Origin of the sequence: Nocardioides turkmenicus (assembly GCF_011045035.1) — a bacterium.
Classification (GTDB): domain Bacteria; phylum Actinomycetota; class Actinomycetes; order Propionibacteriales; family Nocardioidaceae; genus Nocardioides; species Nocardioides turkmenicus.
In genome coordinates this window covers 112815-169298 of record NZ_JAALAA010000004.1, presented here as the reverse complement: position 1 = coordinate 169298, position 56484 = coordinate 112815, and the positions used below count along the sequence as shown (strand labels likewise).

55 protein-coding genes and 1 pseudogene (2 of these 56 running past the window's edge) are annotated in these 56484 nt (G+C 69.7%); 32 read left to right on the top strand and 24 right to left on the bottom strand.

What is annotated here, in order from left to right; genetic code table 11:
- Positions 1-173, bottom strand: the start of a protein-coding gene (locus G5C66_RS06245; RefSeq protein ID WP_206443781.1) for an EcsC family protein. 526 nt of this gene lie to the left of the window's left edge; only the first 173 of its 699 coding nucleotides appear in the window; it begins with the start codon at positions 171-173; its stop codon lies off the left edge, out of view.
- Positions 174-229: 56 nt separating this feature from the next.
- Here G5C66_RS06245 and aat point away from each other — a divergent pair, with 56 nt between their 5' ends.
- Complete coding sequence (gene aat, locus G5C66_RS06240; protein WP_165110100.1) at positions 230-961, top strand: leucyl/phenylalanyl-tRNA--protein transferase; 732 nt, start codon at positions 230-232, stop codon at positions 959-961.
- Here aat and G5C66_RS06235 read toward each other — a convergent pair.
- Positions 958-1284, bottom strand: a complete 327-nt coding sequence (locus G5C66_RS06235; protein WP_165110099.1) for a rhodanese-like domain-containing protein — start codon at positions 1282-1284, stop codon at positions 958-960. The two genes, aat and G5C66_RS06235, sit on opposite strands and share 4 nt — an antisense overlap.
- A 9-nt stretch (positions 1285-1293) precedes the next feature.
- Complete coding sequence (locus G5C66_RS06230) at positions 1294-2157, bottom strand: Fpg/Nei family DNA glycosylase (RefSeq protein ID WP_165110098.1); 864 nt, start codon at positions 2155-2157, stop codon at positions 1294-1296.
- 205 nt (positions 2158-2362) lie between these two features.
- Here G5C66_RS06230 and G5C66_RS06225 point away from each other — a divergent pair, with 205 nt between their 5' ends.
- Positions 2363-3559: an ATP-binding protein gene (locus tag G5C66_RS06225; protein WP_165110097.1), complete on the top strand. Its 1197-nt coding sequence runs from the start codon at positions 2363-2365 to the stop codon at positions 3557-3559.
- Between the two features lie 154 nt (positions 3560-3713).
- Positions 3714-6005 carry a M6 family metallopeptidase gene (locus tag G5C66_RS06220; protein ID WP_241248279.1) on the top strand — a complete coding sequence of 764 codons (2292 nt, stop codon included), beginning with the start codon at positions 3714-3716 and terminating at the stop codon, positions 6003-6005.
- A gap of 54 nt (positions 6006-6059) precedes the next feature.
- Here G5C66_RS06220 and G5C66_RS06215 read toward each other — a convergent pair whose 3' ends face one another.
- From G5C66_RS06215 to G5C66_RS06205, 3 genes are all read right to left on the bottom strand, one after another.
- Complete coding sequence (locus G5C66_RS06215; protein WP_165110096.1) at positions 6060-6296, bottom strand: DUF7218 family protein; 237 nt, start codon at positions 6294-6296, stop codon at positions 6060-6062.
- Positions 6297-6386: 90 nt separating this feature from the next.
- Positions 6387-7841, bottom strand: coding sequence for a dihydrolipoyl dehydrogenase family protein (locus G5C66_RS06210; protein WP_165110095.1), 1455 nt, complete (start codon positions 7839-7841; stop codon positions 6387-6389).
- 11 nt (positions 7842-7852) lie between these two features.
- Positions 7853-8416, bottom strand: a complete 564-nt coding sequence (locus G5C66_RS06205) for a hypothetical protein (protein ID WP_241248278.1) — start codon at positions 8414-8416, stop codon at positions 7853-7855.
- A gap of 140 nt (positions 8417-8556) precedes the next feature.
- Here G5C66_RS06205 and G5C66_RS06200 point away from each other — a divergent pair, with 140 nt between their 5' ends.
- Positions 8557-9129, top strand: coding sequence for a TetR/AcrR family transcriptional regulator (locus G5C66_RS06200; RefSeq protein WP_165110094.1), 573 nt, complete (start codon positions 8557-8559; stop codon positions 9127-9129).
- 157 nt (positions 9130-9286) lie between these two features.
- Here the strand turns inward: G5C66_RS06200 and G5C66_RS06195 are convergent, their stop codons facing one another.
- The 4 genes and pseudogenes from G5C66_RS06195 to G5C66_RS06180 form a co-directional block, all read right to left on the bottom strand.
- On the bottom strand, positions 9287-10213 hold the full coding sequence (locus tag G5C66_RS06195; RefSeq protein WP_165110093.1) for an ABC transporter substrate-binding protein: 927 nt from the start codon (positions 10211-10213) through the stop codon (positions 9287-9289).
- Positions 10214-10241: 28 nt separating this feature from the next.
- Entirely contained in the window at positions 10242-10949 is a 708-nt protein-coding gene (locus tag G5C66_RS06190; RefSeq protein WP_165110092.1) for an ABC transporter permease, read from the bottom strand.
- Positions 10946-11602 carry an ABC transporter permease subunit gene (locus G5C66_RS06185; RefSeq protein ID WP_165110091.1) on the bottom strand — a complete coding sequence of 219 codons (657 nt, stop codon included), beginning with the start codon at positions 11600-11602 and terminating at the stop codon, positions 10946-10948. The genes G5C66_RS06190 and G5C66_RS06185 overlap by 4 nt, the downstream gene beginning before the upstream one ends.
- Before the next feature lie 233 nt (positions 11603-11835).
- A pseudogene (locus G5C66_RS06180) lies at positions 11836-12669 on the bottom strand (ABC transporter ATP-binding protein); the annotation flags it as partial.
- A 425-nt stretch (positions 12670-13094) separates the two neighbouring features.
- Between G5C66_RS06180 and G5C66_RS06175 the strand changes: the two are divergent.
- A complete protein-coding gene (locus G5C66_RS06175) occupies positions 13095-14111 on the top strand; it encodes an NADP-dependent oxidoreductase (RefSeq protein WP_165110090.1) in 1017 nt (338 codons plus the stop codon).
- Positions 14112-14120: 9 nt separating this feature from the next.
- Here G5C66_RS06175 and G5C66_RS06170 read toward each other — a convergent pair whose 3' ends face one another.
- On the bottom strand, positions 14121-15533 hold the full coding sequence (locus tag G5C66_RS06170) for a lytic transglycosylase domain-containing protein (RefSeq protein ID WP_165110089.1): 1413 nt from the start codon (positions 15531-15533) through the stop codon (positions 14121-14123).
- Between the two features lie 193 nt (positions 15534-15726).
- On the opposite strand from G5C66_RS06170, the gene G5C66_RS06165 reads away from it, so the two are divergent.
- The 4 genes from G5C66_RS06165 (at position 15727) to G5C66_RS06150 (ending at position 19076) form a co-directional block, all read left to right on the top strand.
- Positions 15727-16497 carry a hypothetical protein gene (locus G5C66_RS06165; protein WP_165110088.1) on the top strand — a complete coding sequence of 257 codons (771 nt, stop codon included), beginning with the start codon at positions 15727-15729 and terminating at the stop codon, positions 16495-16497.
- Positions 16494-17222, top strand: a complete 729-nt coding sequence (locus tag G5C66_RS06160; protein WP_338144084.1) for an SDR family NAD(P)-dependent oxidoreductase — start codon at positions 16494-16496, stop codon at positions 17220-17222. Before G5C66_RS06165 ends, G5C66_RS06160 begins: the two co-directional genes overlap by 4 nt.
- A gap of 135 nt (positions 17223-17357) precedes the next feature.
- Complete coding sequence (locus G5C66_RS06155) at positions 17358-18128, top strand: glycerophosphodiester phosphodiesterase family protein (RefSeq protein WP_241248277.1); 771 nt, start codon at positions 17358-17360, stop codon at positions 18126-18128.
- A 9-nt stretch (positions 18129-18137) separates the two neighbouring features.
- On the top strand, positions 18138-19076 hold the full coding sequence (locus G5C66_RS06150; protein WP_165110086.1) for a DUF5926 family protein: 939 nt from the start codon (positions 18138-18140) through the stop codon (positions 19074-19076).
- A gap of 134 nt (positions 19077-19210) precedes the next feature.
- Here G5C66_RS06150 and G5C66_RS06145 read toward each other — a convergent pair whose 3' ends face one another.
- The 8 genes from G5C66_RS06145 to G5C66_RS06110 all read right to left on the bottom strand — a co-directional run bounded on the left by G5C66_RS06145 (position 19211) and on the right by G5C66_RS06110 (position 26378).
- The gene (locus G5C66_RS06145) at positions 19211-20083 is read right to left on the bottom strand and encodes an AraC family transcriptional regulator (RefSeq protein ID WP_165110085.1); all 873 of its coding nucleotides are present in this window, start codon (positions 20081-20083) and stop codon (positions 19211-19213) included.
- Between the two features lie 82 nt (positions 20084-20165).
- Complete coding sequence (locus G5C66_RS06140; RefSeq protein ID WP_165110084.1) at positions 20166-21104, bottom strand: adenylate/guanylate cyclase domain-containing protein; 939 nt, start codon at positions 21102-21104, stop codon at positions 20166-20168.
- A 92-nt stretch (positions 21105-21196) separates the two neighbouring features.
- Positions 21197-21568, bottom strand: a complete 372-nt coding sequence (locus G5C66_RS06135) for a cyclic nucleotide-binding domain-containing protein (RefSeq protein WP_165110083.1) — start codon at positions 21566-21568, stop codon at positions 21197-21199.
- Positions 21569-21644: 76 nt separating this feature from the next.
- Positions 21645-22844, bottom strand: coding sequence for an arginine deiminase (locus G5C66_RS06130; protein ID WP_165110082.1), 1200 nt, complete (start codon positions 22842-22844; stop codon positions 21645-21647).
- Positions 22845-22869: 25 nt separating this feature from the next.
- Positions 22870-23472: a TMEM165/GDT1 family protein gene (locus tag G5C66_RS06125; RefSeq protein ID WP_165110081.1), complete on the bottom strand. Its 603-nt coding sequence runs from the start codon at positions 23470-23472 to the stop codon at positions 22870-22872.
- 159 nt (positions 23473-23631) lie between these two features.
- Entirely contained in the window at positions 23632-24867 is a 1236-nt protein-coding gene (larC, locus tag G5C66_RS06120) for a nickel pincer cofactor biosynthesis protein LarC (RefSeq protein WP_165110080.1), read from the bottom strand.
- On the bottom strand, positions 24864-25535 hold the full coding sequence (gene larB, locus G5C66_RS06115; RefSeq protein WP_165110079.1) for a nickel pincer cofactor biosynthesis protein LarB: 672 nt from the start codon (positions 25533-25535) through the stop codon (positions 24864-24866). The genes larC and larB overlap by 4 nt, the downstream gene beginning before the upstream one ends.
- A gap of 3 nt (positions 25536-25538) precedes the next feature.
- Positions 25539-26378, bottom strand: a complete 840-nt coding sequence (locus G5C66_RS06110; RefSeq protein WP_165110078.1) for a prephenate dehydratase — start codon at positions 26376-26378, stop codon at positions 25539-25541.
- A 24-nt stretch (positions 26379-26402) separates the two neighbouring features.
- Here G5C66_RS06110 and G5C66_RS06105 point away from each other — a divergent pair, with 24 nt between their 5' ends.
- Positions 26403-26813 (top strand): DUF4446 family protein, encoded by a 411-nt coding sequence (locus G5C66_RS06105; RefSeq protein WP_338144083.1) that lies wholly within the window; start codon positions 26403-26405, stop codon positions 26811-26813.
- Between the two features lie 411 nt (positions 26814-27224).
- Here G5C66_RS06105 and G5C66_RS06100 read toward each other — a convergent pair whose 3' ends face one another.
- Positions 27225-28796 carry a YegS/Rv2252/BmrU family lipid kinase gene (locus G5C66_RS06100; protein ID WP_165110076.1) on the bottom strand — a complete coding sequence of 524 codons (1572 nt, stop codon included), beginning with the start codon at positions 28794-28796 and terminating at the stop codon, positions 27225-27227.
- A gap of 159 nt (positions 28797-28955) precedes the next feature.
- Here G5C66_RS06100 and G5C66_RS06095 point away from each other — a divergent pair, with 159 nt between their 5' ends.
- From G5C66_RS06095 to G5C66_RS06070, 6 genes are read left to right on the top strand one after another with little or no spacing between them, the layout of a single operon-like run.
- A complete protein-coding gene (locus G5C66_RS06095; protein WP_165110075.1) occupies positions 28956-30596 on the top strand; it encodes a calcium-binding protein in 1641 nt (546 codons plus the stop codon).
- 54 nt (positions 30597-30650) lie between these two features.
- On the top strand, positions 30651-31922 hold the full coding sequence (serS, locus tag G5C66_RS06090) for a serine--tRNA ligase (RefSeq protein ID WP_165110074.1): 1272 nt from the start codon (positions 30651-30653) through the stop codon (positions 31920-31922).
- Positions 31919-32776 (top strand): HAD-IIB family hydrolase, encoded by an 858-nt coding sequence (locus G5C66_RS06085; RefSeq protein ID WP_165110073.1) that lies wholly within the window; start codon positions 31919-31921, stop codon positions 32774-32776. The genes serS and G5C66_RS06085 overlap by 4 nt, the downstream gene beginning before the upstream one ends.
- Positions 32777-32790: 14 nt before the next feature.
- Positions 32791-33303 (top strand): GNAT family N-acetyltransferase, encoded by a 513-nt coding sequence (locus tag G5C66_RS06080; protein ID WP_165110072.1) that lies wholly within the window; start codon positions 32791-32793, stop codon positions 33301-33303.
- Positions 33300-34100 (top strand): HAD family hydrolase, encoded by an 801-nt coding sequence (locus G5C66_RS06075; RefSeq protein ID WP_165110071.1) that lies wholly within the window; start codon positions 33300-33302, stop codon positions 34098-34100. The genes G5C66_RS06080 and G5C66_RS06075 overlap by 4 nt, the downstream gene beginning before the upstream one ends.
- A 17-nt stretch (positions 34101-34117) precedes the next feature.
- Positions 34118-34711 carry a hypothetical protein gene (locus G5C66_RS06070; protein WP_165110070.1) on the top strand — a complete coding sequence of 198 codons (594 nt, stop codon included), beginning with the start codon at positions 34118-34120 and terminating at the stop codon, positions 34709-34711.
- Here G5C66_RS06070 and G5C66_RS06065 read toward each other — a convergent pair.
- The gene (locus tag G5C66_RS06065; protein WP_165110069.1) at positions 34674-35561 is read right to left on the bottom strand and encodes a sterol desaturase family protein; all 888 of its coding nucleotides are present in this window, start codon (positions 35559-35561) and stop codon (positions 34674-34676) included. The genes G5C66_RS06070 and G5C66_RS06065 overlap by 38 nt on opposite strands.
- A gap of 70 nt (positions 35562-35631) precedes the next feature.
- On the opposite strand from G5C66_RS06065, the gene G5C66_RS06060 reads away from it, so the two are divergent.
- The 7 genes from G5C66_RS06060 (at position 35632) to G5C66_RS06030 (ending at position 43197) form a co-directional block, all read left to right on the top strand.
- A complete protein-coding gene (locus G5C66_RS06060) occupies positions 35632-36282 on the top strand; it encodes a TetR/AcrR family transcriptional regulator (RefSeq protein ID WP_165110068.1) in 651 nt (216 codons plus the stop codon).
- 79 nt (positions 36283-36361) lie between these two features.
- On the top strand, positions 36362-37630 hold the full coding sequence (locus G5C66_RS06055; protein WP_165110067.1) for an alpha-hydroxy-acid oxidizing protein: 1269 nt from the start codon (positions 36362-36364) through the stop codon (positions 37628-37630).
- A gap of 90 nt (positions 37631-37720) precedes the next feature.
- Complete coding sequence (locus G5C66_RS06050; RefSeq protein WP_241248276.1) at positions 37721-38659, top strand: carbohydrate kinase family protein; 939 nt, start codon at positions 37721-37723, stop codon at positions 38657-38659.
- Positions 38656-39564, top strand: coding sequence for a pseudouridine-5'-phosphate glycosidase (locus G5C66_RS06045; RefSeq protein WP_165110065.1), 909 nt, complete (start codon positions 38656-38658; stop codon positions 39562-39564). Before G5C66_RS06050 ends, G5C66_RS06045 begins: the two co-directional genes overlap by 4 nt.
- Positions 39565-39638: 74 nt before the next feature.
- Positions 39639-41024, top strand: a complete 1386-nt coding sequence (locus G5C66_RS06040; RefSeq protein ID WP_165110064.1) for a metallophosphoesterase — start codon at positions 39639-39641, stop codon at positions 41022-41024.
- A gap of 20 nt (positions 41025-41044) precedes the next feature.
- Positions 41045-42148, top strand: coding sequence for a glycosyltransferase family 2 protein (locus tag G5C66_RS06035; RefSeq protein WP_241248275.1), 1104 nt, complete (start codon positions 41045-41047; stop codon positions 42146-42148).
- 176 nt (positions 42149-42324) lie between these two features.
- The gene (locus G5C66_RS06030) at positions 42325-43197 is read left to right on the top strand and encodes an alpha/beta fold hydrolase (RefSeq protein ID WP_165110062.1); all 873 of its coding nucleotides are present in this window, start codon (positions 42325-42327) and stop codon (positions 43195-43197) included.
- Here G5C66_RS06030 and G5C66_RS06025 read toward each other — a convergent pair.
- Entirely contained in the window at positions 43135-44433 is a 1299-nt protein-coding gene (locus tag G5C66_RS06025; RefSeq protein ID WP_165110061.1) for an MFS transporter, read from the bottom strand. The genes G5C66_RS06030 and G5C66_RS06025 overlap by 63 nt on opposite strands.
- Positions 44434-44583: 150 nt before the next feature.
- Here G5C66_RS06025 and G5C66_RS06020 point away from each other — a divergent pair, with 150 nt between their 5' ends.
- The 6 genes from G5C66_RS06020 to G5C66_RS05995 all read left to right on the top strand — a co-directional run bounded on the left by G5C66_RS06020 (position 44584) and on the right by G5C66_RS05995 (position 51232).
- Positions 44584-44958, top strand: coding sequence for a YciI family protein (locus G5C66_RS06020; protein ID WP_165110060.1), 375 nt, complete (start codon positions 44584-44586; stop codon positions 44956-44958).
- A gap of 7 nt (positions 44959-44965) precedes the next feature.
- The gene (locus G5C66_RS06015) at positions 44966-46210 is read left to right on the top strand and encodes an RNA polymerase sigma factor (RefSeq protein ID WP_165110059.1); all 1245 of its coding nucleotides are present in this window, start codon (positions 44966-44968) and stop codon (positions 46208-46210) included.
- A gap of 106 nt (positions 46211-46316) precedes the next feature.
- Positions 46317-46682 carry a YciI family protein gene (locus tag G5C66_RS06010; protein ID WP_165110058.1) on the top strand — a complete coding sequence of 122 codons (366 nt, stop codon included), beginning with the start codon at positions 46317-46319 and terminating at the stop codon, positions 46680-46682.
- Between the two features lie 71 nt (positions 46683-46753).
- On the top strand, positions 46754-48682 hold the full coding sequence (locus tag G5C66_RS06005; RefSeq protein WP_165110057.1) for a M3 family metallopeptidase: 1929 nt from the start codon (positions 46754-46756) through the stop codon (positions 48680-48682).
- Positions 48683-48920: 238 nt separating this feature from the next.
- Positions 48921-50237, top strand: coding sequence for a mechanosensitive ion channel (locus G5C66_RS06000; RefSeq protein ID WP_165110056.1), 1317 nt, complete (start codon positions 48921-48923; stop codon positions 50235-50237).
- 149 nt (positions 50238-50386) lie between these two features.
- Positions 50387-51232, top strand: a complete 846-nt coding sequence (locus tag G5C66_RS05995; protein ID WP_165110055.1) for a PadR family transcriptional regulator — start codon at positions 50387-50389, stop codon at positions 51230-51232.
- Positions 51233-51296: 64 nt separating this feature from the next.
- Here G5C66_RS05995 and G5C66_RS05990 read toward each other — a convergent pair whose 3' ends face one another.
- Positions 51297-52529 (bottom strand): low temperature requirement protein A, encoded by a 1233-nt coding sequence (locus G5C66_RS05990; RefSeq protein WP_338144082.1) that lies wholly within the window; start codon positions 52527-52529, stop codon positions 51297-51299.
- A gap of 39 nt (positions 52530-52568) precedes the next feature.
- Between G5C66_RS05990 and G5C66_RS05985 the strand changes: the two genes are divergently transcribed.
- Positions 52569-53234, top strand: coding sequence for an SIMPL domain-containing protein (locus G5C66_RS05985; protein ID WP_165110054.1), 666 nt, complete (start codon positions 52569-52571; stop codon positions 53232-53234).
- Positions 53235-53245: 11 nt separating this feature from the next.
- On the opposite strand, the gene G5C66_RS05980 is transcribed toward G5C66_RS05985, so the two are convergent.
- Positions 53246-54409 (bottom strand): ROK family transcriptional regulator, encoded by a 1164-nt coding sequence (locus tag G5C66_RS05980; RefSeq protein WP_165110053.1) that lies wholly within the window; start codon positions 54407-54409, stop codon positions 53246-53248.
- 106 nt (positions 54410-54515) lie between these two features.
- Between G5C66_RS05980 and edd the strand changes: the two genes are divergently transcribed.
- Entirely contained in the window at positions 54516-56381 is a 1866-nt protein-coding gene (gene edd / locus G5C66_RS05975) for a phosphogluconate dehydratase (RefSeq protein WP_338144081.1), read from the top strand.
- Positions 56374-56484, top strand: the 5' portion of a protein-coding gene (gene eda, locus G5C66_RS05970) for a bifunctional 4-hydroxy-2-oxoglutarate aldolase/2-dehydro-3-deoxy-phosphogluconate aldolase (RefSeq protein WP_165110051.1). It continues 519 nt past the right edge of the window; 111 of the gene's 630 nt are visible here — the first part of the coding sequence; its start codon is at positions 56374-56376; its stop codon lies off the right edge, out of view. The genes edd and eda overlap by 8 nt, the downstream gene beginning before the upstream one ends.

Genomic DNA, 56484 nt, shown 5'->3' with positions numbered 1-56484 from the left:
TCGGCGAGGTGCTTCTCGGCGGTGGCGGCCGCCCCGGGGAGCGGGCCGACGCCGACGATCGCGTGGTGCAGCGCCTGCCGGACGACATTGGTGGTGACGCTCGGCGCGGACTGGATGACCTTGGGTGCGAGCCGGCCAGCCGCACTGGTGAGCACTGACTTGGGACCGATCATGAGGCAAATCCTAAGTGTGTGGTGGTTGCGGCCGGATGGGACGATAACGTTTCGTCGTGGCGAATCGTGGGGGTCCGATCGAACCGGAGCCGTCGCCGTGGGCCTTCGCCGACCTTCGAGACCCAGGTGACGGCCATGGCGGTGCCGATCTGGACGATCTGGTGGGCATGGGTGCGGACGTCGCGCCCGGGACTCTCCTGGCTGCGTACCGGCACGGGATCTTCCCGATGCCCGGGGAGTCCCCGCGCGATCCGATGATGTGGTTCTCGCCGGTCAGGCGCGGCGTACTTCCGCTGGACGGGCTCGTGGTCTCCCGCTCCCTGCGCAGGTCGGTGCGGGACTTCGAGATCAGGATCGACACCAGCTTCGACGAGGTCGTGGCCTCGTGCGCCGACCCGCGCCGGCCGCACGGCTGGATCGACAAGCGGATCCGCCGGGCCTACGGCAACCTGCACCGGCTCGGCTGGGCCCACTCGGTCGAGGCCTGGCAGGACGACCGCCTCGTCGGTGGTCTCTACGGGGTCGCCATCGGCGGGCTCTTCGCCGGCGAGTCGATGTTCCACCGGGTGCGCGACGCGTCGAAGGTCGCCCTGGTCGGGCTGGTCTCCGCCCTGCGCGAGGCGGGGTCGATCGACCAGCGGATCCTGGACGTGCAGTGGCGCACCGACCATCTCGCCTCGCTCGGGGTGGTCGAGATCGATCGCAACGACTATCTCGACCGCCTGGAGAAGGCGCTCAGGCTGCCGCTCCCGGAGGCGTTCGGCGGCCCTTCTGCTGACGAGTCCTAGAGGACGTACGCCTCGGCGCCGGTCTCGCTGACCATCGGCCGGCCGGCGGCGGCCCAGTCGAGCATCCCGCCGGCGAGGTTGACGACCTCGTATCCCTGCTGGGCGAGGTAGTTGACCGCCTGGGCGCTGCGTCCGCCGACCTTGCAGACTACGAGGGTCTGGCCCTCGGGGAGGTCACCGAGGCGGGCCGGGAGCTGCTGGAGCGGGATGTGGGTCGCGCCCTCGATGTGTCCGGCGGCCCACTCGTCGTCCTCGCGGACGTCAAGGACGGCCACGGGCAGGGGATCCGGCACTCCGGTGATCTCGACGGTGGGGATGGTCACCTGTGAATCCTACTTGAGAAGGCGGGACATCCGGCGATCGGCGAGCGGCTTGCCGCCGGTCTGACAGGTGGGGCAGTACTGCAGGCTGGAGTCGGCGAAGCTCACCTCGAGAATCGTCGAACCGCAGACCGGGCACTTCTTGCCGGCCTTGCCGTGCACGGCGAGATTCGTCTTCTTCTCGCCCTTGAGCTCGCTCATCGCCAGGCCGGAGTCGCGTTCGACGGCCTCCTTCAGGGTGGTCCGCAGTGCGTCGTAGAGACTCTCCGACTCCTCGTCGGTCATCTCGGCGGGCTTGAAGGGGGACATCTTCGCCGCCCACAGGATCTCGTCGGAGTAGGCGTTGCCGATGCCCGCGATGATCGACTGCATCCGCAGCACGCCCTTGATCTGCTTACGGCCCTGACCTGCGAGGATCTCGCGGAAACGGTCCAGGGTGAAGTCGTCGGCGAGAGGGTCGGGACCCAGCGAGGCGACTCCGGGCACGTCCTGCGGGTCGTGGACGACGTGGAGCGCCAGGCGCTTCTTGGTGCCGCCCTCGGTGATGTCGAGCCCGGTGTCGTCGTCGAGGACGACACGGATCGCGAGACCGCTCTTGGAGCCCGGGCGAGGTGGCGTCGTCGGGATCTCGTCGCGCCACCGGATCCAGCCACCGCGGGCCAGGTGGAGCACCAGATGGACGCCGCTGGCCTCGATGTCGATGAACTTCCCGTGACGGGTGACGTTGTCGACGAGCGTGCCCTCGACCGCGCTCAGTGGCGGATCGTACGTCTTCAGCGCGCTGAACTGGACGACGTGCACCTTCGTGATCGCACGGTCCTTGAGGCGCCCGCGCAGGTCCTCGGCGAGCGCTTCGACCTCGGGGAGTTCCGGCATGTTCGCGAGTCTAGATCGTCAGGCTTGCAAGGAGGGCGGAAATCCCGCTAAGATCGAACACATGTTCGACACCGGCGGTCGATGTGAGAGTCTGCGCCTTTCTAGGATCAATCTTAGAAAGGCGAATAGAGACCTACGCTGGCAAAAGATGTTGCTCGCTAGCGAAATCTAAGACGCGCCCTATATATGTGGATACCGTCTGATCATGGACCCGATCCGCAATCCGTACGCTCCCGGCGCCGGCCAGCGGCCCCCGGAGCTCGCTGGTCGTAACGAGCAGCTCGGACAGTTCGACGTGGTGCTGGAGCGGGTGGCGCGCGGCCGCCCGGAGCGGTCGCTCGTGCTCACCGGGCTCCGTGGCGTCGGCAAGACGGTCCTGCTCAACACCCTGCGTTCGGCGGCCGTCCGCAAGGGCTGGGGCACCGGGAAGATGGAGGCCCGCCCCGACCAGTCGCTGCGCCGGCCGCTGTCGAGCGCGCTGCACCAGGCGGTGCGCGAGCTCGGTCATCCGAACGCCGACGACGTCGACCATGTGCTCGGTGTGATCCGGAGCTTCGCCCAGCGCGAGGCCGGACCCAACGCCAAGCTGCGCGAGCAGTGGTCGCCGGGGATCGAGGCTCCGGCGGTGCGGGGCCGGGCCGACTCCGGCGACATAGAGATCGACCTGGTCGAGCTGCTCACCGATGTTGGTGGGCTCGCAGCCGACGTCGGCAAGGGTGCCGGCGTCTTCATCGACGAGATGCAGGACCTCGGCCCCGACGACGTCTCGGCGATGTGCGCGGCCTGCCACGAGATCAGCCAGTCCGGGCTGCCGGTCATTGTCGTCGGCGCCGGCCTGCCCCACCTTCCGGCGGTGCTCTCGGCGAGCAAGTCCTACTCCGAGCGGCTCTTCTCCTACCAGCGCATCGACCGCCTCGAGCGCGAGGCCGCCGACCGCGCCCTCGCCGCGCCTGCGGGCGAGGAGGAGGCCGAGTTCGAGCCCGAGGCCCTCGCGGAGATGTACGCCGCCACCGGCGGTTACCCCTACTTCATCCAGGCCTACGGCAAGACCGTGTGGGACCAGGCGCCCCGCTCGCCGATCACCGCGGAGGACGTGAAGGTCGCGGCTCCCGAGGCCGAGCGCGAGCTGGCGGTCGGCTTCTTCGGCTCCCGCTACGAGCGTGCCACGCCTGCCGAGCGCGACTACCTGCGCGCGATGGCCGACGCCGCCGTCGAGCTCGGCGCCGACGACATCGGCACCGTCGCCACCGCCGACGTCGCCGCCTTCCTCAACAAGAAGCCCCAGTCGCTCTCCCCGGCGCGCGACGCGCTGATGAAGAAGGGCCTGATCTACTCCGGTGAACGCGGTCGGATCGCGTTCACCGTCCCCCACTTCGGTCGCTACCTGCGCCAGCAGGGCTGAGGTCGCCCACGCGACGCAAACTTGCCGAAATCCGGTCTTCCCTTCACGTACGGCCGGTGCTTGACTTCTGCATGGCCTGTGATCCACATCACATCAAGGCCGTACTCCCGCAGCGGCTCGGGCGCAGCATGAACGAGTGGAGGGAGAACCACGCATGCGGGGTTGGAAAAGAGCACGGCTCCTCACCATCGGAGCCGCAGGAGCGCTCGTCCTCGGACTGACGCTGCCCGGCACACCCGCCGGTAGCGCGCCGCCGTCGGACGACGATCGTGGCCGGGCCGCCAAGGAGATCAAGCAGACCGGGTCCGACTACAACGACGGCAAGCGCCTCGGCATCAAACGGCACCGGGGCGACCTGGCCGGCAAGCAGGCACCTAAGGGACCGGCGAAGGTCGGCCAGAGCCGCACCTGGCTGGGTCTCGACGACGCCCAGGGAAGCATCTATCTCAAGGACTACACGCTGCGCGGCGTGGGCGACAACATCGAGGTCTGGGTCGCGAACGACCGGGCCTTCCCGGACGGTGACTGCCGCAACGCCCTCGGCCTGACCGAGGTCACCAACGCCCAGATCTCGAGCTTCATCTCGGAGTTCGACAACACGATCTACCCGATCGAGTCGGAGGAGTTCTCGGTGCCGCCCGACCGGGACGGCAAGGACGCAGTCCTGCCGGGGCTGATCCCCAACCTGCCCTCCTCGGAGTACAAGGGCGACGGCGACAACATCGTGGTGCTGGTCGACAACGTCCGGGACGCGAACTTCTACGAGCCCGCCACGCCTGACGGGCAGACCTACATCGCGGGCTTCTTCTACTCGGTCTTCAACGAGTACTTCGACCGCAACGTGATGAGCATCGATGTCTTCGACTGGCTCCACCGCACCGGGACCAACCCGCCCGACGACCGCACCGATCCGGCGTACGTCGCGTGCAACGCAGAGCTGAACTCGGCTCCCGGCCGGCTGGTCGGAGCACCTCGGCCGCTGCTCTACGAGGGCACCTTCGCACACGAGTACCAGCACCTGCTGGAGTACTACGAGGACGCCGACGAGGTCTCCTGGGTCAACGAGGGCCTGTCCGACTACGCCCAGACCCTGGTCGGGTACGTCGACCCGAGCACCCCGCCCGACGATCCGGGCGCGGACTCCCATCTGGCGTGCTTCATGGGCTATCTGGATCCGGCGTTCGGTGGCTCGGAGAACTCGCTGACGCTCTGGGGCGATCAGGGCGGGCCGGAGACGCTGTGCGACTACGGCGCGGCGTACTCGTTCATGGAGTATCTGGCCAGCCACTACGGCTCCGACTTCCTCAGTGCGCTGCACCGTGAGGACGCCGGCGGTCTCGACGGTCTCCAGATCGTGCTGGACGAGTTCGGTGCCGGCGTCTCCGCCCAGCAGACCCTGCACGACTGGGCTGCGATGGTGGCTCTCGACGCGGCCCTGGACGCCAACGGCGGCAACCTGAGCGGCGGTGAGGCGGCGAGGTTCCAGGCCGAGTCGCTGTCCGCGAAGGTCAACTGGGACAACGCAGAGGCGTGGAACGAGAACGGCGCTCCGCCGAACGGCTCGGACTACGTACGCCTCCGCGGCGGCTCCGGGGCCTACCTCTCCGCGGGCCAGATCGAGTCGATCAGCTTCGACGGCGCGGCGGAGCTGGAGCCGAAGCCGGTCGAGTGGACGGTCGACGCCACCCCGCCGGACGCCACGGCCGCCGACAGCAGCTGCGGTTCGCCACCTGCCGACGGCACCGGGGCGGCGGCGCTCTACTCCGGTTGCGGGCCGAACCTCGACCGGTCGGTGGTGCGGGCGGTCGACGTGCCCGCCGGTGGTGGGTCGCTGACCTTCGACGCCCTGTGGGACGCCGAGACCGGCTGGGACTTCGGCTACGTCCAGGTCTCCACCGACGGTGGCGAGACCTGGCAGAGCCTGGCCACCGCCGACACGACCAGCGAGCACGACCCCGGCGCCATCCCGACCGTGGTCGACAACCTGCCCGGGTTCTCCGGTGACTCCGGAGGCTGGCGGCCGCAGAGTGCGGACCTGTCGGCGTACGCCGGGCAGAGCGTGCTGGTGGCGTTCCGCTACATCACCGACCCGGGTGTCGACGAGTCCGGCTTCTGGGTACGCAACATTGCCGTGGGCGGCACCGCACTGCCCAGCAGCACGCTGGACGGCTGGCAGTCGATGTCGCAGGTCAACCCGACACAGGTCGAGGGCTGGACGGTCCAGCTGGTGGCGTACGGCCCGGCGGGCTCGCCCGCGTGGGTGCACACGCTCGCGCTGGACGAGTCGTTCGACGGCACCCTCAGCGGCGCCGAGCTCGATGCCGCGATCGGTGACAGCGCCGAGACCGTGGCGGCGATCGTGATGTTCGACGACCCGACGGAGAGCGTGTCCGACCCGGCGCGCTACACCCTGACGGTCGACGGGTTCACCCAGCCGGGCGGCTGATCGCCTGGCGAACGAGCGGGCCGCGGTCGTCGCAGGACGGCCGCGGCCCGTACGTCAGCTCTTCTTCTTGGCGGTCGCTTTGCCGCCCTTGCTGCCCGCCTTCTTCTTCTGGGCGGTGGTGCCGCCCTGGCTGCTGTCCTTGTTCTTCTTTCCGCTGCCGCTCTTCTTGCCGCCCTTCTTGGAGGCGTCAGGAGTGTTGGCGATCTTGGCGGCGCGCTGCTTGGACATCCCCTTGTCCTTGAGCGCCTCGTACTGCTCTTCGTTCTTCACGTTGGCGGACTTGCTGGGCATGGCTCCTCCATCGTCCGTGGTCTGCCAACGGCGGTACCCGCGGTCACAGACGGCATGCACGTCCCGGGGATGACCCCGGACGAGGTCTCGTCACCGATCGCGACCCGCGGTCTCGAGCAGGCGGAGCCAGATCTCGCTGACGGTCGGATAGGCGGGTACGGCGTGCCAGAGGCGGTCGAGCGGGACCTCGCCGACGACCGCGATGGTGGCCGCGTGCAGGAGCTCGGCGGTGTCCGGCCCGACGGCGGTGAAGCCGACGATCGTCTTCCGCTGCTCGTCGATGACCATCCGCGCCTTGCCGTGGTAGCCGTCGGCGTGGAGCGAGGCGCCGGCGACCGAGCCGAGGTCGTAGTCGATGACGCCCACGTCGATGCCGGCCTTCTCGGCCGACTCGGCGGAGTGGCCGACGGCGACGACCTCGGGATCGGTGAAGATCACCTGCGTGGTGGCGCGCTCGTCGGCGGTGGCGGCGTGGCGGCCCCACGTGCTCAGGTCGGGCTCGTCGCCGCGGGCACGCGCCGCGATCAGGTCGCCGAGGGCGCGGGCCTGGTACTTGCCGTGGTGGGTCAGCAGCGCTCGATGGTTGACGTCGCCGGCGGCGTAGAGCCAGCCGTCCTCGAGCTGTCCGTCGTCATCGACCACGGCCAGCGCGTCGTCGACCTTCAGCCAGCTGCCGGGCTCGAGGCCGACATGCTCCAGGCCGATGTCCTTGGTGTTCGGGACCCGGCCGGTCGCGACGAGGACCTCGTCCGCGGTCACCTCGGTGCCGTCGGAGAGCTTCAGGTGCACCTCGCCGGCGTCGTCGCGCCGGACCTCCTCCGCCCCGGCGTCGAGATGAAGCGTGACCCCGTACGTCCGGAGCGCATCGGCCACGTACTCACCGGCGAACGGCTCCACCCCCGGCAGCAGCCGGGTGCGGGAGATGAGGGTCACCTGCGACCCGAGCGAGCTGAAGGCGGTCGCCATCTCGGCGCCGACCACGCCGCCGCCGATGATCGCCAGGCGACCGGGGACGGACTTGGCACCGGCCGCTTCGCGGTTCGTCCACGGCGAGGCGTCGGCCAGACCCGGGATCGGGGGGATGAGGGCGGAGCTGCCGGTGGCGACGACCACGGCGTGGCGGGCCTGGAGGTTCGTGGTCGTGCCGTCGGCGGCGGTGACCGTGACGGCACGGGTGCCGGTGATCCGGCCATGCCCGCGCACCAGTGTGATCCCGGCGCCGTTCAGCCAGTCGACCTGTCCCGAGTCGTCCCACTTGGACGCGAACTCGTCGCGGCGGGCGAACACGGCGGCGGGGTCGAGCTTGCCGGTGACCGCCTGGCCGGCGGCCGGAAGCGCCTGGGCCGCGCGCAGCGCCGTCGCGTCGCGGAGCAGCGCCTTCGTCGGCATGCACGCCCAGTAGGAGCACTCACCACCGACGAGCTCGCTCTCCACGATGGCGGCTGTCAGACCGCCCTGCACCGCGCGGTCGGCGACGTTCTCCCCGGTCGGTCCGGCGCCGACGACGATGACGTCGACGGTGAGATCTTGGCTCGTGCTCGTCATGTCAGTCGACCTTACTCGCGCGCTGGCGCAGACGGAGGGCAGAGATGAGGAAGAAGATGCCGCCCAGGCTGGCGTACCCGGCGAGGCCGGTCAGCGATGCGTTCGGGCCAGCGGCCATCAGGATGAAGCCCGTCCCCGCGAACGTCGAGATCCCACCGCTGAGGATCATCGCCCACTGGCCGCCGAGCCGGTAGCGCCGCACCGCGACGAACAGCTGCACCAGGCCGGCGGTTGATCGCCCAGGCGCCCCACACCCGCAGGACGTCCGGGATGCCGGAGGTGGCGGCCACGGCGACGCCGACGGCGGTGAGCAGGCTGAGTGCCATGTTGACGTAGAGCAGGACGCGCGGGCCGCTGGCGCCCGACGTGCGGAAGTCGACCACGGCGGCCACCACGTCGAACAGCGGATAGATCACCAGCAGCGCGATGCTCGCAGGACCGAGCGTCGATGCGGTGAGGGCGACCAGCACCGCCCAGACGATCGCGAAGCCGAAGCGGACGAAGTAGAGCTTCGGCAGACCGCCGGCGGGGGTGTTCAGTGTGCCGGAACGGCCGGCCTCTACGGAGGTGGACATCGGATCCCTTTCTCGGACCAAGCAGGAGACAGAACGATCGTTCTACCTGATTCGAGAGTCTGCACCCGTCTGTCGGGAAATGCAAGACCGATCGTTCTGTCTGCTACCGTCGAGGCAACCCAGAACGAGAGGGATGACGGATGTCAGAGGCCCGCGACCGACTGCTCAGCACGGCGAGTCGGCTCTTCTACACCGAGGGTCTGCACTCGGTCGGCGTCGATCGCGTGATCGCCGAGGCGAAGGTCACCCGGGCGACGCTCTATCGACACTTCCGGGGCAAGGACGAGCTCGTGGTGGCGTACCTGACGCAGGCCGACCAGGCTCTCCGGGCGCGAGTGGAGGCCGCCCGCACGGAGGTCGAGGATCCCGACGATCTCGTCCGGACCATCGGTCGGTCGATCGCCGAGGACATTCAGAGCGAGGGATTCCGGGGCTGTGCGTTCCTCAACGCCGCTGCGGAATACCCCGACCCCGAGCACGTGGTCCATCAGGCGGTGCTCGAGCACCGGCAGTGGTTCTTGGCGACCGTCACCGAGCTCTTCGAGCGGACCGGGAAGCCGGACGCGGAGTTCGCCGGCCGCCACTTCGTGATGCTGCGCGACGGTGCCATGGCGGCCGGCTGCCTGACCGACCCGAAGCCGGTCTGCGAGACCTTCCTGCGCGGGCTCGAGGGGCTGCTCGCCTACCGCAGCGGACTCGTCGCGGATCGCTGACTGCTTCCGCTGGTCGAGCCGCGAGGCCGTCTGCGGCTGAGCGTGTCGAGACCAACACAGTCGTGTCGGCGCGCGATGGGACTGTGCGCGATGGGACTGTGTTGGTCTCGACACGCCTTCGCCTAGCGGCTCCGGCGGCTCGACCAGCGGTCGTGCGTCAGCTGATGCCGTTGTCGGCGAGGAACTCCTCGGCGACCGTGGCCGGGTCGGCCTTGTCGACCTGCACCTTCGCCAGGGCCTCGGTCAGGTTCTCGGTCGTGAGCGCGTCGGAGACCGCGTTGAGGGCGGACTCGGCGTCGTCGGTGAGCACCTCGGAGCGGATCAGCGGGACGATGTTCTGGGCGAGGAAGAGGTTCTTCGGGTCCTCCAGGACGACCCAGTCGTTGGTCGGGATCGCCGAGTCGGTGGTGAACACGTTGGCGACGTCGACGGAGCCCTTCTTCAGGGCTGCGATGGTCAGCGGGCCGCCGGGGTCGGTCGGGGTGACCTTCTTGAAGGTGACGCCGTAGACCTTCTCCAGGCCGGGGATGCCCTGGGGGCGCGTCTTGAACTCCGGGCTGGCGCCGAGGGTGAGGTCCTTGGCCACGGGGGCGAGGTCCTCGATGCTGGTCAGCGAGTACCTCTCGGCGGTCGCCTTGGTCACCGTCAGCGAGTCCTTGTCCTCGGCGGCCGACTGCGGCAGCGTCTGGCTGCCCTCCGGGAGCACATCCTGGAGCGCGTTGTAGACGTCGTCGGGGGCGGAGACGCCCTCCGGCAGGTTGCCCTCCGTCAGGTAGGAGAGCAGGCCGCCGTTGTACTCCGGCAGCAGATCGATGTCACCGCTCTTGAAGGCCTCCATGTAGACCTCGCGGGAGCCGATGTTGGGCTTGGTCTCGACCTCGACGCCCTCGGCCTCCAGGGCCTGGGCGTACATCTCCATCAGCAGCTCGCTCTCGGGGAAGTTGGCCGAGCCGACGACGATCGTGTCGTCGCCCGACCCGGAGTCGGATCCGGAGTCGAGGGGGTCACCGCCGCAGGCGGTCAGGGTGCCTGCCACGGCGAGCGTCGCGAACAGGTACGCGGTGGTGCGGATTCGGCGGGACATGGAGATACCTCTCGGATTGCTGGGTTGGTCAGCCGGCGAGCTTTGGTGCGGGACGGGCGGTGGTCGGGCGGTTTCCGGTGCTGCGGCCGTTCACGCCCGGCGACACCAGGAGGCGTTGGGTCCCCGCGAGCGCGAGGTCGATCGCGACGGCGAGCACGGCGAGGACGATCGCGCCGGCGACCACCTGGTCGTACTGGAGCGTGGCCAGGCCGTCGAAGAGATAGCGGCCGAGGCCGCCGAGACCTGCGTACGCCGCGATGGTCGCGGTCGAGACCACCTGGAGCGACGCGTTGCGGAGGCCGCCGATGATGATCGGCAGCGCGATCGGGACCTCGACCCGCAGTGCGATCTGGGGCTCGGTCATGCCCACGCCTCGCGCCGCGTCGACGGTCGCGTCGGCGACGGCCCGGACGCCTGCGTACGTGGTGGCGAGGACGGGCGGGATGGCGAGCACGACCAGGGCGATCGTGACCGGGACCAGGCCGATCCCGACGAGCGCGAGCGCGAGCATGAGAACGCCGAGGGTCGGCAGCGCGCGGCCGGCGTTGCCGAGGTTGACGGCGATCAGCGCGCCGCGTCCGGTGTGGCCGATCAGCAGGCCGATCGGGAAGGCGATCGCGGTCGCGATCGCCAGCGCGAGGAAGGTGTAGCCGAGGTGTTCGAGGATGCGCTGCGGGAAGCCGTCGGGGCTGGTCAGCGACCAGTTGGCGGCGTCGAGCAGGTAGTCGAGGGTCATCGCGCACCTGCCCGCGACCACGGAGTGAGCCCGCGCTGGAGGACGACGATGAGGACGTCGGCGATGACGGCGAGCGTCACCGAGAGGACCAGCCCGAGCACGATCGGCGGCAGGTAGAAGCCCAGCTGGAAGCCCCGGGTGAAGAGCTGCCCCAGACCGCCGATGCCGACCAGCGCCGCGATGCTCACCATGCTGACGTTGGCCACCGTCGCGACCCGCAGGCCGGTCAGGATCACCGGCATCGCCAGCGGGAGCTGGACCGCGAACCAGCGGCGTACGGGCCGGTAGCCCATCGCGGTGGCCGCCTGCAGGACGGTGGGGTCGACCGCGTCGAGACCGTCAGCGGTCGTGCGGACGAGCAGGGCGAGCGAGTAGAGCGTCAGCGCGACGACCACGTTGAGGGGGTCGAGGACGCTGGTGCCGAGGATGCCCGGGAGCAGCAGGAGCAGAGCGAGCGACGGCACCGTGTAGACCACGCTGCCGGTGGTGAGCGCGATGTGGCGTACGGGGACGTAACGGTGGACCAGGGCTCCCAGCGGCAGCGAGAGGACGAACGCGATCGCCACCGGCAGCAGCGCGAGCCAGATGTGCTGGACGAGCGCGGTGAGGACGTCGCCGCCGTTGGTGGCGAGGTAGCTCCAGAGATCGCTCACCCGGCCTCCCCGTTCGAGTTCGAGGTCGCCAGGGCCGCCAGGCGTTCCCGCTGCTGGGAACGTACGTTGCCGGCCAGGTCCTCCAGCAGGACGAGCCCGTCGGCGCGGCCCTCGGCGTCGACCCGCACCGCGGCGCCCGCGGGCGAGAGGATGGCCAGGTCCGCAACCGTACGCAGGTTCGCACCGTCCCGGAAGCTGCCTTCGGTCGGGAGGAGGCCGTCGGGGCCTCGCCAGCCCAGCGGCCTGCCGTCGGCGTCGACCTCGAGCGTGAGCCCGTCGACGCCGTGGTCGATGGTCTTAAGCGGGATCTCGTTCCCATCGGCGAAGGAGAGACCGCGGAAGCCGCGGTCGCGGCCGACGAGCGAGGCGACGAAGTCGTCGGCGGGTGAGGCGAGGATGTCGGCCGGCGGGGCGAACTGGGCGGGCCGGGCGCCGTTCGCGAGGACGGCGACCTTGTCGCCGAGGCGAATCGCCTCGTCGATGTCGTGGGTGACCAGCACGATCGTCTTGCCGAGCTCGCCCTGGAGCCTGAGCAGCTCCTGCTGGAGGTCGTCGCGTACGACCGGGTCGACGGCCGAGAACGGCTCGTCCATCAGCAGCACCGGCGGGTCGGCCGCGAGCGCCCGGGCGACACCGACGCGCTGCTGCTGGCCACCCGACAGCTGGGCCGGGTAGCGGTCGCCGAGGTCGGCGGTGAGGCCGACCCGCTCGAGCAGTCCGAGCGCGCTCGAGCGGGCGTCCCGGCGGGAGACGCCCTTCAGGATCGGGACGGTGGCGACGTTGTCGAGGACCGTACGGTGCGGAAAGAGCCCGGCACCCTGGATCACGTAGCCGATCTCGCGGCGCAGCTGCGCCTCGGGGCGGGTGGTGATGTCGTCGCCGTCGATCAGGATCCGGCCGGAGGTCGGCTCGATCATCCGGTTGATCATCCGCAGGGCGGTGGTCTTGCCGCATCCCGACGGACCGACGAACACCGTGATCTGACCGGTCTCGACCGTCAAGGAGAGGTCGTCCACGGCCACGGTGCCGTCCGGATAGCGCTTGGTGACGCCCTCGAACTCGATCACAGCCACCGCTCCTGTCTGTCGCTCGCCGCCTGCGGACGCCGTCGCACAAGATCTTCAGCCTGCCAGATCATCGGAAGGAACAGAAGGTATTAAACGGATAGTCAAACTGCGGTTTGCCTTGCCGTCCCGCCCTCGGCCCTCGATGCTTGAAATGTGCCACAGATACCGTCGTCTTCGATGGCAACGACGCCGACGTACGCCGCATTCCGGATGACGGCGACCGGGGTGTTCGGAACCGGTCTCAGGCTTCCAGCGGCCGCAGCTCGTCGGCGTAGGAGACCGAGACGCGGCGCATGACACCGTCGTCGCTGATCGCGTACTGCCCCATCCGCCACAGCGGCGGCGAGTAGGCCGCTTCATGTGTTAAGTCAATAAGATTAGTCGTGATTAAGCAGGCCTGTGCCCGCGTACGGCACCATGGCGGGATGACCGACACGAACACCCAGATCCTGCTCCGCGCCCGTCCGGTCGGCGAGCCGACCGCCGAGGACTTCTCGATCGTCTCCTCCGAGGTGCCCACGCCTGCGGAGGGCGAGGTGCTGCTGCGTACGAAGTTCCTCTCGCTCGACCCCTACATGCGTGGACGGATGAGCGATGCGCCCTCCTACGCCGCGCCGACCGCGCTGGGCGACGTGCTGCCCGGCGCGACGGTCGCCGAGGTCGTGGAGTCGCGCGACCCGTCGCGCGAGGTGGGCGACATCGTGCTCGCGTACGGCGGCTGGCAGTCGTTCTCGGTCGCACCGGCCAAGCACACCCGCCGCCTCGACCCGTCCGTCGCGCCGGTCTCCACCGCGCTGGGGGTGCTGGGGATGCCGGGGTTCACCGCGTACGCAGGGCTGACCCAGATCGGGCAGCCGAAGCCCGGCGAGACCGTCGTCGTGGCTGCGGCGACCGGTCCGGTGGGCGCCACGGTCGGTCAGATCGCGAAGATCCTCGGCTGCCGGGTGGTGGGGATCGCCGGCGGACCCGAGAAGGTCGCCCACCTCACCGAGCTCGGCTTCGACGCCGCCCTCGACCACCGCGCGCCCGACTTCAAGGACCAGCTGAAGGCGGCGGTGCCCGACGGGATCGACGTCTACTTCGAGAACGTCGGCGGGCACGTCTGGAACGCGGTGCTGCCGCGGCTCAACAAGTTCGCCCGGGTGCCGGTCTGCGGGATCGTCGCCTACTACAACGACACCGCCGTGCCCGAGGGACCCGACCGGGCGCCCGGACTGATGCGCCACGTGCTCAACAAGTCGCTGCTGATCAGGGGTTTCATCCAGACCGAGTTCGTCCGTGACCACGAGGAGCGGTTCCTCACCGAGGCCACCGGCTGGCTCGCCGAGGGCAGGCTCCGCTACCGCGAGGACATCACCGAAGGGCTCGAGAACGCGCCTGCCGCGTTCAACCGGATGCTGCGCGGTCAGAACTTCGGCAAGACGGTGATCAAGGTCAGCTGACCCGGCTCGTCACGAGGGTGAGGAGGTCGGGGACTCCTCGGCGGTCGCGTCGTCGGGGGTCTCCGTCTGGGCGCCCTCCGACGGCGCCGGAGCGGGGTCGTTGTCGGGGGTCGGCTCCGGGAGTCCCTCCCAGCCTTCGGTGTCGTAGAGGCTTCGTACGTGGTCCTCGGCGGTCTCCAGGTCGGGAACCGTGACGTCGAAGTACTCGGCGCACTCCGTGGCCACCCGGCCGTAGAGTTCGCCGTCGGGCTCGAGACCGGGGTACGTCGTGGCGATCGCTTCCGCGCACCGGCTCTGGACGGTGGGCTCGGGCTCCGGTTCCTCGGTCGGCGGGTCGGTGGGTTCTTCCGTCGCCGGCGGGTCGGTGGGCTCGTCCGTGGGCGGCGGGTCCGAGGGCTCTTCGGTTGCCGGCGGGTTGCTGGGCTCCGTCGACGGGTCGGGCTCGCTGCTGCCACCGCTGTCACCGGAGTCGGCGGGCGGCGGGGGCGGGACCGGAGTCTTGTCGGCGCTGTTGGTGTCGGGCTTGGTCTCCGACTTGGTCGACGGCGCGGGATTGTTCGACGTACGCGGGAGAGCGGAGGCGTTGGGCCTCGTCGTGGCGGGCGCGCCACCGTCCACGCTGGGGGAGCCCGGGTATTCGCCGTTGCGGTACTGGTCGGCGATCTTCAGCACGGCCTCGACGTACGTGTCGCTCTGGTTGTAGCGGTAGACCGCGGCCTGGGCGCCGGAGTCGGTGCTGACGTCCTCGGTGCCGGCGCAGAGGAAAGCCGCCGTGGCGACGGCGGCATCGTCGATGTCCTGGGGGTCGCGGCGGTTGTCGCCGTCACCGTCGGTGCCGGCGAAGGTCCAGGTGGAGGGGATGAACTGCATCGGCCCGACCGCGTGGTCGTAGACCGTGTTGTGGTCGTAGAGGCCGTTGTCTGTGTCTCGGATCGCCGCGTAGTTGCCGGCGCCGTTGAGCTCGGGGCCGATGATCGCGGGGATGGCGAGGCCGTGGGAGTTGAGCTGGCTGTCGCCGAAGCGGCCGTGGTTGCTCTCGACCATGCCGATCGCGGCGATCAGCGCCCAGTCGATGCGGCAGGTCGCGTCGGCGTCGTTGAGCACGGTCGCCGCGCGCTGGTAGGCGGCGAGGGCGACCGGCGGGATCGACAGCTCCTCGGCGTTGGAGGCCAGCTTCACCGCGTCGGTCGGGGTCAGGTTCTTCACACCGCCCAAGCCGTTGGCGATGCCCAGCGGGTCCTGGAGTGCACCAGGGTCGGGCAGCTCGGGCTGCTGGTGACCGGTGTCGAGGCTCCCCTCGTTCGGGGCCAGGAAGGCGAAGCAAGCGGTCAGCGCGACGGCGGCCACGGCCCGAGGCCCGAGGCTGGTCAGCGCCGCAGTGCTGATGCTTCTGGCCCAGATTCTTCGGGGTGCTTTGGTCATGCCGGTCTCACCTCATCCACGCGTGGGGGACGTGTACGCCTCCAGAGCCTACCCAGGTATGCCGCGTCTGCGCCCGGCAATAAGAAATCAGTTCACCGCGGTGAAGAACGGCAACGGTCGAGCCACCTGACGTTGGGCTGGTGTTCCCCGGTTCGCCGCCTGGTCTCACCTTGCGCCTGTCACCGTGGACCGCATGACTGAACGGACGCGTCTGTGGTTGGTTCCGCTGGCCGCGGCCGCGGGTTGGGGCGTCGGTTTCCTCCCTCAGCTCGTCCAGCCGCAGCCGCTCCTGCTCGCCCCGATGGTCGCCGAGCTGGTCTCGTTCACGCTGCTCGCCGCCGCCCTCGGCGGGCTCGCCGCCGGGCTCCGCCCGGACCGCCGGCTGCTCAGCGCCGTCCTGGCCGGCGCCGGTGTCCTCGGCGCGGCCTTCCTGGGGCTGACGCTCGCCTCCGGACCCGCCGCGACCAACCCGTCGACGCTGACCCACATGATCGCGATCGCAGCGATCACGACGCTTGCCGGCCTGGCCGCCGGGATCGCCGCGAGCCTCGGACCCTGCGTGCTGCGAGCGCCGATGCTGGCCGCACCGGCCGTCTGCGTACCTCTCTGGCTCGACGGGATGCTCCCCGGCGAGCTGCCGTCGTCGGTGATCGACGCGCTGCTGGCGGCCGCGCTGGTGACGGTCCTCGTGACGTCCGTACGCCGCGCCGTCGACGTCGTCGCCTGGGTGCCCGCCTGGATCCTGGGCTGGGCGATGCAGACGCTGCTGACCGTGCTGGTGGCCATCGGCGTACTCATCCAGGAGGGTCGCTCGGTCGACGCCGGGCTGCTCTCCTCGCACCTGGTCTACTTCCACGAGCGCTGGAACGAGCCGGCGGTGCACTACCCGGCCGGGTGGGCGCTCGCCGGTGTTCTGGCACTGGCGCTGGTGGCGTGGAGGCTGCGTGACACCCTTCGGGTGTGAAGGATAGATTTCTGGGGACGCTCATCACCGGAGGCACCCGCGGCATCGGCGCCGCCATCGCTCATCGACTGGCCGCTGACGGCCACTCCCTCGTCCTCGGCTACCTGTCCGACGAGGCTGCGGCCGTCGCGACGCGCGACGAGATCCGGGCCCTCGGGGTCTCGTGCGAGATCGTGGCCGCGGACATCACCACCGACGCCGGGATCGCAGCGCTCTTCGAGGCCGCCGGGCCGATCACCGGCGTGGTCAACAACGCCGGCGCGACCTACCGTTATGCACCGCTCGTCGACACGCCCCCGGACGAGATCCGGAGGACGTACGACGTGAACCTGGTCGGTCCCACGCTGGTCGCCCGCGCGGCCGTCTCCGCGCTGGCCGAGGGTGGCGTGATCGTCAACATCTCCTCGGGCGCCGCGACGCTGGGATCGCCGGGAGAGTACGTCCACTACGCCGCCGCGAAGGCCGGCATCGACGCGCTCACCAAGGGCCTCGGGCTCGAGGTCGCGGCGCTCGGCATCCGGGTCGTCGCAGTCGCGCCGGGGCTCACCGAGACCGACCTGCACGCCGCCACCGGCGACCCCGGCCGGATCGAGCGGATGGCGCCCCAGATCCCGATCGGTCGCGCGTCCACGCCCGACGAGGTCGCCGAGGCGGTCGCCTGGCTGATGAGCGACAAGGCCTCGTACGTCACCGCGACCACGCTCCGGGTGGCCGGCGGCCGCTGAAGACGGCGCGGGGGCGGCCGCAGGTGGTCTCGATCTCCTGGAGCCGGGGTACCGCTCCGGCATGCTGACGACGAGGTCGACGACTTCTCGCTCGTGTCGCGCGACGGGGCTTGACCGATGGCCCACAATCTCCTCATGAGGCCCCAGGTGGTCGCGCATCGCGGCGCCAGTCATGAGATCGCGGAGCACACCCTGGCGGCGTACATCGCCGCCCTGGATGCGGGCGCGGACGCCCTGGAGTGCGACGTACGGCTGACCATGGACGGGCATCTCGTCTGTGTGCACGACCGGCATCTGCGCCGGATCGGGGCGCGGGGGCTCGTCTCGGAGATGACGCTCGCCGATCTGCAGGCGATCGACTTCGCGGCGTGGAAGAACGGGTTCTGGGACGGCGAGGACGAGGCGCCGGACCGGGACATGCGGGGCGTGCTCACGCTCCACCGGCTGCTGCGCGCGGTGCGCGACTACGACCGGCGGGTCGAGATGGCGATCGAGACCAAGCACCCGACGCGCTACGGCGGGCTGACCGAGGGGCGGCTGGTCGACGTGCTCGACGACTTCGGCTGGGCGGGACCGGGCAGCCCGGTGCGGGTGATGAGCTTCTCGTTCACGGCGCTGCAGCGGGTGGAGAGGCTGGCCCCGGGCGTACCTCTGGTCCAGCTCATCGACCGTGCCGCCAACTGGTCGCTGCTGCGGCACGCGATCGGCCAGGACTGGTGGCTCGGAGCCGGGATCGACATGCTCGCCGCCCACCCGAAGCTCGCGCGGCGGCTGGCGTCGAAGGGCCGCAACCTGCACGTCTACACGGTCAACACCGAGGACCAGCTGAAGCTCTGCCTCGACCTCGGGGTCAACGCGGTCATCACCGACCGTCCGGGGTACATGTTGGAGCTGCTCGGCGGTTAGGGTTCGGACGTGGCCAAGAAGTCCCGAGTCAAGAACCGTCAGGCGGCTGCGGCCCCGACGGATGGTCCCAACCCGCGCGCGGCGTGCCCGTGCGGGTCCGGCAAGCGCTACAAGGCGTGCCACGGTGCTGCCGGTGGCGCGTTCGTGGGGCGCCCGTTCGAGGGCCTGCCCGGCGAGTGCGACCTGGTCGCGCTGCGCGAGCTGGTGCCGTCGGCGACGGTGTCGCTGCAGGTGAAGGGCTTCGAGTCGACCCCGGTCACGCTCGGCACCCTGTTGCCCGGCGCCGCGCCGGCGATGTCGCGCGACTCGGGCGAGGTCTGGGCCGGGCTGCAGGTGCAGCACAACTACGGGGACGTGTCGCGTGACGTGGCCGCGGCGCTGCTCCGGGCGCTCGAGGCGCGCGCTGCGGGCGAGTCCGGGATCGTCGGCCTCACCTCCGCGCCGGGCGCCGGTCCGCGGCTCCAGGACATCGTCACCAACGAGTCCCTGGACGTCACCGTCCACGAGGGCTTCGACTGGTGGCTCGGCGACGTCGAGGACAAGGGCGACTTCGAGCACGCCCTCGAGCACGCCAACGAGTCGGTGCTGCCGACGGAGCGGCTGACCTCGGTCGAGGCTGCGTACTGGACCTCGGTCGGCTCCAAGGAGCACCTGCGCTGGGTGATGCCCGAGCCCGAGGACGCCCTGCTCACCGCGCTCGCGCGACTGCACGTGGCCGGCGACGACGTGATCGTCCCCGACGCCCGTTTCGTCGGCATGTTCCGCGCCCACGGCCTGCTCGCACCCGTCTGGGACCTGCCGGTCGGCACCGGCGCCGAGGCGCTCGAGGAGCCGGCGGTGGCGTTCAAGAAGCTGCTCGACGAGGCGCTTGCGGACGACTCCGAGATCACCCCTGAGGTTCGCTCGGCTCGCGCCGGGCTCGCGAACCGGCAGGTCACGATCCGCTAACCGCTGGTCGAGCCGCCGGAGCCGCTAGGCGGAGGCGTGTCGAGACCAACACAGTCCCATCGAGCGCAGATAGGACCGTGTTGGTCTCGACACGGATTCGTTCGTACCTCACGAATCCGGCTCGACCAGCGTGGCTACCGCTCGACCGGCAACCAGAGCTCGCAGGACGCGTACGTCTCGGTGAGCTCCAGATAGCGCAGCACCGACGGCCCGGGGCGAAGCCGCCAGGGGTTCGACGGGAACCAGTCGGTCGCGGTCGCGGCCCAGAGCTGCTGCAGCGCCTCAGGGTGCGGCCCGCTGGAGGCGAAGACCGCCCACGAGCCGGCCGGCACGGTGAGGACATCGAGCCCCTCCGGCACCGAGGCCGACGGTGTGACCGCGACCCCGTGCAGGTAGGTGATGATCGACCCCTCCGGCGTATCGGGCGAGGGGGAGTCGGTGACGGCGAGGATGCCGCGCGGGTCGGTGTCGTTGAGCTCCTTGAGCCGGACGTGCTCCTCCGGCGCCAGCGAGGCGATATGGGCCTGGATGTGCGGATTCACGCCCTCGTAGATCAGCGGGACCTTGGCGGCGTGGCCGACGAGGCTCAGCTCGGGCATGTCGTTGATGGTGACGTCCATCGGGGTGCTCCCTTCGACGCTCAGACGGAACCTGAGCGTGGGTTGTGTGCGTAGCGGACCACCCGATCGGCGTACGTCGGCGGGGGCCGAGCCGTGCACCGCACGGAACGCGCGCCCGAACGCCTCGGTCGAGCCGTAGCCGTGGCGCACCGCGACCTCGAGAAGGTCGGGGGCGCCGGCCACCAGGTCGGCCGCGGCCAGGGTCATCCGGCGGCGGCGTACGTATTCGGACAGCGGCATCCCGGCCAGGGCCGAGAACATCCGGCGCAGGTGATACTCCGTCGTGCCGTGGTCACGAGCGACCCGAGCCACGTCGACCTCGCCGGCCAGTCCGTTGCCCAGTTCGGCCTCGACGAGGTCGACCAGGGTGTTGAGCGTGCCGATCATGTGGTCCTCCTTTCGCCATCAAGCCTGGCCGGGGAGCACCCCGCCGGGCCCGACTTTCCTGGCCCGGTTCGGTCGGGTCGGTTCACTCGGATCGGGACCGCAGCCGGAACGCCTGCAGGCGGGAGTAGCCCTTCACGCTCGTACGCCGCATCTTCTCGACCTGGAAGCCGTCGACGTCCTCGAGCGCGGCCGCCGCGTTCTCGTCGACAACCACCGACGAGGGCCGAGCGAGGGTCGTGAGGCGGGCGGCGATGTTGACCGTGGGACCGAAGACGTCGCCGAGGCGGAGCACCACGTCACCATAGGAGATCCCGGCCCTGACGTGGGGAAACGCGCTCTCCTTGTCCTCCCCGAGCGCGGCCAGCTCGAGGGCGGTCCGGGCGGCGGGCTCGACGTCCTCGAAGGTGAAGAACACCCCGTCACCGAGATACTTGATCACCCGGCCACCGTGCTCGACGACGACGTCGGAGCAGGTGTCCTCGAACTCCTCGACCCAGTCGACGAGCTCCTTGTCGCTGAGCCGTTTGGAGCGGGCGGTGTAGCCGACGATGTCGAGGAACCCGACGGCCAGCGGAACCGCCGTGGCGTCCGCGACGGTGAGCATCCGCCTGGCGGCGCTGACCAGGTGGCGACGCCAGACGTAGTCCTGCAGCGACTCCACGAGCGGCAGCACCTGTGCGCTCAGCGCGACCAGGTCCTCGACCTCGTCGCCGCCGCGCTCGCGGGCGACCTCGGCCAGCAACGAGGTCTGCCACTCGGCGAGACGCGCGTAGGACCGCCCCCAGGTCCGTACGAGCGCCGCCTGCCGGTCCTCGCTGAGCACCCCGAGACGTACGAGCTCCTGCGTCATCCGGAGCGCCTCGACATCGGCCTCGGTGAAGGCGATCTCGTCGTCGCCCGCGTGTGGGAAGCCGAGATGGTGCCAGAGGTCCTCGGCGACCTCCATGGGCACGCCCGCCGAGCCCGCGACGTCGGCGCGGGTCAGCGTGGGCGTGTGGCCGAGGACCAACGACTCGACCACGGCGAGCGCTTCCGCGAGCTCGATGTCGGCCTCGCGGCTGCGGCCGTGGTCGGCGTTCTCCTCGACCTCCTCGGAGGTCTGGTCGTCGAGCGTCAGGAGCCGAACCTGTCCTTGGCGACCTTGTCCAGCGCCTTCGCGAACGACGGCATCTCCACGGAGAGCTGCTGCAGCTTGTCGGCGCTGAGGTGGATCAGGTCGAGCGGGGTGAGGGCGACGATGGAGGCCGTACGCAGCGACCCGCGCAGGATTGCCGCCTCGCCGATGATGTCACCGGGGCCGCACTGGGCGATCTCCTCCTTGTCCCGGCGGACCGAGACGGTGCCGTCGAGGATGATGTAGGCCTTGTCCGGCGGGGTGTCCTCCCAGATCGGCGACCAGCCCTCCGGCAGGTGCACACGGGTGCCGGTGGCGCTGATGTGGGCGATCTCCTTGGGTGTGAACATGGAGAAGAACGACTCGGTCACGAGCTTTTCCTTCGGTCGGCTGTGGGGACGGTCACAAGGACAACGACTTTCCTACTGACGAGTTACCCCGGGCGGGTCATCCCAGCGGGTCGCGGGCGATCGGGCAGCTCATGCAGCGAGGACCGCCTCGGCCGGAGCCCAGCTCGGACCCGGCGATCGCGATGACCTCGATCCCGGCGGCCTCCAGCGCCTCGTTGGTCTGGGTGTTCCGCTCGTAGCCCACGACCACGCCCGGCGCCAGTGCCAGGGTGTTGTTGCCATCGTCCCACTGCTCGCGCTCGGCCGCCACCGGGTCGAGACCGGTGTCGACGTGGTGGAGCTTGTCGATGCCCATGGCCTCGGCCGCGACCTCGAGGAACGGACGCGGGGCCGCGATGTCGACCTGACCGGCCTCGTCGGCCGGCGTCACGGCGTACGCCACCAGCGAGTCGACCGCGTTCGGGTAGATCACCATCTTGTCGGTGTTCACCAGCGTGGCGATCGTGTCGAGGTGCATCGTCGCGCGTTCCTGCGCGATCGGGACCGCGAGCACGGTGTGGGCGAGGCCCTCCGCGAAGACCTGGCGGGCGAGCCGCTCGGCACCGGCGGGCGTGGTGCGCTCGCCGACGCCGACCGCGACGACGCCGGGCGCGAGGAGGAGGACGTCGCCGCCCTCGACGTGCTCGAGGTGGGAGCCGTGCAGCCGCGGGCTGGACCGGAAGCGCGGGTGGAACTGGTAGATCAGCTCGGTGAGCGCGGTCTCGCGCTTGCGGGCCGGCATCGCCAGGCTCGTGACGGTCGCACGGTCCCGGATCCACACCGACGAGTCGCGGGTGAAGAGCAGGTTGGGGAGCGGGTCGATGAGGAAGTCGTCGTGGGCGAGCAGGCTGGTGACCAGGCCGTGGCCGCCGCGGACCTCGTCGTTGCGGATGCCTGCGGTCAGGTGGTCGGTCAGCTCGGCCGGCCCCGCGTCGGCGAGGAAGCCGCTCAGATAGTCGCGAAGCGTGTCGCCGAGCGTGAGCGACGCGAGGACCTCGTGGAGCGCCTGCTCGCGAGCCTCGGACACCTCGAGGGTCTCGGCGAGGAGATCCGTCAGGTAGAGCACCTCGACATCGCGATCCCGCAGCGCGGCCGCGAAGGCGTCGTGCTCGTCCTGTGCCCGCTTCACCCACGGGATTCCGTCGAAGAGCAGCTTGTCGTTGTTGCGCGGCGTCAGTCGGGTGAGCTCCCGACCCGGCCGGTGGAGCATGACCGTACGCAGTCGTCCGACCTCGCTGTCGGCGCCAAGTTCTACCATGTCGCGCAGCCTAGGCGACCGTCCGTCAGGCGAACACCTCGACCAAGGTCAGGATGCCCAGGACGAGGCATACGACGGCCCCGACGTAGTGCAGGACGTGCAGCTTGATGAACCGGAGCAGCGTACGTCCCAGCAGCACGGCGAGCCCCGACACGGTGAGCAGCGCGGCCCAGGAGCCGACGAAGACCGAGACCGGCTCGTGGTAGCGGGCCACCAGCGAGACGCTCAGCAGCTGGGAGAGGTCGCCCCACTCAGCCGCGAAGAGGACCATGAAGCTGGCCAGGACCTGGCGGAAGCCGCGTACGTCCTTGGCCTTCTCGGCGAACTCGCTGGCGTCCTCCTCGCTCGCGGTGCCGTGGTGGCGGCGCCCCTCCACGAACAGGAGCACGGCGCCGCCGAGGAAGAGCAGGGCTGCGACGATGTGGATCAGGCTGGTCGGCAGCAGCGTCGCCACGCCGCCGACCGCCACCGCGATGAGCGTCTGGATCGCGAATGCCGCGCCCACACCGAGCCACACGAAGATCGGTCGGTACTTCGTCGACAGCACCAGCGTCGCCAGGAACGTCTTGTCCGGTAGCTCGACGACGAAGATCGCGGCGAAGGCCAGCGCGATGACGGTGATGTCCATCAGGGTTTCCGTTCCAGTTCTTTACGTCCGGCTCTCATCCTCGCACCCGCCGCGTTGGTCGAGCCGCCGGAGCCGCTAGGCGGAGGCGTGTCGAGACCAACACAGTCCCTTCGGCGCTCGATTGGACTGTGTTGGTCTCGACACGGATTCGTTCGTTCCTCACGAATCCGGCTCGACCAGCGGTGCGAGGGGAGCTGCTCTGGCCTCCGCGAGCACGTCGATCGCCGGGCGACCGAGCTCAGCTGCGGCGCGGGCGACGTCGTCCCACTCGGGCTGCAGGTTGACGATCTCGCCGTCGAGACGGGCGGCCTTGACGGCGATCGGGTGTCCGTCGACGTTCACCGTCAGGATCTCGCGGGGCAGGGCGTGCTTGACGACCTCGTGCTCGCGTACGCCGATCGTCGAGGTCTCGCGGAAGAACGCCCGCCGGACCGCCTCGGCGGCGTCGGGACGGGTGAGAGCGTGGAGCGTGTAGGCGGGGCGGCCCTTCTTCATCAGGATCGGGGTGACCCAGGCGTCGCGTGCGCCGGCCGCCAGCAGCGCGTCGATGGCGCCGGGCATCAGCCGCGGCTCGAGATCGTCGATGTTCGCCTCGATGACGAGCTCGGCCGGGGCATTGTCCCGCCATGGCGGGAAGATGCCGCCTCCCGCCGCCGGTTCCGCCCGCACCGCCGGGTCGCCGATCAGCAGTCGCAGGGTGTTCGACCAGCCCTCCGGGTCTCGCCCGCCCGCTCCGACGCCGATCGCCCGGGTCGCCATCGGCGGCTGGTCGCCCCACGACGTGGCGAGGGTGGTGAGCAGCGCAGCGCCGGTCGGTGTGCACATCTCCATCGACGGATGTCCCGGAGGCCCCGCGAAGGAAGGTACGCCGGTGAGCAGCCGCGCGACGGCCGGCGGCGGCACCGGGAGGGTGCCGTGAGCGGCCCGGACGGTGCCGGAGCCGACGGCGACCGGGGAGACGACCACCACGGCGGGGGCCAGGTGGGCGAAACCCGCACAGACCCCGACCACGTCGGCGATCGCGTCCAGCGCACCGACCTCGTGGAAGTGGACGTCGTCCGGTGCGATCCCGTGCACGGCGCCCTCGGCGACCGCCAGCCGCTCGAAGACCCGCAGGGCCAGGTCGCGCACGGCGTCATCGAGGGCCGCGCCGGTGAGCAGCGCCCGGACGTCGGTCCAGGTGCGGTGGTGGACCGAGTCGGCGATCGAGACGTGGCACCGGGTGGCGGCGAGGGCGCCACGTCTCACCTTCTCAGCGCCCAGGTCCACCGGTTCGGGCGCGACCGCGTCGACCGTGGACGAGATCACCGACAGCGGCACCCCGGCGTCGACCAGCGCACCGAGCAGCATGTCTCCCGACGCCCCGGAGGACGCGTCGACCCAGACGACGCTCATCGAGCCCGCCGGGCGATCCGGGCCGCTGCGACACCGGCTCCGTAGCCGTTGTCGATGTTGACCACGGTCACGCCGGGAGCGCACGAGTTGAGCATCGCCAGCAGCGCGGCCAGGCCCCCGAAGGAGGCGCCGTAGCCGACGGACGTCGGCACCCCGATCATCGGCACCCCGACCAGTCCGCCGACCACCGACGGGAGCGCGCCCTCCATCCCGGCGACGACGATCAGGCAGTCCGCGTCCTCGAGCCGGTCGCGCACGGCCATCAAACGGTGGAGACCGGCGACGCCCACGTCGGTGATCCGCTCGACCCCGGCGCCGTGGACCTGGCAGGCCAGGGCAGCCTCGGCCGCGACCGGTCCGTCGGAGGTCCCGGCCGCCACGACGCACACCCGGCCGTGCGGGGCCGGCAGCGGGCCGAGCGTGATCGCCCGGGCCTCGGCGTCGTGGACCGCCGTCGGCAGCTCGGCCGCGACCAGGGCAGCGGCCTCGGCGGAGACGCGGGTGGCCAGGACCGCGCGCGTGGGGTGCGCACGGTGCAGCCGGTCCAGGATCGCGACGACCTGCTCGGGCGTCTTGCCTGCGGCGTACACGACCTCGGGGTCACCGGTGCGCCGCTCGCGGTCGAGGTCGACCCGGGCGAACCCGAGGTCGGCGAACTCCTCCGCCATGGTTCAGAACCGTGCCGGGTCGGCGGGGTAGACGCCGAGCAGCTTCACGTCGGTCGTGAAGAACGCCAGCTCCTCCAGGGCCCGCTTCAGCCCCGGCTGGTCGGGGTGGCCGTCGACCTCGGCGAGGAACTGGGTCGCGGTGAACTTCCCGTCCACCATGTAGGACTCCAGCTTGGTCATGTTCACGCCGTTGGTCGCGAAGCCGCCGAGCGCCTTGTAGAGGGCCGCCGGGAGGTTGCGCACGTTGAAGATGAACGAGGTCACCACCGGACCCTGGTCGGCGGGCGCCTGGATGAAGTCGGGCGAGAGCACCACGAAGCGGGTGGTGTTGTGGTCGGCGTCCTCGATGTCGGTGGCGAGGACGTCCAGGCCGTAGATCGAGGCGGCCAGCGGCGGGGAGATCGCGGCCATCGTCGGGTCGCCGGCCTCGACCACCTCGCGCGCGGCGCCGGCGGTGTCGCCGGAGACGACCGGGGTGAACCCGTGCTCACGGATGATGTTGCGGCACTGGCCGAGCGCGTGGACGTGGGAGTGGACCGTACGGATGTCGTCGAGATGGGCGCCCGGAAGACCGAGCAGGTGGAACCGGATCCGCAGGTAGTGCTCGGCGATGATGTGCAGGTTGGACTCGGGGAGGAAGTGGTGGATGTCGGCCACCCGCCCGGCCAGGGAGTTGTCGATCGGGATCATCGCCAGCGACGCCTCACCCGCCTCGACGGTCGCAAAGACGTCCTCGAACGAGGCGCACGGCACCGACTCCAGCTCGGGGTAGTGCCGCTGGCACACCATGTGTGAGTTGGACCCTGGTTCGCCCTGATAGGCGATGCGATGTGGCTCAGACACATCGACAGTCTAGATTCGCCCGCTGTGCTTGCTCTTGCCATTCTCAGTCTGCTGACCGCAATCGCCGCCCTGGTGCTCGCCGGGACGGCCTGGCAGAAGACGAAGGACGTACGCCGCCCCGATCCGGCCGCGGTCGAGTCGCTGCCGACGGACGTCGCCGGTCTGCGTGCCGAGGTGGCGGCGCTGCGCGCCGAGTCGGCGATGAACCTGCGCCATCTCGCGGTGGTGCGCTTCGACGCGTTCGGGGACGCGGGTGGGCACCTGAGCTGGTGTCTGGCCCTGCTCGACGACAACGGCGACGGCGTCGTGCTCACCTCGATCCACGGCCGCACCGAGGCGAGGTCGTATGCGAAGAGCATCGTCGGCTGGGAGTCGTCGCAGCTGATGTCGCCCGAGGAGACCGAGGCGGTCCAGCAGGCGAGGCCCAAGCGCTGATCCGGGAGGCTGATCCAGCCGAAAACGACGCCGGCACGCTCGGGCGTGGCGGGGGAACCGTTCCGAGCGTGCCGGTTTTCAAACCCGGGCTGCGGGTGGGACGGCCCGGGAGTCGACCACTGGTCGCGGGGGATTTCCGACCAGTGAGTGGGAGTTGCACGTCACCGGCCGGAGTCAGGCTTGAACCCGAGCGGGGACGCCGACTCGGCTAACGCCGAGTCGTGTCAGACACCTTATGAACATTTACTGATCAACAAGACATCTCTGCCCGCGAGTCGGGAAGGTTTTACCGCGAGAATCGACGCCAAACGGGCTGAAATGATGCCAGAAACGGGACTTTGGCCCCGGATTGATGGGACTTTCGCCCTCCCGGCGTGTCGCTCGATTCAGGACCGAATCGGGACCACTGCTTCAGCGTGGCACGCGGACGAGCAGGCGTCCGGGAAGGCACTGCATACGCAGCTCCCGGCCCTCGGAGATCGTGTCGCCGTCGAGCTGGCGCGGCTGGTCGTGGTTGGTGCGGATCACGACGCTGGCACCGGTCATCCGGTTGACCAGGTTGTCGGTGCGCGGCCGCTTGCTCAGCACCCGGAACGCGAGCGGCAGCCAGGACCAGAACCGCTGCGGGTAGAGCAGCACCACGTCGACGAGCCCGTCGTCGAGCGCGGCCGCCGGCAGCAGCGGCATGTTGGCCTGGAGGTAGCCGACGTTGCCGACCACGACCGTACGCGCCCGGTGGCGGGTGAACTCGCCGCCATCGATGGAGATCTCCAGTCGCATCGCCGGGAACATCAGGCTCTTGAAGGCGGACAGCACGTACGCCATCCAGCCGATCTTCTTCTTGATGTCCTCGTTGACGCCGCTCATGATCGCGGCGTCGAAGCCCATCCCGGCCATGACCAGGAAGTTGGTGTCCTCGAGGTTGTCGCCGGAGACCTCGACCAGGTCGATCGCCTGGTCCTGCCCGGTGAGGGCGACGTCGATCGCGGCCCGGATGTAGAGCGGGATCGACAGGTTGCGGGCGAGCAGGTTGCCGGTGCCGCCGGGGACGATCCCGACCGCGATGCCGGTGCCGGCCAAGGCGGAGCAGACCTCGCGTACGGTGCCGTCGCCGCCGCACACGAGCACCAGGTCGGCACCCTCCTCCTGGGCCGCGCGCGCCATCCCCCGGCCGGGGTCGTCCACGGTGGTCAGGTGCCACGTCGGCGTCTTCCAGCCGGACTCCTTGGCCATCGCGGTGACCATCGTCTTGAACTGCTCGACCGACTCGACCTTGATCGGGTTGAGGACCACCGCGATCTTCCGGTTGCCGCGCACCGAGTCCACCAGCGGCCGCCGGCCCAGTGCGTGCGACGTCGGAAGCGGCGTGTAGAGCGCCATGCCGAGGAAGACCGCACCGGCGGCGAACGCGATCCCGCCGAGCACGTCGGAGGGGTAGTGGCGTCCGAGGAAGATCCGGTCCGCGGCGACGAGCAGCACCAGCAGGACGAGGCTGGTGTAGGCGAGGCGGCGCAGGCCGCGGCGGCGTACGAACATCGTCACGACCACCGCGATCACGCCTGCCAGGACAGCGATCCCGGTCGCATGTCCGGAGGGGTACGCAGGCGAGTCGTGCAGCCACGACGCCAGCTGCCACTCCGGCCGGTCGCGGTCGACCAGCAGCACGGTCGCGCGGCGTACGACCAGGGTGACCACCACGACGCCGAGCACGTAGACCGCGGCGCGGGGGTACTTCCGGAACAGCCCGGCAGCGACCAGGAAGGCGACGCCGACCGCGAGATACCACTCGGTGACCACCTCGACGACGCGCCAGGAGTCGAGCATCCAGCCGTGCTCCGCCGTCACCGCCGCGGCGTCCCGGCCGAGCTCGTCGAACATCGAGACCGGCGGCCACGCGTTGACCGCCGCGACCCCGATCAGGGCGCACAGAGCGAACAGCGAGGCCGCCCAGGTCAGCAGGGTGCGGCGAGAAAGGTCGAGCACGGTGAGCCAGTATGCGCGAAACGGCTTCCACACAGTGAATGAACGGACTGGTCAAAAGCCGAGGCAGCACCCGGTTGTGAGCGCTATCGTTCGCTGTCCGCGCATGATTCGGGTCGGCGCCGGCATCCCTCGGTCCCTCGTCGTTGTGAGGTCTCTCTCGTGCGCTCTCGCGTGTCCTCGTACGCCCTCCTCGGGCTCCTGTCCGTCCCCGCCGCCGCTCTCGGTGTCGGTGGCCTTCTCGCCGGATCCGCTGCCGCGGCCGAAGGCGAGTGTGGCGGCAAGCCCGTCACCGTCGACCTCAGAGAGGGTCAGGCCCCGACCGAACTCGACGACGTCATCGCCGTTCCGGGAGGTGCCACTGTGAGTGGGCTGGGCGGCAACGACACCATCTGCGTCGTCGGCCAGGGCGGGGCGGAGATCTACGGAGGTGCCGGCAACGACACGCTCATCGGTGGATCCGATGGCGATCTTCTCAATGGAGGAGATGGCGACGACGTCGCCCGCGCGGGCGAGGGCGACGACCTGATCGAGGAGACCTCGGGCAACGACTCCCTCGATGGTGAGGCGGGGGGCGACATCATCCTTGCGGGCCCCGGCGCTGACAAGGTCGACGGGGGTCTCGGCGACGATGTCATCTCCGGTGGGTTCGGGGGTGACGTGCTGCGCGGCGGCGACGGAGCCGACCGACTGGCCGGGGGTGCGGACGACGACACCGTCGACGGTGGATCGGGGACCGACATCGCGACCTACGCCGAGGCCGGCAGCGGCATCGTCGCGACGATGAGGAAGGTGACCGGCGGCCTCGGTACCGACGTCCTCGCCGGCATCGAGGAGCTGATGGGGACCGACCACGCCGACCGGTTCAACGGAGATTCTGGCAACAGCGTGATCGACGGCCGAGCCGGGAACGACGTATTCGCTCCGGGGGCCGGGACTGATGTGATCACCGGCGGGTCCGGGGCGGACACGGTCACCTACTCCAACGCGACCAGCGGCGTACGGGTCTATCTCGGGCAGCCTGCTTACTGCGGTGCAGGTGCTGGACGCGAGACGATCGAGGAGGTCGAGAACCTCACTGGCAGTCCGTACGGCGACCAGCTCATCGGGGACCTGGGGAGCAACGTCATCCTCGGCGGGGGCGGGAGCGACTACATCAACGGGCTCAACGGGAACGATCGGCTGGACGGCGGCAGCGGCAACGACACGTTCTGGCCGGGCAAGGACAACGACACCGTGATCGGTGGGACCGGCACGGACACGATCAGCTACAAGGGCTACTACAGGCCGATCCAGGTCAGTCTGGCCACGACCCGCGCTCAGAACACCGGCAGCTCGGGTTACGAGAAGGTCAGTCAGACCGAGAACATCATCGGTACGTCGTACTCGGATCGCCTCGTCGGAAGCTCGGGCCGCAACACGATCTCGGCCGGCTACGGGAACGACACTGTTCTGCCGGGTCACGGCGACGACGTCGTCAGCGGCGGAGCCGGGTCGGACACGATCAGCTACCGGAACGTCGGTGTAGGTGTCCGGGTGTCGCTTGCCGCGACCTTTGGACAGCGCACGAATGCCGGCTACGACAAGATCACCTACTTCGAGAACGTCATCGGAACCGCGCGCGCCGACGTCCTCAAGGGGAACGGGTCCGCCAACAAGCTGTACGGCGACGGCGGTGGCGACAAGCTCTATGGCGGGAGCGGGGCTGACAAGCTCTACGGTGGAACCGGGGCCGACTACGGCGACGGTGGATACGGACGTGACAGCGCCTATTCGGTCGAGCGGAAGGTGAACCTTCCCTGATCGAGCTCACTTACTGAAGTGAGATCTCGTGGTCGGGTCGACTAGCCTTGCCGCATGATCGACCCGCGCATCCTCCGCGAAGACCCCGACCGCGTACGTGCCTCGCAGGAGCGCCGCGGCGCGTCCAGTGACGTGGTGGACCGGGCGCTGTCTGCGGACAGTGCCCGACGGGCGGCGATCGCCGACTTCGAGGCCAAGCGGGCCGAGCAGAAGCAGATGGGCAAGAAGGTCGCCCAGGCCAAGGGTGAGGAGAAGCAGGAGCTCCTGGCCCAGGTGAAGGAGCTCGCGGCCGCGGTGAAGGAGGCCGAGGCGGCGCAGAACGCTGCCGAGGAGGAGTGGAAGAAGGCCCTCAAGGGCATCCCCAACCTCGCCGACGACGCTCCGGCTGGCGGCGAGGACGACTTCGTCGTGATCGAGACCGTCGGCAAGCCGCGCGACTTCGCGGCCGAGGGCTTCGAGCCGCGCGACCACGTCGAGCTGGGCAAGATGCTCGGCGCGATCGACCTCGAGCGTGGCGCGAAGGTCTCGGGCAGCCGCTTCTACTTCCTGACCGGGGTCGGCGCCGAGCTCGAGTTCGCGCTGATCAACCTGGCGATGGAGCAAGCCCGCGAGGCCGGGTTCACCCAGGTGATCGCACCGGCGCTGGTGCGCCCGGAGGCGATGGAGGGCACCGGCTTCCTCGACCAGGTCGACGACGGCGTCTACAAGATCGAGGACGACGACCTCTACCTCGTCGGCACCTCCGAGGTGCCGATGGCCGCCTACCACGCCGACGAGATCCTCGACCCCGAGACGTTGCCGCGGCGCTACGCCGCCTTCTCGTCCTGCTTCCGCAAGGAGGCCGGTTCGGCGGGCAAGGACACCAAGGGCATCATCCGGGTCCACCAGTTCGAGAAGGTGGAGATGTTCGTCTACACCACCGTCGAGGATTCGTACGCCGAGCACCAGCGTCTCCTCGAGTGGGAGAAGGCGTTCCTGGACAAGCTCGAGCTCGCCTACCAGGTCATCGACGTCGCCGCCGGCGACCTCGGTCCGAGCGCGCTGCGGAAGTTCGACTGCGAGGCGTGGATCCCGACCCAGGGGAAGTACCGCGAGCTCACCTCGGCCTCCAACTGCACCACCTTCCAGGCGCGCCGCCTCGACATCCGGCAGCGCACGGAGAGCGGCACCACCCCGGTCGCCACCCTCAACGGCACGCTGACCGCGATCACCCGCGCGATCGTCGCCGTGCTGGAGACCCACCAGCAGGCCGACGGGTCGGTACGGGTGCCGAAGGCGCTGCAGAAGTGGCTCGGGCGCGAGGTCCTGGAGCCGATCCAGAAGTGAGCGCGACCGAGAGCACCACCACGCGGCCGGGTGAGGCCGCCTGGCAGCCGAAGCTCGTCGCGCTCGACATCGACGGCACGCTGCTGCGCTGGATCGAGGGCACCGGCACGACCTCCGAGGCGCTCTCGGACAAGGTGCGCGACGCGGTCCGCCGGGCGTACGACGCCGGTGCGCACGTGGTGCTCTCCTCCGGCCGTTCAGCCCACTCGATGACCGGGATCGCCGACCTGCTCGGGCTCCCGGACGAGGGTGCCGAACGGTTGTGGATCGTCGCGTCCAACGGCGCGGTGGTGCTCCGCTACCCGCCGGTCGAGGTGGTCCACGAGGAGACCTTCGACGCCCGCGCGGCGGTCGAGAAGATCGTGGAGCGGCGGCCGAACGTGCTGGTCGCGGTGGAGAACCGCGGCCTGGGCTACCGGTTCAACCGGCCGTTCCCCGAGGGTGAGCTCGACGGTGACCACCTGATCGCCCCGATCGAGGAGATGGTCGCCGAGCCGGTCTCCCGCGTGATCATCCGTGACCCCGACGCGACTCCGGAGGACTTCCTCGCCCTCGGGCGCGAGCTCGGTCTGCACGGCATCGACTACGTGGTCGGCTACACCGCGTGGCTCGACCTGACCCCGGTCGGCGTCTCGAAGGCATCGGGCCTGTCCTACGTCTGCGACGAGCTCGGTCTCGAGCCCGCCGACGTGCTCGCCATCGGCGACGGCCGCAACGACGTCGAGATGCTCGAGTGGGCGGGCCGCGGGGTCGCCATGGGCAACGCTCCGGAGGTCGTCCAGAAGATCGCCGACGCGGTGACCGCCCACGTCGCCGACGACGGCGCGGCGCTGGAACTCTCCCGCTGGTTCTGAGATTCTCAGCGCTCGTGACTCTTCCCACCACCGTCACCACTGAGCGGCTGACGCTGCCGCTGTGGACCCGCGCCGACGTCGATGCCATCCGCGACCCGAACGGCGGCCTCGGCCGCCCGCAGGGCTGGCACCCGCAATTCCCGCGGGTGGACGATCGCGACGCGGCGACGATGTGGGTCGACGGTGACCCGTGGAGCTCCCGCTACATCATGCGCAACGGCACCGTGCTCGGCTCGATCGGCTTCTTCGGCCCGCCCGACACCGCGCCCGACGGCACTCCTGAGACCGAGGTCGGCTACGGCCTGGTCGAGGAGGCCCGCGGCTGGGGCTTCGCCACCGAGGCGCTCAAGGGTCTGCTGGCGTGCGCCGACAAGGAGGGCGTACGCATCCGGGCCTCTGTCGAGCCCACCAACGCGGCCAGCCTGCGAGTGCTCGCCAAGTGCGGGTTCACCGAGCTCCGAGGCGCCGACGAGGACGGGCATCTGGTGATGGCCCGGCCCGTGCCCGGTGGCAGAATGGAAGAATGACGATGCCGAAGCTGGTCGCGACCGACCTCGACGGCACTCTGGTCAGAGCGGACGGCTCGGTCTCGGACTTCACTCGTGACGTACTCGTGAAGCTCGAGGAGATCGGCGTGCCGGTCATCTTCGTGACCGGTCGGCCGCTGCGCTGGACCCGCGAGCTCTTCGAGCACATCGGCAGCGTCGGCCTGGCTATCGTCTCCAACGGCGCGCTGGTCTGGGACGTCGCCACCGATCAGCCGCGGCTCACCCGCCTGATCGAACCCGCCCTGACCGCCGAGGTGGCGGCCGCGCTGAGGGCAAACCTGCCCGGCCTGGTCTTCGCGACCGAGTCGCTCGAGGGCTGGTCCTGCGAGCCGGCCTTCGCGACCCACACCTCCGACGCGCTCCGGCCCGCCAGGCGCGTCGCGCCGATCGAGGAGCTCGCCGACGAGCCGCTCATCAAGCTGCTCGCCCGCCGCCACGAGGATGATGACGCCGACGAGCTGCTGGCGGCCGCTGCGGCCGTCGTCGGCGACCGGGTCAACGTCACCCACTCCTCGTTCCCGCTGCTCGAGATCAGCGCTCCCGGGGTCACCAAGGCCTCCACGCTGGAGCTGGTGTGCACCGAGCTCGGCATCTCCGCGACCGACGTGATCGCCTTCGGCGACATGCCCAACGACCTGCCGATGCTCACCTGGGCGGGGACGTCGTACGCCATGGCCGACGCCCACCCGAGCGTGGTCTCGTGTGCGTCTCACCTCGCGCCCGGGCACGAAGATGACGGTGTCGCGCGGGTCCTGGCTGGAGTCTTCGGGCTCTGACTGGTTTGATCTTCGCCATGCGCCGCGTCCCCCAGTTCCTCGCTGCCCTCGCTCTTGCGGTGACAGCCGTGGTCACGACGAGCCCAGCCCCCGCCTCCGCGGCCCCGGTGACGGCCCCCGCGAAGTGCCCCGCGTTCAAGCTCAGCGACGCCGTCAAGGAGCCGCTGGTCTTCCACGCACGGGTGACCGGCCCCGGCAAGCCCGTCCGGAAGGGCGGCCCGGTCGTCTATCCCGTGACCGTCGTCAAGGCACTCAAGGGCGTCATCAGCGGCAGCAACCTCCAGGTCACCCTCAACACCGGCCCGTGCCAGCGGAAGTCGCTGACCGCCAACGAGGACTACTACTTCTTCGTCCAGCAGAAGGGCGACACCATCCTCGCCGCCGGCAGCTCGCCGCGGGTCGAGGAGTACACCGACAAGCTCCAGGCCGAGATCGCCAAGGAGTTCCCCGAGGCGGTCTCCCCCGAGCCTCAACAGGTGAGCTTCAGCAAGCCGACGTCGCCCGAGGGAGCCAAGCTCGTCGAGGTCGCCGCCCCGGGCGTCGCGATGGTCGTCGTCGGCCTGCTCGGCCTGATCATCGTGCAGATTCTCGGGCGACGGCGGACGGCGTAGCCTCCTCCGGCGTCCACCCCGGCGGCCGGAACAGGTAGCTCAGCTTGAGCCGCCAGCCGTCGGCGCTGCGTACGTCGTTCCAGAGCTCGCGGAACGCGCCGTACTCCAGGCGGAGCAGGTTGTAGGTGTCGACCTTGTAGGTCAGGCCGTACGTCGGGCGCTGGACCTCCGGCTGGAACGTGCCGAAGAGGCGGTCCCAGACGATCAGGATGCCGGCGTAGTTCTTGTCCAGGTACTCCGGGTCGGAGCCGTGGTGGACGCGGTGGTGGCTCGGGGTGTTGAAGACGAGCTCGATCGGGCGCCACAGCTTGCCGACCGTCTCGGTGTGCACGAAGAACTGGTAGATGAGGTTGGCCGAGAACGCGATGTAGATCGCGATCGGCGAGACGCCCAGGAACGGCAGCGGCAGGAAGAAGAAGAACTCGAACCACGGGTTCCACTTCTGCCGCAGCGCGGTCGCGAAGGTCATGTACTCCGACGAGTGGTGGGCCTGGTGGGCGGCCCAGCCGACGCGCGTGCGGTGCACGAAGCGGTGGCTCCAGTAGTAGGCGAGGTCGACGAGCACGACCGAGATCGCCAGGCCCCACCAGGTGTTGGGGATCTGCCACAGGGACGCGTAGGCGAAGATCGCCGTGTAGATCCCGAGCGTCAGGATCTTGAACACGGTCATCGACACGATCGATCCGACGCCCATCAGGATCGAGGTGCGCGCGTCCTTGAAGACGTAGCCGGCCAGGTTGTCGTCGTGGTCGAGCCACTTCAGCGCGGCCAGCTCGATGAGGATCGAGAGCGCGAAGAACGGGATCGCGTACGTCAGCGGGTTCTTCAGAGGGTCGAGTACGTCGTTCATGGGGGCCTCCTGGGATATGACCTTTGGGTAAGTTACCTCAAGGTCATATGCCATCGCTAGACTCTTCGTCATGTCACGGGCCAACGCTGGAACGAAGGGCGTCCCGCGCGCCGACCGCGAGCTGCAGATCGTGCGGACGGCTTGCGAGGTCTTCGGCACCGTCGGGTTCGCCCGGGCGTCCGTCGCCGGGATCGCGGCCGACGCCGGCATCTCGAAGCCGCTGGTCTACCAGTACTTCGGCTCCAAGGAGGGGCTCTTCCTGGCCAGCTTCAACTACGGCGCCGAGACGCTCGCGGCCGAGATGGAGCGGGTCGCCGCCGACGACTCCGTCGGCCTCGAGCGCGGCCTGCGTACGCTCGACGGTCTCTTCCGCACCCTCGAGCCCCAGCCCTGGCTGTGGCGGCTGCTCTTCGACCCGTCCGCACCTGACGACGGCGAGGTGGCGGCGGCTCGCGCGGTCTACACCGACCGCATCACCCGGCTCGCCGTCGAGGGCGTCGGTGAGCTGATGCGGCTCGTGGGCGACGACGACCCCCTCGACGCCTCTGCGCTGACCGCGGTCTGGATGAGCGCCGTCGATGCGCTGATCACCTGGTGGCTCGATCATCCGGGCGTCACCCCTGCTGAGATGACGGAACGGTGCCACCGGCTGATCACGGCGGTCTCCGGTGCCGCGCTTCCCGCCCAGATCGGTCCCGCCGCGAGTAGCCTTCGCGCGTGAGCGAGCACCAGCGAGTGAACCATCGAATCATCACGCGCCCGCGTCCGTACCCTGGCGCTTGCGCTACGGAGGCGGGCGCGTGAGCATCGGCAGAGACCTCCAGTCGGCGATCTTCCGCAAGGGCCTGTTCGGCCACCGGCCCGTGGTGCCGACCGAGCCCTCGGCGCTGGCCGAGGCCGCCCACCGGGCGATGAGCAAGGAAGCCTGGGCGTACGTCGCCGGCGGAGCGGGCCAGCAGCGCACCGTCGCCGCCAACACCGCGGCCTTCGACCACTTCCGGCTCGTGCCCCGGATGCTCGCCAACGTGGAGACCCGCGACCTGCGTACGACCCTGTTCGGCGTGGACATGCCGGCGCCGCTGATGCTCGGCCCGGTCGGCGTGCTCGAGCTCGCCCATCCGCGCGCCGAGCACGAGGTCGCCGCGGCGGCCCGTGCGACCGGCATCCCGATGGTCATCTCCACCCAGGCGTCGGTCCCGATGGAGGACGTCGCCGCGGATCTCGGGGACACCCCGCGGCTCTACCAGCTCTACTGGTCCAAGGACGAGTCGATCGTCGAGTCCTTCGTACGCCGCGCCGAGGCCATTGGCTCCGACGCGCTGGTCGTCACGCTCGACACCCACATGCTGGGGTGGCGTACGCGTGATCTCGACCTGGGCTACCTGCCCTTCGCGAGGGGACTCGGGATCGCGCAGTACACCTCCGACCCGGCCTTCCGCGCCCTCGTCGACGAGCGGATCGCGGCGGGCTCCGGGATGAGCGTGCGACCCGGGCTCCGGGAGATCCCCGCGGCCCTCTCCGCTGTCGCCTCGATGGCCCAGCACCATCCGGGCAAGGTCGTCGAGAGCCTTCGTTCGGGGCATGCCCGGGCCGCGGTCGAGACCTTCCTCGACGTCTTCTCCCGCTCAGACCTGATCTGGGACGACCTGGACCGGCTGCGCGAGATGACCGACCTGCCGATCGTGCTCAAGGGACTCCAGGCGCCCGAGGACGCCCGCCGCGCGCTCGAGCACGGCGTCGACGGGATCATCGTTTCCAACCACGGCGGCCGCCAGGTCGACGGTGCCATCGCCTCCATCGACGCCCTGCCGAGCATCGTCGACGAGGTCGACGGCCGCATCCCGGTGCTCTTCGACTCCGGCATCCGGTCCGGCGCCGACATCCTCAAGGCCCTCGCCCTGGGTGCGGACGCGGTCCTCCTCGGGCGCCCGTACGTCTACGGCCTCGCGCTCGCCGGTGCCGCCGGTGTCCAGGCCGTCGTCGAGCACATGATCGCCGAGCTCGACCTCTCCCTCGGCCTGGTCGGCTGCCGCTCGGCCGACGAGATCGGCAGGGAGCTCCTCGGCTGAGGCTCGGGGTGAGCGGGACACGTACGGACCGCGCCAAGTTCATACTTTATGAGGGGGCGCGATCTGAGCACCCCACCTACGATGCAGGTGATGAACCCGCAATCTCCGCCAGATATCGTCGTGATCGGCGGCTCCAACATGGATCTCCACGCTCGGGCGCACGAGCAGGTGGTGATGGGTTCGAGCATGTCCGGATCCGCCGGTCTCTCGCCTGGCGGGGTCGGCCGCAACGTCGCCGAGAACCTCGCGCGCCTGGGTGACTCGGTGGCGCTGGTCTCGGTCGTCGGCGACGACCCGATCGGCGACGAGGTGATCAGCTACACCGAGGACGTCGGCGTCGACTGCACCTACGTACGCCGCCGGGCAGACGTACGCACCGGCACCTACAACGCCGTCCTCGACTCCTCCGGTGAGCTGGTGGTCGCGGTGGCCGACATGGCCGCGACCGACGAGTTCTCCCCGCTGGTCGTGGAGGCGGCCCGCGACATGATCAAGAATGCGCGGGGTGTGCTCGTCGAGGGCAACATCCCGGTCCGCACCGCCGAGGTGGCGATCGACCTCGCCCACGACTTCGACGTGCCGGTCGGCTTCGACCCGGTCTCGGTGCCGAAGGCGCGGCGCGCGCGTGACCTGATCCGCGCCGACCGCGAGCTCTACCTGGTCACGCCCAACCAGGCCGAGCTGGCCGCCCTCACCGACCTCCCCGCCGGCACCGACGCGGAGATCGAGAAGGCGGTCCACTCGCTGCACGACCGCGGGGTGGGCGTCGTCTGGGTGCGCCTCGGCGCCCGCGGCTCGGTGATCAGCTACAACGACGTCTACCAGGAGCTTCCCGCCGTGCCGACCGACGTCGTCGACGTGACCGGCGCCGGCGACGCGATGCTCGCCGCGTTCACCCACGAGCTGCTCCGTGAGGTCGATCTGGTCGAGGCGGCGCGCTTCGGCCACGCCGCGGCCGCGCTGACCTGCGGCACCCACGACACCGTCCGGATGGACCTCAGCGAGAGCCTCGTGCGGGAGCTCGCATGAAGGTGAGGCTCACCGACGAGGTCGCCACAGCGCTCGCTGAGGGGAGCCCGGTCGTCGCGCTGGAGTCGACGATCATCAGCCACGGCATGCCCTACCCCGACAACGTCAAGATGGCCACCGAGGTCGAGCAGATCGTGCGCGACAACGGTGCCGTCCCGGCCACGATCGCGCTGCTCGACGGCGTTCCGTGCGCCGGCCTGGACCACGACGACCTCGAGCTCCTCGCCTCCGACCCCGACGTGACGAAGGTCAGCGTCCGCGACCTTCCCTACGTCGTCGCTCGCGGCCTCCACGGAGCGACCACGGTCGCGGCGACCATGCGCCTGGCGGCGATGGTCGGGATCAGGACGTTCGTGACGGGTGGGCTCGGCGGCGTACATCGGGGCGCGAGCGAGTCCTTCGACATCTCCGCCGACCTGACCGAGCTCGCCCGCACGCCGGTCGCGGTGGTGAGCGCCGGCGTGAAGTCGATCCTCGACATCGGCCTGACCCTGGAGACGCTGGAGACCTACGGGGTGCCGGTGCTGGTCAACGGCAGCGACGAGTTCCCGGCCTTCTACTCCCGCAGCTCCGGCTTCCCGGCGCCGCTGCGCATCGACGGCCCCGCCGAGGCGGCCGCGGTCATGAAGGCCACCTGGGACCTCGGCCTGCCCAGCGGTCTGGTCGTCGCCAACCCGGTCCCCGCCGCCGACGAGATCCCCGCCGAGGTGATCGGGAAGCACATCGACCAGGCCCTCGCCGACGCGGATGCCCGCGACATCCACGGCAAGGACATCACCCCGTTCCTGCTGGCCAGGATCGTCGAGCTGACCGCCGGTGACTCGCTGACGACCAACATCGCGCTGGTACGCGACAACGCGGCCTTCGGTGCGCAAATGGCGGCAACCTTTGCGGCGAGCGTCTAACTCCTCACCACTCGTTCACCCCGGAGACACCGCACGCGGCCTAACGTCTCGCCTGTCTATGCGTTGATCCTCCCGTGACCGTCAGCCCCCACTCCGGCCCCAGCATCGGCCCGTCCCGGCGCACCCTGCTCAAGACCGGCCTGATCGGTGGCGCGGGAGTCGTCGCCGGCCCGATGCTGTGGACACAGGCGGCCAGGTCGGCGGCGCCGGCCACCGGCGTACATCTCTCCTACGGAGCCAACCCGGTCAGGCAGATGAACGTGTCCTGGTCGACCGCAGGCTCGGTGCAGGGGGCGCGCCTCGACCTCGGTGTCACGCCCGACTACGGGCTCACGGTCCGTCCGGAGTCGCTCTCCTCGATCCGCGTCGACAGCGTCTACCACCACGTCGACCTCAGCGACCTGAAGCCCGGCACGCGCTACTACTACCGGCTCAGCCACGACGGAGGCACTCCGACCCGGGGCTCGTTCACCACCGCCCCGAAGAGCAGGGAGAGCTTCCGCTTCGCCGCCTTCGGCGACATGGGTGTGGCCGAGGACGCCGTACGCAATGTGAACCTGATCCGCCAGCAGGGCGCCGAGTTCGCGTTCGTCGTCGGCGACATCGCCTACGCCGACACCGGCGGTCAGGGCAAGAGCGGTGAGCTGCAGCAGGACTTCGGGGTGTGGGACGAGTTCCTGGCCCAGATCCAGCCGAGCGCCAACGCCATCCCGTGGATGACCGTGGTCGGCAACCACGAGATGGAGAACGGCAACGGCGAGCTCGGCTACGACGGCTACCGCGCCCGCTTCCGCCACCCCGGCAACGGTGCCGGCAGCGGCCAGGAGACCTACTCCTTCGTCCGCGGCAACGTCGCCTTCATCGCGCTCGACGGCAACGACGCGACCTACGAATACACCCGGAACGCCGGCTACCTCGGCGCTGCCCTGGACAGCTGGCTGGAGCAGCGGCTGGCCGCCTTCCGGGCCCGCGACGACATCGACTTCATCCTGGTCGGCTTCCACCAGTGCGCCTACTGCACCAACATCGCGCACGCCTCCGACGGCGGCATCCGCGACCGCTGGGAGGAGCTCTTCGACCGCTATCAGGCCGACGTGGTGATCAACGGCCACAACCACTGCTACGAGCGCACCCACCTGATGCGCGCCGGCAAGCCGGTCCAGGAGGCGCCGCGCGGCGCCACGGTCGACACCGAGCAGGGCACGATCTACATCACCGCCGGCGGTGGGGGCGGCTCGACCTACCCCGACGTCCTGCCCGTGCTCTCCTACTACACGGACAAGAACGGCCTGAAGATCCCCGAGCCGACCACCTACCGCGCGGTCGGCGACGCGACCCACTCGGTCGCCTTCTTCGACGCCCATCCGCGCGATGCCCACGGGCAGGCCAAGCTCGTCCTCGAGGTCATCGCCTCCGACGGGTCCGAGGTCGACACGCTCACCATCACCAGGTCGCGTTGATGCGGGCCCCTTTAGAGTCTATGCGCGTGGGGGGAATCAGAAGGAGAAAGCCGAGGCTGCTCAGCGTGGTCGTGCCGGTCTACAACGTGGCCGACTACGTGGCGGACAGCCTCGACAGCATCCTGCGCCAACCACTGCGCGAGGTGTGCGCGATCGAGGTCGTCGTGGTCGACGACGGCTCGACCGACGGATCTGCCGACATCGTCAAGGACATCGCCGCGAAGGACTCGCGCGTCACGCTGATCAGCCAGCCCAACTCCGGCGTCTCCATCGCCCGTCACACCGGGATCGAGGCCACCACGGGTGATCTGCTCACCTTCGTCGACCCCGACGACATCCTGCCCCGCGACGCTTGGAGCTCGATGATCAGGACCCTGCGGCGTACGGGCTCCGACTTCGCGGTCGGCTCCGCCGAGCGGGTCACCGTCGTGAACGGCGAGGAACGGAGGTACGTCACCCCGCTGATGCGCCGCAACCACACCCGGACACGCCTCAGGTGCCGGATCGAGGACGCGCCGCTGATGCTGGCGGACGTGTTCGTGTGGAACAAGATCTTCCGTCGCTCCTTCTGGACCGACAACGACATCACCTTCCCCGAGCGCACCCGCTACCAGGACCAGGTCGCCCTGACCCAGGCGTTCCTGAGCGCCCGGAGCTTCGACATCCTCAGCGACGTCGTCTACGACTGGCGGGTCCGCTCCGACCTCTCCTCCGCCACCCAGAAGCGCGCCCAGATCGCCAACCTGGTCGAGCGGATCACGACCAAGCGGCAGACCGTCGAGCTGGTCGCTGCCTTCGGCTCGGAGAAGCTGATGCGGACGCTGCGCACCGAGATCCTCCCGATCGACATGTGGGAGCACTTCCGTGCTGCCGTCAACCCCACCACCGAGGATCCCGACCGCTACTGGTCGCTGCTCCGCGACGTCGTCCTCGAGCTCTGGTACGACGCCGGCGTCCCCTTCGAGGAGACCACCGTCCCGCGTGGCCAGCGCCTGATGGCCTGGCTGGTCGCGCAGGACCGCCGCAGCGATCTCGCCGATCTCATCGAGATGATCGACGAGCGGGGCCCGGCCAAGGCGATCCAGGCGTTCGCCGCCGCAGAGGACCTGCCCGTCGGCCTCTGAGCCCCACGCGATCCACGTGAAACCCCAGGGCGTATCAGAAGGTCCCTGGGGTCTCAGGGACTTAAGACCCGCGATGTACCTGTATGCGTCGGGAATTGGGCGATTCCCGTTGCGCGGGGGTTCCCCCGGGGGCAAGGTGTGGGCACCCCACGTCGTTGCTGCGAGGAGCTCACTGAATGCCCAGCGTCGAGCTGACGGCCGGTCCTATCGACTTCGAGGATACCGGCGGTGACGGTCCTGTCCTGGTGCTCCTCCACGGGGTGCCGATGGACGGCCGCCTGTGGCGACGTGCGATGCCCTATTTCGGTGGGTTCCGGGTGATCCGGCCGACGCTTCCGCTCGGCGGCCACCGCAAGCCCATGCGTCCCGACGCCGACCTCAGCCAGCAGGGGGTGGCCAGGATCCTCGGCGACTTCCTCGACGCCCTCGACCTCCACGACGTCACCCTGGTCCTCAACGACTGGGGCGGTGGCCAGTTCCTCATCAACGAGGAGCGCACCGACCGCATCGGGCGGCTGGCGCTGGTGGCGTGCGAGGCCTTCGACAACTACCCGCCGAAGGCGGCCAGGCCGCTGGCGGTGCTCGCCAAGGTGCCGCCGCTGTTCACCGCGGGGCTGCAGCTGTTCCGCATGGAGAGCTTCCGGCAGATGGCCTCCGGCTATGGCGGCATGTCGGTCGACAAGGAGTACCACCTCTACGACGACCTCGTTCACGGCTGGTTCGCGCCCGCGCTGACCGACCGGGCGATCCGCCGCGACTTCATCAAGTTCGCGGGCGGTGCCCCGGGGCGCGCCAAGCTGCTCGAGCTGGCCGAGGGCCAGCAGAAGTTCACCAAGCCGGTGCTGGTGGTCTGGGCCGACCAGGACACGATGATGCCCGCCGAGCACGGTCCGCGGCTGGCTGAGCACTACCCCGACGCGCGGCTGGAGATCGTCAAGGACTCCTCCACGCTGGTGCCGATCGACCAGCCCGAGCTGCTCGCCGGGCTACTTCGCGAGTTCGCTCTCGGTCCGGTTGACCCGGTAGGCGAGGAAGCTCGGGACCAGTAGCGCACACAGCGCGATCCCGAGGAGGTTGAGCAGGCCCCCTCCGGTGGTCGCGATCGCGGTGCCGACCACGGCTGCCGCGCCTCCGTGCAGGACGTCCGCGACCCGTGGGCCGCCCGCGACGACGACCGTGAAGACGCCCTGCAGCCGGCCGCGTACGTTGTCGTCGGCCGCCGACTGCAGCATCGACATCCGGATGGCGGCGGAGGCCACGTCGGCAGCGCCGGCGACCATCAGGAAGAGCACGCCGAGCCCCAGCATGATCGTCGTGACGTGGTCCGCGAACGCGATCGTGAGCCCGAACAGGGTGATCCCCAGTGCCCACACCGCGATGCACCAGATGACCACCTTCCCCTGGGCCTCGATGCGGGAGACCCAGCCGGAGAAGATCCCGCCGACCACCGCGCCCGCCGGGATGGCCGCGAAGAGCAGCGCGAACGCGATGCCGCCCTCCGCGGGCCCGCCGAAGGACTCGTGCGCGATCTGCGGGAACAGCGCCCGCGGCATCGCGAAGACCATCGCGATCAGGTCGACCACGAAGCTCATCAGCAGCACCGGCTGGTGGCGCAGGTAGGCGAAGCCGTCCCACACCGACCGCAGCCCGGGCACCTTCGAGCCGGCGCCCTCGACGGGGATCTTCGGCAGCAGCACGACCGCGTAGAGGGTCGCGAAGAGCGTGACGGTGTCGATGGCGTACAGCCAGGTGAAGCCGGTCAGCGGCAGCATCACGCCGGCGACCAGGGGTCCGGCGATCGCGCCGGCCTGGAAGACCGTCATGCTGAGCGAGTTGGCGGCCGGGAGCAGGTGCGCCGGCAGGATCTTGGGGAGCAGTGCCGACCGGGTCGGCTGGTTGACCGCGAAGAAGGCCTGCTGCACCGAGAAGAGCGACAGCAGCACCCAGACGTTGGTGTTGCCGAGCGCGGACTGGAGCCAGAAGAGCGCGCTGGTGGCGATCAGCCCGATGGTCGAGACCAGCAGGATCGTACGCCGGTCGAAGTGGTCCGCGAGCGCGCCGCCGTAGAGGCCGAAGATGATCAGCGGGACCAGGCCGAAGACACCGGTCAGCCCGACATACGCGCTCGAGCCGGTGTCGGCGTAGATCTGCGCCGGCACCGCGACCACGGTCAGCTGCGCGCCGATCATGGTGATGATCCCGGCGATCCACAGGCGCCGGAAGTGCGGCTCCTGGAGGGGGCGGGTGTCGGCTACGGCACCCCTGAGTCTGGCGGTGATGCTCATCGCTGTGCGGTCTTCGACATGGTTACCGATGCTAAACGAATGAATTTACCTGGAGAAATTCTGATGTGGGGTGTCGGATACCGAGGTAGACGTTCGTAGCAAGGGTGAGAGGCGGTCACCGAGGCCGCCCGACACGAAGGAGTGAGCACCATGGCCAAGTACCTGATGTCTGTCTGGGGTCCCGACTCGGACTACGAGAAGGAGCACTACGGCTACGCCTCGCAGGAGGAGATGATGGCCTCGTTCGAGGCGACCGGGAAGTTCAACGAGAAGCTGCAGCAGGAGGGTTACTTCGTCTTCGCCGACGGCCTCGACGCCGCCAAGACCGCGACCGTCGTCGACGGCCAGGGCGACAAGCCGATCATCACCGACGGCCCCTACGCAGAGGCCAAGGAATACATGGCCGGCTTCTGGATCATCGACGTCCCCGACCTCGACGTCGCGCTCAAGCTGGCCGCCGAGGCGTCGGCCGCGTGCCTCGGCAAGGTCGAGGTGCGTCCGATGCAGACCGGCCCCGAGGCGTGAACCGCCGTTGATCGAGGTCGATGAGGCGATCACCCGGGCCCACCAGGAGGAGTGGGCACGGGTGGTCGCCAGCCTCGCCAAGCGCTTCGGCGATCTCGACATCGCCGAGGACGCGGCGGCCGAGGCGTTCACGGTGGCTGTCGAGCGCTGGCCGCTCGACGGCATACCTCCCAACCCCGGCGCCTGGCTCACCACCACCGCCAACCGCAAGGCGATCGACCGGATCCGCCGCGAGTCCAAGCGTGACGACAAGCAGAAGGAGGCCGTCGCGATGCACGATGACACCCCGCACGAGCCTCTCGGCGCGATCGAGGACGACCGGCTCCGGCTGCTGTTCACCTGCTGCCACCCCGCGCTCGCGCCCGAGGCCCGGGTCGCGCTGACGCTGCGCATGGTCGGCGGTCTGACCGTGCCCGAGATCGCCAAGGCCTTCCTGGTCCAGGAGACCACCATGGGCCAGCGGATCACCCGCGCGAAGAACAAGATCAAGGCCGCTCACATCCCCTATCGGGTCCCGGAGGCGGCTGACCTCCCCGAGCGGGTCTCGGGCGTCCTGGCGGTCCTCTTCCTGGTCTTCAACGAGGGCTATCTCTCCTCCGGCGACCACGAGAACTCCGTACGCGGCGACCTGACCGCCGAGGCGATCCGGCTGACCCGGCTGGTCCGTGCGCTGCTGCCCGACGACGGCGAGGTCGCCGGTCTGCTGGCCCTGATGCTGCTGATCGAGGCGCGGCGTACGGCTCGGGTCTCGGCGACCGGCGAGCTGGTCCGGCTCGACGAGCAGGATCGCGGCTCCTGGGACCTCGCGCTGATCGCCGAGGGCCACGCGCTGGTGCGCGAGCGGCTCGCGGCCGTCGCGAACGGCGGATCGCGGCCCGGCCGCTACCAGATCCTGGCCGCCATCAACGCCGTCCACACCTCGGTGCGCGATGCCCGCGACACCGACTGGTCCCAGATCGTCGCGCTCTACGACCAGATGCTCCGCGTCGACGCCTCGCCGATCGTCCGGCTCAACCGTGCGATCGCGGTCGCCGAGCTGGACGGTCCCGAGGTCGCGCTGGCCGAGATCGACCGGCACCTCGGATCCAGCCTGGACGACTACCACGCCTTCCACGCCACCCGGGCCGACCTGCTGCGCCGGCTCGGTCGCAGCGGTGAGTCGCGGGCGGCGTACGACCGGGCCATCGAGCTCGCCGAGAACGCCGCCGAGGTCGCGCTGCTGACCAGGCGCAGGGACCAGCTCGGGAGATGATCCGAAGAAATTCGTCCGAGGCTGTCGGATCGGCGCGGGTGCGTTCGTAGAAGAGGTGAACGGCGGTCACCGGGCCGCCGCCGACGACACAGGAGAGAAGAGCGAAATGCCGGAGTACATCATCGCGTTCAACGACGAGTGGGTCGCCGAGCACACCATGGAGCAGCTGATCCACAAGCGCGACACCTCGATGGCCGTGACCAAGGAGATGAAGGACGCGGGGGTCTTCGTCTACGGCAACGGCGGGATCGACGCCTCGACCGCGATCTGCAGCGTCGAGCTCGGCGACGACGGCGAGCCCGTGTTCACCGATGGCCCGTACGTGGAGACCAAGGAGCACCTCGGCGGCTTCTTCGTCATCGACGTGCCCGACGACGAGACCGCGCGCTACTGGGCCGGCAAGATGGCGGTCGCGCTCGACTGGCCGCAGGAGATCCACCGCTTCCCGGGACCGCCGCGCATCGAGGAGTGAGTTGCAGACCTGATCCGACGCTTCGCCGGATCTCGGCGGCGAAGCGTTTCAGGTCGTGGCAGGCTTGCTGCATGACGCCAGCGCCGCTTGCCCTGCCCGAGACCGACAACGCGGAGACCTGGGTCAAGGAGCGTACCTCGCAGACGCTGACCCACGTGCGTGAGCTGGCGGAGCAGCTGCGGAGCGCGCCGCCGAGCCAGGCGCTGGAGGTGCTGAAGGCCTGGGACCAGCTCTCCCTCGAGCTCGGCTCGCTCGGCGGGCTGGCCGGCCTGCTCGCCAACGTCCACCCCGTCGAGGCGGTCCGCACGGCGTGCGAGGACACCGAGGTCGAGGTCGACCGGCTGCGCACGGAGCTCACCCAGGACCGGGCGCTCTACCAGGTCTTCGCAGACCTGCCGGCGGACCAGACCGATGCTCTCGACCCGCTCGCCGCTCGGCTCCTCGAGAAGACGCTGCAGGACTTCACTCGCGCCGGCGTCGACCGCGACGACGCCACCCGCGCCCGGCTCACCGAGATCAACGAGCGGCTCACCGAGCTCAACCTGGAGTTCTCCCGCGTCACCAGGGACGATGTACGCATCACCACAGCCACCCCGGAGCAGCTCGACGGCATGCCGGCCGACTGGTTGGAGGCCCACCCGGTCAACGGCCAGGGGCTGGTGGAGATCACCACCGACTACCCCGACGCGCTCCCGGCGCGGATGTTCGTCAAGGACCCCGCGATCCGTCGCGCCGTCACGATCGCCGGGCTCGAGCGCGGCTGGCCCCACAACGACGCGGTCCTCAAGGAGATGTTCGCGCTCCGGCACGAGCTGGCCACCCTGGTCGGCTACGAGGACTGGCCGGCCTTCGACGCCGAGGTGAAGATGATCGGCGAGGGGCGGGCGATCCCGGAGTTCATCGACAAGATCGCCAGCGCCGCCGAGGGGCGGATGAAGCGCGACCTCGAGGTGCTCCTCGACCGCTACGAGCGCGACGTCCCGGGGGCCAGCGCGGTGTCCGCGGCCGACGCGCTCTACTACGAGGAGCTGGTGCGACAGGAGAAGTACGGCGTCGACAGCCAGGTGGTGCGTACGTACTTCGACTTCGCGAAGGTCCACCAGGGTCTGCTCGACGTCACCGGCCGGCTCTTCGGCCTGCGCTACGAGCCCGTCTCCGACGGCGTCACATGGCACGAGGACGTGACCGTCTTCGACGTCTATCCGCACGACGGCGGGGAGCGTCTCGGGCGCATCTACCTCGACCTCCACCCGCGCGAGGGCAAGTACAAGCATGCGGCGCAGTTCGACCTGGCTCCCGGGGTGAAGGGACGGCAGCTGCCCGAGGGCGTGCTGGTCTGCAACTTCTCCCGCGGCCTGATGGAGCACGACCACGTGGTGACCCTCTTCCACGAGTTCGGCCACCTGATCCACCACGTCCTGGGCGGCCAGGGCGAGTGGGCGCGGTTCTCCGGTGTGGCGACGGAGTGGGACTTCGTCGAGGCTCCCAGCCAGATGCTGGAGGAGTGGGCCTGGGACGCCGACGTGCTCCAGACCTTCGCGACCAACGACGCCGGCGAGCCGATCCCCGCCGACCTGGTGGTCCGGATGCGGGCCGCGGACGACTTCGGCAAGGGCTACCACGCGCGGCAGCAGATGTTCTATGCCGCGATCTCCTACTGGTTCCACAAGGAGCAGCCCGAGGATCTCACCAAGCGGCTGCAGGAGCTGCAGGCGGCGTACTCTCCCTATCCCTACATCGACGGCACTCACTTCTTCGCCAATTTCGGCCACCTCGGCGGTTACTCCTCGGGGTATTACACGTATATGTGGTCGCTGGTGATCGCCAAGGATCTCTTCAGTGCTTTCGACCGCGAGAACCTGTTCGATCCCGAGGTGGCCGGGCGTTATCGCGACCTCGTGCTGGCTCGTGGTGGCGAGAAGGATGCGGCCGATCTGGTGGCCGATTTCCTAGGCCGTCCCTATGGGTTCGACGCCTACGCCGCCTGGTTGGTCGCCTGACGGTTCGCATAAAAGGCGGCAAGTACGGGTACGTCTGCGGCGGAGATGTAGCAGGGCTCTGGGCGTCAATTTTCGTAAAGGTTGACGCATTTTGCGTCCGTTGGAGCGGCAAACTTGCGTCTTGAGCCTCGCTGGGTAAACGTCTCTACAGCAGAGGTGCCTGTTGCGTGCGCCACTCGGGACTGCGCGTCGATTCCCAGGCACCCTGAATTCAATACCCGCATAGGGGGAGAGATAGATGGATGCCTTGAAGGACATCGACTGGGTGGCTCTCGGGGGCAAAGTGCTTGCCGCCATCGCCATCCTCGTCGTCACGTGGATCATCGCCAAGATCGTCGCGTGGGCGTTCAAGAAGCTGACCTCGAAGATCGGAGTGCTCCAGAAGGCCGGCTCGGACGGTGACAGCATCGGCGCGAGTCTCGGCTCGGTGGCAGCCCTACTCGTCTGGCTGTTCGGCCTGATTGCGCTGCTACAGCTCTTTGGGCTCTCGCAGGTGCTCGCACCGATCCAGGGGCTGCTCGACGGGATCCTCGGGTTCCTGCCGAACCTCATCGGGGCCATCTTCGTGTTCATCGTCGGTGCGCTGCTCGCGAAGGTGGTGCGCCAGCTCGTCGAGACCGCCCTCGGGGCTCTGCCCTGGGACCGTTGGCTCGGTGACGGCGCGCGCAAGGCGAGCGACACGATGGACGCCACAGTCGGGGTCGACCCGAACCGCACCCGAGTGTCCGGTCAGGCGCCGGGCACCGCGCCGCCGGGATCCGCGGCCGCCACGGGTGCCTCGCAGGGTCGCCAGATCGTCAAGGTCATCGGCCTGGTCCTCTACTCGATGATCATGATCGTGGTCGCGATCGCCGCCCTGCAGATCCTCGGCATCCGGTCGATCTCCGACCCGGCGACCGACATGCTCGACATGATCCTGGCCGCCATCCCGAAGATCATCGCCGCGGGCATCCTGCTCGCGATCGGCGTCTTCATCGCCCGCTTCGCCGCTGACCTGATCGGTGGCATCGTCGACGGCGTCGGCCTGGACCGTTCGCTGCACTCCATGGACGTGCTCCCCGCCGACAAGAGCGCCACCCCGGCGATCACCAAGATCGTGCAGATCGGCATCGTGCTGTTCTTCGCCGTGATGGCCGCGCAGATGCTCGACTTCCCGCAGATCACCGCGTTCATCAGCGAGGTGCTCGAGCTGGGCGGCAAGGTCATCTTCGGTGCGGCGATCATCGCTGCCGGCTTCTTCATCGCCACCACGATCGCCAAGCTGGTCTCCGGCGCGGCCTCGCAGATCCTGAAGTACGCCACGATCGCGCTGTTCGTCGCCATCGGGCTCAAGTTCATGGGTCTGGCCGACTCGATCATCAACCTCGGCTTCGGTGCCGTGGTCGTCGGTGGTGCCGCTGCCGCGGCGCTCGCCTTCGGCCTGGGTGGTCGCGACGCTGCCGCCCGTCAGCTGGAGCGCCTCCAGGCGCAGGGTGGTGCGCGCGCGGCGACCACGCCGACCACGCCCCAGACCCCGCCGACGACCCCGCCGCCGCCCCAGACGCCCGGCGTCTGATCGCAGCGACGACCGTCAGGGTCTGACTCAGGGAGCCCCCGGATTTCCGGGGGCTCCCTTCCATTTCGCTTGAACGGGTGTGTGGAGCGGCGTACGATCACGATATATCGCGAAGGAACGCGATCGAGACTTCTGAAAGAGAGAACCCGATGACGTACAACAACAGCAACCCGTGGGGTGAGTGGATCGACCAGATCGGTCGAGAGTTCGGCAAGGGCGGCCCGCGCCGCTCCCATGGCTGGCAGGGTGGTCCCGGCTGGGGCGGACCTGGTTGGGGTGGACCCGGATGGCAGGGCGGCCACCACGGTCGCGGACGCGGACCGGCCGGCCCGCCGCCCTGGATCGCGGCGCTGCTCGGCTTCGACAACCAGCCCCCGCAGCGGCCCGGTCCCCGGGTCCGTCGTGGCGACGTACGCTCCGCCATCATCTACGTGATGGCCGAAGCGGCCGAGCAGGGCCAGGTGATCAACGGCTACCAGGTGATCCAGCAGATCTCCGAGCGCAGCTCGGGTGAGTGGCGGCCGAGCCCCGGCTCGGTCTACCCGACCATCCAGCAGCTCGAGGACGAGGGTCTCGTGGAGTCCGACGACGAGCACGGCCGCCGGGCGATCCGGCTGACCGAGGCCGGCAAGACCTACGCCACTGAGCACAGCGACGAGCTGGCGGCGGTTTGGAAGCCGTTCGACAAGGCCGTCGACAACGCCCGCGAGCAGAGCCGCGGCGGCCGTGGTGGTCCCGGTGGTCTGGGTGACCTGGCCGGCTTCGGAGTCCTCGGCGGCGAGCTCGCCCAGGTGCTCCCGGCCGTGTGGCAGCTCGCCACCTCCGGCACCGACGCCCAGCGCCAGGCCGCCGCCGACATCCTCGCCGACACCCGCCGCAAGCTCTACGGCCTCCTCGCGGCCGGCGACGATGAGCACACCATCACCGCCGAGCAGATCGACGAGGCCGAGGAGACGGACGACGGCGACGACCCCGGCCCCGACCCGAAGGCCTGATCTCCAGCAACGGCAGGTGCCCCACGCTCCCGAGCGTGGGGCACCTGCTCAATTCGCGGCCGACTCAGAGGGCGTCGAGGTGGTCGACCATGTGGCGGTGGCCGACGGCTTCGTAGCCGACGATGGTGACCACCGGCGCCAGCGCGACGACGATGAGGCACCACGCCACCGGCACGCCCGCGACCGCCATCACGATGCTCGCGATCAGCACGGCGGCGGTGAGCCCGACCAGGAGGATGTGGAACGGGTCGATCACGTGCATGAACGAGTTGTAGAGGACGTACAGGAGCAGGGCGTAGGCCGCGACCGGGATCGTCACGGACGCGACCGTGCCGACCTCGCCGAGCTTGGAGTGGTGCTCGAGCAGGTAGGCGGCCACGTGGAGGCCGGCGCCGGTGGCTGCGATCGAGGCGAAGAGCAGGATGTGGCCGTAGCCCCACAGGAACGAGCGGTCGCGACGGCGGTGGAGCACCTCTGCCCAGGGGATCGTGAAGTAGGTCCACCACTGGCCGAAGGTCAGGCCGATCCCGGCCGTGAGCAGCAGGATCGCGTCGAGGCTCCACCCGAGCTCCGGCTCGTGGACGATCGCGGACATCACCGCGACGGTGCCGATCACGCCCTCGCCGAGGGTGATGATCGTCAGCAGGCCGTAGCGCTCGGCGATGTGGTGGGCGTGCCAGGGTGTGCCGCCGAAGTGGCGCTCGGCGATGAACGGACCGACCAGCTCGATCACCAGGGGCACCAGCATCGCCGCGAACGCGACGGACACGGTCAGCGGCAGGATGGCGATGATGCACCAGAGCACCTGCGCCGTGAGGATCGTGATCAGGTAGACCCGGTGCGCGGGGCGTCGGGCCGGGTCCTGACGCCAGGCGCGCATCCATTGGCCGCAGAGCGCGACCCGCATCACGACGTACCCGACGATCACGATCTCGTTGTGGAGCCGGTGACCCTCGTGGATGCTCTCGAACAGCTCCGGCAGGCCGAGCGCCATGATGATCACACCGACCATCTGCACCATCGTGAGCAGCCGGAACGCCCAGTCGTCGGTGTCGTAGGCCGAGGCCATCCAGGAGTAGTTGATCCAGGCCCAGCAGATCGCGAACGAGGCGAAGCAGAACGCCACGATCCCCGCCGCGATGTGTCCTTCCGCGAGCTGATGGGCCAGCTCGTTGCCGCTCACCCCGAAGGCCACCACGAAGGTGAGGTCGAAGAGCAGCTCCAAGGGGGTGGCGGCCCGATGGTCCTCGTGCGGGTCGCGTCCGGTCATCTGCCGCAGGCGGCTCGTTGCATTCACCCTGGTGAGGATAGGACCTGGGAGCGTACGTTTCGTGGCATGAGCGACATCCTGATCAAGGTGCGTGGGTCACACAGCGTCGAGGTGGCGCCGGAGCGCGGGGTGGTGTCGGCCGAGGTCGTGTTCGACGGGTCCTCGCCGGAGCCGGTGATGGAGCGGGTGCAGCGGGGACTGCACGGCGTGCGGGCGGAGCTCGAGCGCCTCGAGCGGGATGGCGCGATCGAGCGGTTCGTCGTCCAGCGGGTTCGTACGTCGGCGGAGCGGCCGTGGAGCCAGGACGGAAAGCAGCTGCCGCTCGTGCACCGGGCGTCCGTGGGGCTCACGGCCGAGTTCGTCGACTTCACGGCGCTGTCGGCCTGGGTCGGCCGCACCGCGGCCGACGACGGTCTCCAGGTCCACCACATCGAGTGGCGCCTGACCAAGGACAGCCGCCTGAAGGTCGAGCGGGACGTACGTCAGGAGGCGGTGCGCCAGGCGAAGGTGCGTGCGCAGGACTACGCCGATGCGCTCGACCTCGGGCCGGTCGCGGTCCGGAGCATCAACGACGTCGGCGTCAGCCATGAGGTCGCGTACGCGTCGGCGGCCATGGAGATGGCGGCCGCGCCCAAGATGCATCGGGGCTCGACCGCTCCTGACCTGGCCTTCGATCCCGACGACATCACGGTCAACGCCGAGGTCGAGGCCGCCTTCACGGTCACCTCCTGACCGTTGACGGGCTACTTGGCAGCGGCACCCAGCTGGGCGTCGAGACGCTCGGGGGAGAGCAGGTGGTTGATGGCCACCGCGGCGCAGCCGACCATGCCGGTGGAGTCGGCGTGGGTGGAGGGTACGAAGGTGAGGTCGCGGGTGGCCAGCGCGGTCGAGCGGGAGTAGACCGTCTCGCGCACGCCCGCGGTGAACAGGTCGAAGGCGGCCGCCATGTCGCCGCCGATGACGACGACCTCGGGGTTGAGCAGGTTGATCGCGATCGCCAGCACCTCGCCGAGCTGGCGGCCGGCCTCGCGCAGCAGGCCGCGGGCGATCGCGTCGCCGGCGAGTGCGGCGGCGACGAGATCGCGGATGTGGCCGGCGGAGACGCCGGAGTCGACCAGGCCCTGGGTCAGCGCCCAGCCGGCCGCGACGGTCTCCAGGCAGCCGGTCGCCCCGCAGCGGCAGGGGCGCTCGCCGGCGGACTCGACCCGGGTGTGGCCGATCTCGCCGACGGCGCCGGCGTGGCCGCGCAGCACCTTGCCGTCGGCGATGACCGCCAGGCCGAGGCCGGTGGACGCCTTGACGACGAGCGCGTCGCGCGGGTGGAGCCCGCTGCCGAAGAGCTCGGCCGTGGCCAGGGCATCGGTGTCGTTCACGAGCACCAGCGGGCCGTCGGTGAGCCGCTCGAAGTAGGGGTCGAGCGCGACGCCGTCCCAGCCCCGCATCACCGGTGAGTCGACCGAGACCCGGCGGACCGGGTCGACCACGCCGGGCAGGCTCATCCCGACGCCGAGCACCGGCGGCTCGATGCCCTCCAGGAGTCGCTCGAGCCGGTCGGTCACGTCAGGCATCAGGTCGTCGGCGGCGATCCCGACCTCGTGGTCGCGGGTGTCCCCGGCGAGCTCGCGGCCGTCGAGGTCGAAGACGGCCAGCTGGCTGCGGGAGCGCCCGATCGCCACCGCCAGGACGACTCCGGCGTCGGCGTTGAAGCTCAGCGACCCCGGCGGTCGGCCACCGGTGGAGGCGAGCTCCTCGCCGGTGAGGAGCAGCCCGGCGTCGACGAGGGCCGAGACCCGCGAGACCACGGCCGTACGCGACAGGCCGGTCGTCTTCTGCAGATCGCTGCGGGTCACGGCGCGTCCGGAGCGCACCAGATCGAGGACGTCGGCGGCGGTTGTCATCTCGGGCATGAGGCGAGCCTACGCCACTTATGTCTTCGACGTACCAAAGATTTACTTGTATCGATCCAAAGATCGTGACATTGTGTGCCAAAGCACACAGCCTTTTGGAGGACCCGTGACTGCCGTTTCCCCCACCGTCGCCGACGTCACCGCTCGTCTCGTCGAGCGTTCCGCCGCCACCCGGGCCGACTACCTGGCTCGCATCGCGGCCGCCCGTGTCGCCGGGCCCGCCCGCGGTCGGCTCGCGTGCAGCAACCTCGCGCACGGTTTCGCGGCCTCCACCGCGCCGACCAAGGCCGAGCTCAAGGTGATCACCCCGGCGGCGAAGCCCAACGTCGCGATCGTGACCTCCTACAACGACATGCTCTCGGCGCACGCGCCCTACGAGACCTACCCGCCGCTCCTCAAGGCCGCGGTGATGCGGGCCGGCGGGCTGGCGCAGGTCGCCGGTGGCGTACCCGCGATGTGCGACGGCATCACCCAGGGCCGCGACGGCATGCAGGTCTCGCTCTTCTCCCGCGACGTGATCGCGATGTCGGCCGGGATCGCACTCTCCCACGATATGTTCGACTCGGCGCTGATGCTGGGCGTGTGCGACAAGATCGTGCCGGGTCTGCTGATCGGCGCCCTCTCGTTCGGCCACCTGCCGACCGTCTTCGTGCCGGCCGGCCCGATGTCCTCCGGCCTCCCCAACAAGGAGAAGGCCCGCGTTCGCCAGCGGTACGCAGCCGGCGAGGCCACCCGCGAAGAGCTGCTCGAGGCCGAGGCCGCCAGCTACCACTCCCGCGGCACCTGCACCTTCTACGGCACCGCCAACTCCAACCAGCTGCTGATGGAGGTGCTCGGTCTGCACCTGCCGGGCTCCTCGTTCGCCTCCCCGGACACCCTGCTGCGGGCCGCGCTCACCCGCGCAGCCGCCGCGCGTGCGACCGAGCTGGCGCTGAGCGGTGGTCCGGGTGTGGGCGAGATGATCGACGAGAAGTCGATCATCAACGCCTGCGTCGCGCTGCTCGCCTCGGGCGGCTCGACCAACCACACGATGCACCTGGTCGCCATCGCGCGCGCCGCCGGGATCCAGCTGACCTGGGGTGACATCTCCGACCTGTCGCCGGTCGTGCCGCTGCTCACCCGGATGTACCCCAACGGCTCCGCCGACGTGAACCACTTCCACGCGGCCGGCGGCGTGAGCTTCCTGATCCGCACCCTGCTCGAGGCCGGGCTGCTCCACGAGGACGTCACCACGATCCTGGGGCCGGGGCTGTCGACCTACACCCAGGAGCTGCGACTCACCCGCGACGGCGACGTCGAGCTGGTCGAGGGCGCGCCGGTCTCCGGCGACCTCGACGTGCTCCGGCCGGCTTCGGATCCCTTCTCGCCTGACGGTGGCCTGCGGGTGCTGACCGGCGAGCTCGGCACCGCGGTCATCAAGACCTCCGCGGTCGCGCCCGAGCACCGGGTCGTCTCCGCCCCCGCGGTCGTCTTCGACGACCAGGCCGACTTCCTCACCGCCTTCTCCGAGGGTCGCCTCGACGGTCGCGACTTCGTCGCGGTGGTCCGCTACCAGGGCCCGGCGGCCAACGGGATGCCCGAGCTGCACAAGCTCACCCCGGCCCTCGGTGTCATGCAGGACCGCGGCCAGCACGTCGCCATCGTCACCGATGGCCGGATGTCCGGCGCGTCCGGCAAGGTGCCGGCCGCCATCCACCTCACCCCCGAGGCCGCGCTCGGCGGACCGCTCGCGCGGGTGCAGGACGGCGACCTGATCACCGTCGACGCCGTCGCCGGTACGCTCTCGATCGGAGTCGACGCCGACGAGTTCGCGCACCGCCCGGCGACCGGCCGCGCGCCGCTCGACGCCGAGTGGCGTGGCACCGGCCGCGAGCTCTTCAGCGCCTTCCGTGCCACCGTCGGTTCCGCCGACACCGGCGCCTCTGTCTTCCAGTTCGCCGCATCGTCCCAGGAGAGCCCCGTCCATGTCTGACCTGAAGTCCACCGACCTGCTCGACCTCTCCCCGGTGATCCCGGTCGTGGTCGTCGACGCGATCGACCAGGCGGTGCCGGTGGCCCGCGCCCTCGCCGAGGGT

Excerpts from the sequence above, each read along its gene's own strand:
- G5C66_RS06230 (WP_165110098.1), bottom strand. The coding sequence starts at position 2,157 with ATGCCGGAACTCCCCGAGGTCGAAGCGCTCGCCGAGGACCTGCGCGGG.
- G5C66_RS06225 (WP_165110097.1), top strand. The coding sequence starts at position 2,363 with ATGGACCCGATCCGCAATCCGTACGCTCCCGGCGCCGGCCAGCGGCCC.
- G5C66_RS06220 (WP_241248279.1), top strand. The coding sequence starts at position 3,714 with ATGCGGGGTTGGAAAAGAGCACGGCTCCTCACCATCGGAGCCGCAGGA.
- G5C66_RS06215 (WP_165110096.1), bottom strand. The coding sequence starts at position 6,296 with ATGCCCAGCAAGTCCGCCAACGTGAAGAACGAAGAGCAGTACGAGGCG.
- G5C66_RS06210 (WP_165110095.1), bottom strand. The coding sequence starts at position 7,841 with ATGACGAGCACGAGCCAAGATCTCACCGTCGACGTCATCGTCGTCGGC.
- G5C66_RS06205 (WP_241248278.1), bottom strand. The coding sequence starts at position 8,416 with ATGTCCACCTCCGTAGAGGCCGGCCGTTCCGGCACACTGAACACCCCC.
- G5C66_RS06200 (WP_165110094.1), top strand. The coding sequence starts at position 8,557 with ATGTCAGAGGCCCGCGACCGACTGCTCAGCACGGCGAGTCGGCTCTTC.
- G5C66_RS06195 (WP_165110093.1), bottom strand. The coding sequence starts at position 10,213 with ATGTCCCGCCGAATCCGCACCACCGCGTACCTGTTCGCGACGCTCGCC.
- G5C66_RS06190 (WP_165110092.1), bottom strand. The coding sequence starts at position 10,949 with ATGACCCTCGACTACCTGCTCGACGCCGCCAACTGGTCGCTGACCAGC.
- G5C66_RS06175 (WP_165110090.1), top strand. The coding sequence starts at position 13,095 with ATGACCGACACGAACACCCAGATCCTGCTCCGCGCCCGTCCGGTCGGC.
- G5C66_RS06170 (WP_165110089.1), bottom strand. The coding sequence starts at position 15,533 with ATGACCAAAGCACCCCGAAGAATCTGGGCCAGAAGCATCAGCACTGCG.
- G5C66_RS06165 (WP_165110088.1), top strand. The coding sequence starts at position 15,727 with ATGACTGAACGGACGCGTCTGTGGTTGGTTCCGCTGGCCGCGGCCGCG.
- G5C66_RS06155 (WP_241248277.1), top strand. The coding sequence starts at position 17,358 with ATGAGGCCCCAGGTGGTCGCGCATCGCGGCGCCAGTCATGAGATCGCG.
- G5C66_RS06145 (WP_165110085.1), bottom strand. The coding sequence starts at position 20,083 with ATGATCGGCACGCTCAACACCCTGGTCGACCTCGTCGAGGCCGAACTG.
- G5C66_RS06130 (WP_165110082.1), bottom strand. The coding sequence starts at position 22,844 with ATGGTAGAACTTGGCGCCGACAGCGAGGTCGGACGACTGCGTACGGTC.
- G5C66_RS06125 (WP_165110081.1), bottom strand. The coding sequence starts at position 23,472 with ATGGACATCACCGTCATCGCGCTGGCCTTCGCCGCGATCTTCGTCGTC.
- larC (WP_165110080.1), bottom strand. The coding sequence starts at position 24,867 with ATGAGCGTCGTCTGGGTCGACGCGTCCTCCGGGGCGTCGGGAGACATG.
- larB (WP_165110079.1), bottom strand. The coding sequence starts at position 25,535 with ATGGCGGAGGAGTTCGCCGACCTCGGGTTCGCCCGGGTCGACCTCGAC.
- serS (WP_165110074.1), top strand. The coding sequence starts at position 30,651 with ATGATCGACCCGCGCATCCTCCGCGAAGACCCCGACCGCGTACGTGCC.
- G5C66_RS06075 (WP_165110071.1), top strand. The coding sequence starts at position 33,300 with ATGACGATGCCGAAGCTGGTCGCGACCGACCTCGACGGCACTCTGGTC.
- G5C66_RS06070 (WP_165110070.1), top strand. The coding sequence starts at position 34,118 with ATGCGCCGCGTCCCCCAGTTCCTCGCTGCCCTCGCTCTTGCGGTGACA.
- G5C66_RS06065 (WP_165110069.1), bottom strand. The coding sequence starts at position 35,561 with ATGAACGACGTACTCGACCCTCTGAAGAACCCGCTGACGTACGCGATC.
- G5C66_RS06060 (WP_165110068.1), top strand. The coding sequence starts at position 35,632 with ATGTCACGGGCCAACGCTGGAACGAAGGGCGTCCCGCGCGCCGACCGC.
- G5C66_RS06050 (WP_241248276.1), top strand. The coding sequence starts at position 37,721 with ATGAACCCGCAATCTCCGCCAGATATCGTCGTGATCGGCGGCTCCAAC.
- G5C66_RS06045 (WP_165110065.1), top strand. The coding sequence starts at position 38,656 with ATGAAGGTGAGGCTCACCGACGAGGTCGCCACAGCGCTCGCTGAGGGG.
- G5C66_RS06035 (WP_241248275.1), top strand. The coding sequence starts at position 41,045 with ATGCGCGTGGGGGGAATCAGAAGGAGAAAGCCGAGGCTGCTCAGCGTG.
- G5C66_RS06030 (WP_165110062.1), top strand. The coding sequence starts at position 42,325 with ATGCCCAGCGTCGAGCTGACGGCCGGTCCTATCGACTTCGAGGATACC.
- G5C66_RS06025 (WP_165110061.1), bottom strand. The coding sequence starts at position 44,433 with ATGAGCATCACCGCCAGACTCAGGGGTGCCGTAGCCGACACCCGCCCC.
- G5C66_RS06020 (WP_165110060.1), top strand. The coding sequence starts at position 44,584 with ATGGCCAAGTACCTGATGTCTGTCTGGGGTCCCGACTCGGACTACGAG.
- G5C66_RS06010 (WP_165110058.1), top strand. The coding sequence starts at position 46,317 with ATGCCGGAGTACATCATCGCGTTCAACGACGAGTGGGTCGCCGAGCAC.
- G5C66_RS06005 (WP_165110057.1), top strand. The coding sequence starts at position 46,754 with ATGACGCCAGCGCCGCTTGCCCTGCCCGAGACCGACAACGCGGAGACC.
- G5C66_RS06000 (WP_165110056.1), top strand. The coding sequence starts at position 48,921 with ATGGATGCCTTGAAGGACATCGACTGGGTGGCTCTCGGGGGCAAAGTG.
- G5C66_RS05995 (WP_165110055.1), top strand. The coding sequence starts at position 50,387 with ATGACGTACAACAACAGCAACCCGTGGGGTGAGTGGATCGACCAGATC.
- G5C66_RS05985 (WP_165110054.1), top strand. The coding sequence starts at position 52,569 with ATGAGCGACATCCTGATCAAGGTGCGTGGGTCACACAGCGTCGAGGTG.
- G5C66_RS05980 (WP_165110053.1), bottom strand. The coding sequence starts at position 54,409 with ATGCCCGAGATGACAACCGCCGCCGACGTCCTCGATCTGGTGCGCTCC.